The organism is Paenibacillus sp. sgz302191, assembly GCF_057749925.1.
Genome location: NZ_JBYLHY010000011.1, coordinates 115343 through 173013 on the forward strand (window position 1 = coordinate 115343; position 57671 = coordinate 173013).

Here is a 57671-nt window from a genome sequence, read left to right on the forward strand (position 1 = left end):
TCCGAAGTCACTTGGACGGCCGTCTTCGAGGCCACATATTTGGCGATCGTCGTCTCCATCATGGCGTCGTCATGCCGGCTGTTCCTGAGCTCGCCGGCTCTCAAACAGAGGGCGCGCGCGGCGTGCACCTTCGCCACTGCTTCGCCGATCATCGCCTTCACCGCCGGAATTTGACCGAGCTCATCCCCCAATTGCCGGCGGCTCTTGGCGTAGGAAGCCATGAGATCAAGCGCTTCCTGGGCGATCGCGAGCGCTCCCCAAGCTACGCTGTAGCGGCCGTGATCGAGCGCTGTGTTAACGACGTAGCTGAAGCCCCCGCCTTCTTTGGCGAGCATATTTTCTTTCGGCACCGCCACGTCGCGCAGCTCGATTTGGGCCAGATGGGTTCCCCGCGAGCCGATCATGCCATGGATGGGCGAGGTGCGCAGCCCTTCGCTCTGATGGCGTTCCACGATAAATGCCGACAACTGCCCGACATCGCCTTTGGCGATGACGATAAAAAAATCGGCGATGTCCCCGAACGAAATCCATTTCTTCGTGCCGGAAAGAATATAGTTTGCTCCGTCGAGCCGATAGGACGTCGTCAGCTCCGTCGGATTCGTGCCTGCATCGGGCTCCGACAAGGCGAATGCGCCAAGGCAGGCGCCCGATGCGATGCCGGGCAGCCATTGATCTTTTTGCCGCTCGGTTCCCCAGCGCAGCAAGCTTTCTCCGACGAGCGACGTCTGGATCGTCAGCAAAGTCCGCGCCGAGCAGCACGCTTTGCCGATATGCTCGGTCAATTGCCCGTATTCAAGCGGATTCCACTCCAATCCGCCGTACCGTCTCGGAAATGTTGCGCTTAGGAAACCGTACGCAGCCAGGGCGCGAATCGTCTCTGCGGGCATTCTTTCCTCGCGGTCGCAAATTTGCGCTGCGGGGCGGATCGCTGTTTTTACGAACTGCGCGACGTCGTCGTCATCATAAGGGCGGAAGCTGTTCATGCCACAATCCTCCTCTTTCAATCGTTCTTAAACGTTTCTACAATGAAGACAAAATTCCTTTATTTGGATTTAAGGAATGCGGATCGCTAATTTTAGGGTTAAAAAATCGCCAATATTGAATGTATTTTCGCCGTGTCTATATATGATATAATTTCCATATTCATGTAACTAACTGACGATGACGTCTTCACTTTCAACCTCACTATCGCGTCTGCCAGTCGGGCGCATTTCACTTCTTTTTATCCAAACTTGCCTTTTCAAATTTGTTAACCGCTTACATTTTGGTAATTTCGAACACAACCACATATTGTTTCCGGAGGGATTTTTCGCATGGAAATCGAGATGAAGCCTCTGCATGACGGAAAACGCACTTGTTTGCAGGATTTGATCGCGACTGTTGCCGGGCATTGGAACAGGCCGAGCGACTTGATGTTTTCGCAATCATGGGGAGGCAGCTTTAATCCCTCGGCCGGTGTGGAAGCGTATATGATCGGCGATCGTTTTGAGGCGCAGTTTGAAACCGCTTTAGACGAGCTCGACAGGTATCACGGCATTGAACTGCGCACTTACAATGGCATTGGGGCGGAGTCCGTGCTTAAGCATGCGGAAGAAAGCTGGCAAAGGGGATTGCCCACTATCATTTACCTGGATCATTACTGGACTCCCTGGCTTGGCGGCTACCAATTCAGCCATCGCGAACATTATGTGCTCCTTACAGGGATAAACCGGGAAAAAAACACCCTTATTTGCATCGATACGTTCGGCAGCCAGGGGAGGGAGGAGCTGCCTGTAACGGATTTCTTGCAAGGCAGCAACGGAAGCTGCGGCGTATTCCGGTTTCACTCGAACGTCGAAGAGGTTGACGTGGCGCAGTGGGCGGACAGGCTGCGCAGGAAGCTGTGGCCGGAGGAAGGCTTAAGCGTATTTGACAGCATTCACCGGTTTGCGGATGCGCTGGAAGACCCGCGTTTTGACATGAGACGGGAAGTGGCGCCCGCAGCGGGGGAGACCGTTTGGGTAAGCCCCATCATTTGGAACATCATTCACGCCGAGCGGGGGCGGTACTGTTTTCAAGCGGCGGCATCGTATATCGGCGAACGTTATAGCGATTCGCGGTTCAAGGAGCTTACTGCGCAATTGTCCGAGTCGGTAAGCGAATGGATCGTGCTGAGAAATATGCTGCTCAAACATCATTATTTGAGCGTGCCGTCCTCCGCCGGACTTTTGGAGAAAGCCATTGATAAGCTGCATCGGACAGCGGAACTGGAGCGCAAGGCGGCCGAACGGTTTCTTCATCAAACGTCAAGCGGGCAGACTTGGCCGGCTGCATCCGGCATCTCCCATGATGGCGGTACTGAGGCGGTTGGCCGTTTGCCGGAAGGAAGCTTGGAGCTGCCTGCCGTGCGGATCGATTTGGCCGCATTTTTCAACAATACGGGCTTTGGCGGGCTGCACTCGGGCGCCACGCTTACTTGCATGGACGGCGGCGAGCATTTTTTGCTGGAGGATGGGGGCGATCCGCCGCCATGGAACGACGAAAGGTGCCGTCCATTTGCAATCAACGAACCTGTGCGCGGAAACGGCGACAATGTGATCTGCCTCGGGCAGTCCATTCCGGTCCAGGCCGACTGGTACACCCATCTGGCATTGGTCGGCTGTGCCGAGTGGGGGAACTATAAGGATACAGTTACCCTCGTCTATGAAGATGGAACGGACGGGCAAGCCGCTTTGGCTCTCACCGACTGGAATGCCGATCAACCGGTTTACGGCGAACAGATCGTATGGAGCGGGAAAACTGTCTGGTACGAAGGGGACAAGCCGCACGTTCTAGCCGGGAAAAAGCTGTATGTGCAAGCTGTTCCGCTTAAATTCGATAAACGGTTGGTAAGCATGACGCTGCCCATTTGTCCGAACCTGCATGTGTTTGCCTGCAATCTCTATATTCACCGGTCGAAGGAGGGAAATCATGTCGCAGGAAAATCCGATGTTTGAACTGCTGCAAGCCCAACAACGGATTTGGTTTATCGAGGAGACGTTCCCGCAAAGTCCCATCTACAATATCGGAGGGGCGGTGCTTTTTCAATCGGGCATCCGCACGGATTTGCTGGAGCGCGCTATATTGTCCGTCGTTCCGAGGCATGACGGTTTGCGGCTGCGTTTGTCCATGGAGGACGGAGTCGTGCGTCAAACCGTATCCGGGAGCTGCCCGGACAAGCTGGAGCATGTGGATTTCAGCGGGGAAGCCGATCCTGAACAGGCATTTGCCGCATGGTTGCAAAAGCAGGCCGAGACGCCTTTCCGGCTGTACGACGCCCGGCTTTTCGAATTCGTTATCCTGAAGATTTCGGAGCGTGAAGCGGGCTATTTTTTGAAGTTTCATCACGCGATTGCCGATGGGTGGTCCATGAAGATCATTACGGAAGATGTGCTGGATGGCTACGAAAAGCTGCAGTCCGGGGGCGAGCCGGATTTGACGAAAGCCCCTTCGTATTTGCTGGCCGCAGAGGAAGAGCGCAGCTATCTGGAATCGGAGCGCTGCCGCAAAAGCCGAGCGTATTGGCTGGACAAGTTCAGTGAGTTGCCTGAACCGCAGCGTGAAAGCGCGTTAACCCGCCACGCCCGCAGAAGCACCGTGCTGTTGGAACCGGAGACGACGCGCGCGATCAGACAGTGGGCAGCCGACAACGGCCTGACGGAGAACGTGTTTTTTACGGCGCTGACGGCCATTTATTTGCGCAAATGGCGGCGTCAGAGCGATATCGTCATCGGCGTGCCCGTGCTGAACCGCTCCGGCAGGAAGGAGCGCCAAATCTTCGGCATGTTCGCTGGTTTGATGCCTTTGCGGATACGCTTCGACGCCGGTCAAACGGCGAAAGATACCGCGATCAAAGTCGGACGCGAATTGAAGGCGGGGTTTGCGCACCAGAAATACCCGTACAATTTTTTGGTGCGGGACCTGGAACTTCACCGTTACGGAAGCGATACGCTATTTGATGTGTGCGTCAATTACAGCAACGCCTCTTTGGTGCAGGAGTACGGCGGCATGCCCGTCCGGAATATCGATTTCTTTCCCGGATATCAGACCTACGGCCTTCACCTGCTCATTAAAGATTGGGGCGGCAACGATTCCATTCGGCTCGATATCGAGTACAATACGGACGATTATGAGGACAGCGATATTGCGGACATGGTTACGCACTTGAAGCGGATCATCACGGCGATGTGCTCCGAATCGGACATGCCGGTCGAACGGCTGGAGTGGATCGGCGACGATGAACGGCAGTGGCTGCTGAATCATGGGGCAGGCGCGGCCAAGGACAACGGTCCCCGGACGATGATTCAAGCGGGGCTGGAAGAGCGCGCCCGCACGAGCCCGGAGCTTCCGGCGCTCAGATTTGAAAATCGGCGGATGTCATACGGCGAGCTGAACAAGGCGGTGAACCGGATCGCCTGGGGATTGAGAAAGGCCGGTGTGCGTGCCGGAGAGACCGTCGGATTGTGCATGGAGCGCTCGGCTAACGCCGTCATGGCCGCGCTGGGGATTTTGAAGGCGGGTGCCGCCTACATGCCGCTCGATCCGGCGTATCCGCAGGAACGGATGAAGCTCATGCTGGACAAATGCGGCGCAGCGCTTCTTTTGACCGATGAGCGGCAGCAGGAGCGGCTGAATGGCTTGCATCCGCACATTTTGTCGGTTCAGGACGCGGATTTCGGACAAATGCCCGATAACGATCCGCCCTGCCTGCCGAATGCGGCAAGTCCGGCTTACGTCATTTTTACTTCGGGTTCGACGGGACAGCCGAAAGGGGTCATGGTGGAGCATGCGGCATTGATCAACCGGATCATGTGGATGCAGCGGCAGTACCCGATTGCCCCCGGCGACGTGGTGCTGCACAAAACGCCGCTCACATTCGACGTATCGGTGTGGGAGCTGCTGTGGTGGAGCGCCGCCGGAGCGGAAGTGTGCGTGCTGCCTCACGGAGAAGAGAAAGATCCTACCGCGATCGCGGCATGCATCCGCACGGCCGGCGTAACGGCCGTTCATTTTGTTCCTTCGATGTTGAGCGCTTTTTTGACATCATTGGAAAAGGGAGTCGTTCCGCCGGATGATTTGCGTTCCGTCAGGCACGTATTCGCGAGCGGGGAGGCGCTGCCGTCCGATTATGCCAGGAGGTTTTACGCCGTCTTGCCGGCAGGCCCTTTTCAGGCACAGCTGCACAACCTGTACGGGCCGACGGAAGCGGCGATTGACGTGACGTCTTTCGATTGTCCGCACGACTGGAGCGGATTGTCCGTCCCTATCGGCAAGCCGATCGACAATGTGAGGATGTACGTACTGGACGAGGAGCTGGAGCTTGTTCCGAGAGGAGCGGCGGGCGAACTGTGCATCGGGGGGATCGGGCTTGCCAAAGCGTATGTCGGCGACGAGGCGCTGACCGTTTCCAAATTCGTGCGCTTGCCGGCCGGAGGAGAGCGCGTTTATCGGACAGGCGACTTGGCCAAATGGCTGCCTGACGGCAATTTGCTCTATTTGGGCCGGATAGATCAGCAGGTCAAAATTCGCGGCTACCGGATCGAGCCCGGTGAGATCGAATACGGGCTGCTGACGCACAGCTCGGTCAGGGAGGCGGCCGCTATAGCAAGGCAGGATGCGGCAGGGGGCCTTTACTTGTGCGCTTACATCGTTGCCACCAAGCCGGTTGAAGAAGACGAGCTGAAGCAGCATCTCGGCTCGATCGTGCCGGCCTACATGATTCCGGGCCGATTCGTATTTTGCGACTCTTTGCCGATGTCCGCGCATGGAAAAATCGACCGCAAGCTGCTGCCGGAGCCTCCGGCGCCGAGTGCAGACGGCAGCAGCGCGCAGCCGGATAACGATCTGCACAAAGCGGTACTGAGCATCGTCCGCACGGTATTGGCGGATGAGGGGATCGGCCTCACGGACAACTTTTTTCGGGTTGGCGGCGATTCCATCAAAGCGATTCAAATCGCCGCCAAGCTGCACGAGGCGGGCATTGCGATCAAAGTGAAGGATTTGCTGGGAAATCCGCTACTCTGCGATGCCGTCCGCTTTGCCCGGTACAACGAAGCCCGCGAAGAGCGGCGATTTCCGGCCGGGCCGCTCAAGCCGACCCCGATTATGGCGTGGTTTTGGTCGAAAAACCACCCGCATCCGCAGCACTGGCACCAGAGCGTTGTGCTGAAATTGCGCAAAGATACGGATCGGACCGCACTGGAGAACGCCCTTGCGGGTATGCTGCACGCCAGAGACGTTTTCTCGCTGGCGCTGACGGCAGGCAAAGACGGGCCGGGCTTGGCATACCGGACCGATCGGGAGCCCGGACCTGCATTTCGCCTGGAGGTCCGGGATTTGACCGCATTGCCCGAGGCTGAGGCGAAGGCGGAGCTGAACAGGTGGGCGGACGGCTGGAAAGCGCAGCTGGACTTGGAGCGCGATTTGCCGTTCAAAGCCGCGCTCGTTCTTTTGCCGAATGAAGAAATTCGGCTGCTGTTGACCGCTCACCATCTCGTGACGGACGGAGTGTCCTGGAGAATTTTGATCGATGAGTTGGATCAGCGGCTGTCCGGCGCATTTCAGGCTGCCCGGCAGCCGGCGGCCGCCTATTGGGAATGGGCCGAAACATTGCATGCGGCGCTCGACGATGCGTATGACGAGCTGGCCTACTGGATTCGCGAAATATCGTTCAACGAATCCCCGGTCCGCCCCGATTTCGATGCCGGTCCGGATTCGTACAAGCACTGCGGCAAAGCGGAGCGGGTGCTGGACCGCGGGGCAACGCTGGCATTGATGGACGCCTCGAACGATGCGTACCGGACAAGGCCGCTTGAATTGCTGCTGGCGGCGATGACGTCGGCGGTACACAAGCTTTATGGCGGCAGTCAGCTGCCCGTTATGCTGGAAAGCCACGGCAGGGAAGCCGTGTCCGAAAGTTTGAATGCAGCAGGAACGGTCGGCTGGTTCACGTCGTTGTTCCCGGCCAAGCTGCCGCACCCGCAGCAAAATGCCGCCGAACATATTATCGCGACGAAAGCAGCGATAAGGCGCATTCCGCAAAGCGGCACCGGCTACGGGGCGCTGGCTTACCTGATGGGCGCCATCGATCCGGTGGACGAGCGTCCGTTGATCCGCTTCAACTTTTTGGGCGATCTGGACTCGGGCTTGAAAGCCGAATGCTGCTTGCTGACTGATGAGTCGTACGGTGCGGATATTTCGCCGGATAACGAACTGAACTGTCTGCTGGACTTGAACCTGTATGTATATGCGGGCCGTCTGCATATGACCGCCGTTTACAGCCGAAATAAATTTAAGCCGGAGACGGCGGACCGTTTCCTGCAAACGTGGGAGGAAGAGCTGCACGGGCTCATCCGCCATTGCGCCGATAACAAGTCGTATGTGCTCGCCGCCGCCGATTTCGAATGGTCCGGACTTAGCCAGGAAGAGCTTGACGGGCTGTTTTAAGTTGAAATATACGCCTAGCGTGCGTTCTACGGAAGGAGGGTTTATGACGAAAAAAAGAATGTCGTTCATACGGACACTGTTGTTGTTGTTGTTTTGTCTGTGTTTGACCGGCTTGTGGATCGCTCTCTGGCCGGCGGCTGCCGCAGACCGGGCGTTCCCTGCGGATACGATCGGGACGTGGATCGACGGCAAGTGGAAAGAAAGCGGCATTCCGGGCATGTCGGTCATCGTCGTCGATAGCGGCGGAATCGTCTACAACCGCAATCTCGGCTACGCCGATGCGGAGCGGCGGCAGGCTGTCGGCGCGGATACGCTGTTCGAGCTGGGGTCGCTGTCGAAAGCTTTTACGGGGCTTGCGGTTTTGCAGCTTGAACAAGCGGGGAAGCTCAAGCTGAGCGATCCGGTCAGCCGCTATTTGCCCTGGTTTAAAGTGAATTTCGAAAACGGCAGCCCGGAAATTACGATCGGCCAACTGCTCTACCAGACAAGCGGAGTTCCGTTCAAATCGATCGGCTTTCTTCCGCAGGACGATGGAAGCGGCATGTTGGAAAAAACGGTCCGGACGCTGATCGGGACAGAACTTTCCGAGACGCCGGGCAAACAGTTTTTATACGCCACGATTAACTACGATGTGCTTGGGCTTATCGTGGAAAAGGTCGCCGGCGAGCCGTTCGACTCGTATTTGCAAAACCGTGTGATCGGTCCGCTGGAGCTGAAGCATACGTTCGCCGGGTACGGCAACGTGACCGGGGCCAAGCCTTCGCAGGGCTTTAAAGTAGGCTATTTGTCCTCCAGGCCGTATGATGCGCCGCCGTTCAGCGGCAATACGCCGGCAGCTTATGTGATTTCGAACGCCGGGGACATGGCGCGTTGGATGATGCTGCAGATGGGCACGGCGGCAGGAGGCTCGTTCGACCGCTCCCTGATAGACCGCTCGCACATCCCCGACCGGACCGTCCCGCCGAATGGCGACGGTTCGTCGTACGGAGCCGGATGGGCGATCTATCAAAAGGGCGGAGGCGAATGGAGCCACGGCGGGACGAATCCGACGTTTTCTTCGTACATCGTGCTAAGGCCCGAAGAAAAGATTGGCGTAGCCGTTCTGGCGAACATGAACTCCGATTTGACGAGCAAGATCGGCCAAGGCGTTATGGACCTCATGCTCGGCCAAAAACCGGAGAAAAACCCGGTCGACTATTATACGCAAATCGACCGGGTCGCGATGTGCATGCTCGTTTTTGCCTTCCTGGCGGGCGCGGGGCTTTTGTACTCGTACGGACAGACGGGCATGGAGATCGTCAAAGGCAATCGTTCGTTTGCCGGAATCGGCAGGGAAACGCTCGTTGCGGCGCTTTTGTCCGCATTCTCGCTTGCGGTTTGCTTGACGGGCCTCTATTTTTTGCCCAATTTGTTGTTCTGGGAGCTGCCGTGGAGCTTTGTCGAAGTGTGGGCGTCCCCTGCGGTTTTGCTTGCGGTTCGGCTCTTCGCTGTCCTTATGATCCTGTATGCCTGTTACGTTATGGTATGCCGCTTATACCCGCTGCCCCGGGAAAAGCCGGTGCTGACCATCGTCATGATGAGTTTGCTGAGCGGTTTCGGCAACGCTTTTATCGTGTTCATGATCAATCAGTCGTTTCAGCAGGGCGAGAAGTTTCCGACGACGCTGTTCATGTATTTTGTGATGGGAATTTTATTTTACGTCTATGCCCAAAAAATCGTTCGCACCCAAATGGTGCGTTTTGCCAATCAGATGCTGTATGAGAAAAGAATGGAAATTGTCGATCGTATGCTGGCCAGCCGTTATGCCAATCTGGAGCGGATGGACGCGGGCAAAGTCAACGCAGCGCTCATCAGCGATACGGAGACGATATCCAATTCGATCAATATGGCCATTTCCGGGATTACCAGCGTGATTACGCTGCTGTTTTGCTTTATTTATCTCGGTTTTCTTAACGTGTACGGCTTGCTTATTTCCACGGCCATCATTTTGGCGGCGGGCACGATCTTTTATACCGTTTCGGCGAGAGTCAATCGTTTATGGGAAATTACCCGGGATATTCAAAACGTTTTTTTCAAATTTGCGGACGATTTGATCAAAGGGTTCAAAGAGCTCTCGCTCCATGCGCGAAAACGGGACGAATTTCAGCAGGATATGGAGGGCAACAGCAGGCTCTATAAAGACAAGCGTTCGCAGGGCGACTTGATGTTCGCGGACGTGTACGTGATCGGCGAGCTGATGTTTACCGTCGTCATCGGGGTCGTTGCCTTTTTGTTTCCGCAAATATTCAAACAGATGGGAAGCGCCAATCTTCGCAACTACGTATTCGTGTTTCTGTACATGACCGGCCCGATCAACGGCGTTCTGAACGCCATCCCGCAAATGATCGGCATCCGCATCAGTTGGAAACGCGTGAACGCTTTGCTGGACGAACTGAGCGTACAAGCGGGGCGTAAAGAAAGCGTTCCTGCGGGGGATAAAGCGGAAATTGCCGATACTGTGACTGAATTGTCGCTCGAGCGCGTCGTCTATCATTACCCCGGCGGAGGAAGCGCCGCTTTCAAGCTCGGGCCCGTCGATTATACGTTTCGCGCGGGCGAGATCGTATTTATTACGGGAGGCAACGGCAGCGGGAAGTCGACGCTGTCGAAAGTGATCACAGGACTCAGCTCTCCTGATGAGGGTGCGGTTCAGGTGAATGGCAGACCTGCCGAAGCAAGCGAGCTTGGCGAGTTGTTCTCCGTCGTGTTCAGCGATTTTCACTTATTCGAGCGGATATACGGCCTGAATGTGGCCGGCAGGGAACAAGAGATCGACGAATATTTGCACCTGCTTCAGCTGAAAGACAAGGTTGAAATTCGAAACGGCCTTTTCAGCACGACGAAATTGTCGTCAGGTCAGCGGAAGCGACTCGCGCTCCTGCTGTGCTACTTGGACGACAGGCCGTTCTACTTGTTTGACGAATGGGCGGCCGATCAAGACCCTGAGTACAGGGACTATTTTTACACCCATTTGCTCAAAAGGATGAAGCAGCAGGGAAAGGGGGTGATCGCCATCACTCACGACGACCGGTATTTCCATTTGGCGGACAAAGTGCTCAAGCTGGAGTTCGGTCAAGTTACGCATGCGGAACAATACGCGCTCCAAAGGAGGTCGTAATGAATTTATTTTGCTTGCCTTATGCCGGCGCGACGGCGTCGATTTACAAGAAGTGGGAGCAAGAGCTGGGCGGAGCGATCCGCATTCAGCCGCTTGAGCTCCCCGGCCGGGGACGAAAGTTCGGCCAGTCGCTCTTAAGCTCGATGGAGCGGTTGATTCAGCACGCCTTCGAGGATATCCGGGAGCGCATCGGCCAGGCCGATTACGCCTTGTTCGGCCACAGCCTCGGGGCGGCCATGGCTTTTCGCCTTGCCGAGAAGCTGGAGCAATCGGATTTGCCGAATCCTCATCATATATTCGTTTCGGGGGTTTTGCCCCCGCACGAGCCCAAGCCTTACCGCATCGACCCCCATCTGGCTGATCCGCAGCTGATCGAGCAATTGAGGCTGTTGGGGGGACTTCCCGAGGAAGTCGGGAACAGGCCGGATTTAATGAAAATTATGCTGCCGATCATCCGCGCGGATCTGCATGCGCACAATGACGATCCGCCCAGGCAGCTACCGGGCCGTCACGTTCAGTGCGGAATGACCGTACTTTACGGCAAGGAAGATCCGTTAACTTCCGGAGATATGAGGGGCTGGACAGCGTATACGGCTGGCGAATGCCGGTTCGAGGTTTTTGACGGCGGCCACTTCTTCATTCACGATTTGCAAAGCCAGGTCACGTCGCTGCTCGTCTCGACGCTGCAAGAGCTTGACTAATGAAAGGGGAGATGATGATGATCCGGACAAGCATCCTGTTTCCCGGACAAGGAGCGCAGTACGTCGGGATGGGGGCTTATTTGACGAAACGGTATGCCTTTGCGAAGTCCATTTATGCGGAGGCGAGCGATGCGGCCGGTTTCGATCTGCTCCGCTTAAGCGAAGAGGGGCCGGATGACCGCTTGACCTTAACGGCTAACGCCCAGCCTGCCATACTTGCCGCCAGTTATGCGGCGTTTGCGGCGCTGCAGCAGGAGACAGGCCTGGAACCGGCGTTTTTGGCCGGCCACAGTCTTGGGGAAATTACGGCGCTGGCCTGTGCGAAAGCGATTCCGTTCTATGCGGCGGTGAAGCTCGTCCGCCGCCGTGGGCAGCTGATGCAGCAATCGGCGGCTCCGGGTTTCGGGGCGATGATTTCGGTGATCGGCCCCGATGCGGAGACGGTGGAACGGGCGTGCGCCGAAGCGAGCGGCCCGGGCTGCATCGCGGTTGTTTCCAATTACAACTCCGCTGAGCAGACGGTCATTTCCGGTCACCGGGAGGCGGTTGAGCGCTGCGCCGAGCGCCTTGGCGGGAGCGGGGCGAGGATCGTGAAGCTGAACGTGAGCGCGCCTTTTCACAGTCCGCTGATGGAGGACGCCGCTGCCGGATTCAGGGAAGAGCTGGAGCGGATCGTGTACCGGCCGCTGAAATATCAGGTCGTATCCACCGTAACCGCTGCGCCTTACGAGGATGAATCCGCCATCGCCGGGCTGCTCGAACGGCAGTTGACAGCCCCCGTCAAATGGGTGCAGGCGATGCGGTATATGATCGAGCAAGGGACCGCTTTATGCATCGATACGGGCCCATCGGCCGTCGCCCTCAATCTGTTGAGGCAGGCGGCCCCTGCCATGAAGCTGTTCGCCTACGATAAAGAGCAGGACAGACAGCGTCTGCATCTCATGTTCCGCCATACGCGGATTGATGCGCCTTCACCCCGGTCCTTCGTTTCCCGCTGCTTGGCTATCGCGGTATGCACGCCGAATTCGAACTGGAATACGGCCGAATACGAGGCGGGCGTGTCCAAGCCTTACAAAGAAGTGCATCAACTGCAGCTCGCTCTCGATGAAGAGGACAGGCTTCCAAGCGAGGAAGAAATGGCGAGGGCGCTGGATATGCTGCACTCCGTGTTTCAGACGAAAAAAACGCCGATGGACGAGCGCCGCATGCGCTTCGAGCAGCTGATGAGAGAGACGGGAACGGAAAGTTTTTTTCTTTCAAGAGAAAACCTTAAGGAGGGCTAAACCATGCTGCAGGTGAAAGACAATATCCGCTACCACGACGAGCGCTTTCTGATGTTCGTTCTGGACCAGATGGCTTACGACTATGAGAAAGAGGGCAAAGAAGTGATACGGATGACGCTCGGCAAATCCGAGCTTCCCGTCCGGGACGCAATTACCGATTCCATGGTCGGGGCCATGCGCAATTTTTCCAAAAGCACGCTCGTATTCCCGGGAGGATTGCCCGAGCTGAAGGAGGAGCTGTCCCTTCATTACGCGCAGCGCTACCAACTGCAAATTCCGCCGAAAAACTTCGTGATCGGCGTCGGCACGAGCTCGCTGTTCCGCAACCTGTTCCAGGTGCTGCTCAAGGAAGGGGACGAAGTGCTGCTTCCTCATCCGTATTACTCGCTGTATCATTTCAGCGCCCTGCTGGCCGGAGCGACCGTCAAATATTACAACATCGACCTGTCGACCATGGCGCTGGACGTGGACTCTTTTAAACAAAATTTTTCCGCCCGCACGAAGGTCGTCGTCATCAATTCGCCGGGCAACCCGCTCGGCAACATTTTGACCCGTGAGGAATTGTACCAAATCGATGCGATCGTAGGCGGGCAGGCGGTCGTCATTAACGACGAGATTTACGCCAACATTTGTTTCGACGAGCCGGGGGAGTCGGTCATGCAGCTCGAAAATACGGCTTCGACCTTCATTACGACGAACGCGTTTTCCAAAGGGTACCGCATGTACAGCAGACGCGTCGGCTACTGCATCGTTCCCGACGAGCTGGTAACGCCGCTGACCGTCATTCAGCACCATACGCTGCTGACGCTCGACCCCGTCGTCCAATTCGGAGCGATCGAGGCGCTTCGCCACCAAGAGGACGTAAAGGAGCTGGAGGCGCTTTACAAAGACAGGCGCGACTATACGCTGGAGCGGTTCAAGGACGTGCCGCTTGTCAAAGCGCTTTATTCCAAAGGCGGATTTTACATCGTGCTGGAATGCACGGAATTTATGAAAGTTCACGGCATCGGGACGAGTCTGGAATTGGCGGAAAAAATTATGGAGCATTGCTGCGTTGCAACCGTTCCGGGTTCCGATTTCGGCCTGCCGGGGGCGCTGCGCCTTTCGTTTTCGAGCAAGCAGTATCATACCGGCATCGACCGACTTGTGTCGTTTTTTCAAATGATCTAGAAAGCAGGGTGGATGCATATCGGAAAGGTTCATCATGTCGGATGGGTCGTGAGCGATATCGAAGCTGCCATCCTGTCGGTTAAGGCGCTTTTCGGCAGCGGCTGCGTCGTGCGCGAGGTTGTGGAGGACTCTGCCAGACAAGTGCTGGTTTGTTTTGTAGAGGGGGATTACACGATCGAGCTGATACAGCCGGCCGGCAAAGGCTCTCCGGTGTACGATTTGCTGCGCCGGGCGGGTGCGACGGTTTACCACGTCTGCATACATGTCGAAAGCATCGATGCGGAACTGGAGCGGTTAAGCGGTCTGGGCGCGCTCGTCGTATCGGGCAAAAGTCCCGCCCCCGCTATCCAAAACCGGAATGTGGCTTTTATTTACGAAAAGCATCTTGGACTAATCGAATTGCTGGAGTAAGGGGGAAGCCAGATGGCAAATGCTGTGCCGATAGCCAGGGAGCAGGTCGAGGATATTCTGATGCTGACTCCGATGCAGGAAAGTATGCTTTTCCATTATTTGCAAAGCGAAGAGGCGCTCGTTTATTGCGAGCAGGCGGGTCTGGAAATGGAAGGCGGGCTGGACATTCCGGCTTTCTACGGAGCGTGGAGAAAGCTGGCGGAAGCCAACGAGATGCTGCGCACCGTCATTCGGTGGAACGACCGCCACAAGGCCGTGCAAATTATTAAACGCGAGCATGACATTCCGATTGACGAGACCGATTTAAGCGGCGTACCGGAAGAGGACATGCCGGCGAGGCTGACGGCTCTCCGCGAAGCGAGGCTGAACGACCGGATCGACGTGAGCGCGGCTCCGATCCGTATTTTGCTGTGCAAACGGGCTGCGGACAAATACGAGCTGCTCCTCGATTATCATCACATGCTCATCGACGGGTGGAGTCTTGGCGTTATTTTGCAGGAATTTCTTACGGGCTATCATGCGCTTAAAAGCGGCCGACCGCTTGTGATGCAGCGGAAAACGCCGTACAAAAGCTACATCAAATGGCTGCACGAACGGGATAAATCCGCCCAGGAATCGTATTGGCGGGCGTATTTGGCAGGCTTGCGGCAGCGTTCGGTAATTCCGCCGGATCGGCCCAAGCTCGCGGATGCGCCGTCCGCCGCTTCCGTAGCCTGCGCGTTCGGCGAGCCGATGACGGCCCGGATGCGCCGGTTTTGCTCGGAGCGGCAGCTGTCGATGGCGAGCCTGTTTTACGGAGCTTGGGGGGCGCTGCTCCAAAAGTACAACAATACGAGCGACGTCTGCTTCGGCGTGACCGTATCAGGCCGTCCTCCCGAAATTGCGGGAATCGAGCACATGGTCGGCCTGTTTATCCAAACGCTGCCGCTTCGTCTTGCGTCTGCACCGAATGATACCGCAGTCGATTATTTGCGAAAAGCCGCAGCCGATTTATCCGGCAAAGAGGCTCATGCTTCCATCCCCCTGCTGGATTTGTCGGCCTACAGCGAGATGGGCGGCGGCACCCTGCTGTTCGATTCGGTGATCGTCATCAAAAATTACCCGCTGGGGCGGGGAAGTCTTGCTGAGACGGACGGGCTGCGCGTAAGCAAAACGTACGTGCACGAAGAAACGAATTTCGATTTGACGCTGCAGGTGTCTTTGCAAGAAAGCATTCATATTGATTTTCACTACAACGCGCAGCTTTATGACGCGGAGACAATCGAACTTCTCGCGCTTCGCTACCGGCGAATGATCGACGGATTCATGGAGCGGGCCGATCTGCCGATGGCCGGCATGGAGCTCGTCACGGCTGAGGAAAAAGCGGAGATCGGCAAGCTGTTTCACGATACGGCGGCCGATTGTCCGGAACAGACGATTCCGCAGCTGATATGGCGCCATTCGCTCCAAACGCCTGAGCGGGCCGCCATCAGGTATGAAGATCGGCTGCTGACCTATGGGCAGCTGCGGGAACAGGCGCTGCGCATCGCCGCCATGCTAAGAGCGAGCGGCATGCGGGAGCAGGAGCGGATCGCCCTGTACGTTCCCAGGTCGCCGGAGATGATCGCGGGCGTCCTCGGCATCCTGGAAGCGGGCTGCATCTGCGTGCCGCTCGACCGGAACCATCCGGCCGAACGGACGCTTGCGATTCTGGAGGACAGCCGCTCGGCCGCCATGCTTGTGCTGGACGAAGCGGATGCCGCCGCCGGCTTCGACGGCACCGTGCTGCCGATCGCTCCCGGCAGGCCGGCTGCCTCCGCTAGCGCGGAGCAAGCGGAGGCGGCGACGCCAGACGCCTCGTCTCCGCAGAGCGTCGCGTATATGATCTACACGTCCGGCTCAACGGGTAAGCCGAAGGGCGCGATGCTGCATCACCGCGGAATTGTCAACCACGCCTATGCCAAAATTCACGAGTTGGGCATCGGTGCAAGCGACAAGGTCGGCAGCAATTTCAGCGTAAATGTAGTTGCCTCGATCTGGCAAATATTGTCTCCGCTGTTTGCGGGTGCGGAGCTTGTCGTCTATTCGGAGGAGGTGGAGCGCGATCCGCTGGAGCAGTTCGCACGGATCGAGGAGGACGGCGTAACCGTCATCGAGCTGATACCGTCCGTTCTGAACGCCTACGTCCGCCTGCTTGAACAGGGACAGCCGGTGCTGCCTTTGACCCGGCTAAAAGCAATCGCGCTCACTTCGGAAGAGACGAAGCCCGTGCTCGTGAATCGGTTTTACAGCTATTACCGGATTCAGCTCGTAAACGCCTACGGGCAAACCGAATGCTGCGACGATACGCTCCATTACCGCATTCCGTTCGCAACGGATACGGAGCGGGTGTTGATCGGCAGGCCGGTGATGAATATGCGGCCATACATTTTGGACCATCACGGCATGCTCCAGCCGCTCGGCATGATCGGCGAATTGTGCGTCGCGGGAGCGGGCGTTTCCTACGGCTATTGGAATCGGCCGGACATGAACCGGGACAAGTTTATCGAGCACCCGCTGGAGCCCGGCGTTACGATGTACCGGACAGGGGATCTGGCCTCATGGCGGCAGGACGGGTCGATCCGCTATTTGGGGCGGGTCGATCACCAGGTCAAAATAAGAGGAAACCGGATTGAGCTGAATGAAGTCGAAAACGGCATGGTGCGATTGCCGGAAATCCGCGAGGTTGCGGTCATCGTCCGTGCCAATGCAAGAGGCGAGGATGCGTTATGGGCGTTTTTTACGGCTGCTTCCGCGCTGACGGTCGTCGTCATTCGCGAGTTTTTAAGGAAAAAGCTGCCGTCGTATATGATTCCCGAACAATTCGTGCAGTTGGATCAAATGCCGCTGATGCCTAACGGCAAAATCAACCGCCATGCGCTTCGCGAGACGGAAGCCGGCGCGCTGCCCGCCGGAAATGCCGCCGCCGTGCCGGAAGGGGAGCTGGAAGAGCGGATTATGAGCATATGGGAAGATGTGCTGCACCGGGACAAGCTGGGCGTCATGGACAGCTTTTTCGATGCAGGCGGCAATTCGCTGCTCATTTTGCAGCTTGCCGCGCAGCTGAACGATGCGTTCGGCGTCAAGCTGGCGGTGACGGATCTGTTCGCCAACGCCACGATCCGCAAGCAGGCGTCGTTCATTCGCGGCATGACGCACAATGAAAAGATGGAGCAGGTTCCGCTTCGCTCGATCGTCATACCGCAATGGGACGAGGAAGCGGCGGCTTCGGCGGAGCTGTCCGTTTTCGAAGCCTCGATGCCGGCCGGGGTATGGCACATGCTGCACAAAGCCGGTTCGCAGCGGGAATTTCAGGCGAGCGACATCGCTGTCGCCGCTTTGGCTTTGCTGCTGAACAAGCTTTCCGGGCAGGATGAGATCACCTTGTATGAGCTGCACCCGGATCAAGCCAGGATCAAGCCGCTTTATTTCGATTTTCGCGCGATGGAGGGAGTGCCCGCCCTGCTGGCCGCTTACGCCGATCAAAAGGCGGGAAACGGCGGCCGCTGGCTGGCGCCGGAATCGTTCCTGCTCCCGGCCCAGACGCCGAAGTCGTCGCTGCGCCCGCTTGTCGTTATTCGCGAAGAAGGCGGGCAAGCCTTCGCCGATTCCTCCTTGCCGGCGATGTTTAATTTGCTGGTCGAATGGCGGGAGACCGGTCCGGAGGCGGCGGCCGTAACGTGGCGGTTATCCGGCGGCGGGCGCTTTAGCAAGGAGCAGGTGAAGCAGTGGGTTAGCGCACATATGAAATTAACCGTATATACGGCGGAAAATCGGGTTTAGTCCATAGAATCCAAAGAATCCAAAGAGTTCATAGGGGGAACTTTCCATGATGGTTGGAGTTGTTGGGGCTGGGGTGATGGGGGCCGGGGTTGCGCAAAATCTGGCCTCCAGCTCGCACGAAGTGCTGTTGATTGACCATTCGCCTGCGGCGCTGGAACAGGCGCGACGGCGAATTGAGCGCGAGCTGAAGCTCGGTGCGTTTTACCGGCGCAGCGAAACGGACGAACCGCTCGGCGCGGTCATGGAGAGAATTCATTTTGATACGAATATTCAAGTGCTGGCGGAAGCGGAGTACGTCATTGAGAACGTGACGAAAAGGTGGGAGATCAAGAAACCCGTTTACGAAGCGATGGAAGCGATGGATCGGATTTGTCCGGAACGATCCGCATAACGGACGAGCTTCTGGCGAGCATGGGGAAATCGTACGTGCTGGTGCAGGATGCGCCCGGTTTCGTATCCAACCGGATTTTGATCGACGCCGGCTTGTACGGGATGAAAAGCGGAAAAGGCTTTTACGAATATGACAATTAGGGGCGATTATCGTGGACGAAATCCAGAGCAAAGTCAAGGCGTTTCTCGGCAAATACATTCGCAAGCAGTATCGGGATGACGATCATTTGTTCGAGCTCGGTCTGGTGAACTCCTTGTTCGCTATGCAATTGGTCAACTTTTTGGAGAAGACGTTCGAATTGTCGGTAGAGAACGAAGATTTGGAGATTCAAAACTTTCAGTCGGTTCAGGCTATTTGCCGATTCGTCGAACGAAAAACGGCCCCTGGGCGAAAGACGGGGTAGACTTATGGAAAAACCGGTAAAATGCGTAGTTTGGGATTTGGATGAAACGGTATGGACGGGCGTGCTGCTTGAGGATGAGACCGTGAGTTTGCGGCCGGGCATCGTTGCCGTATTCGAGGAGCTGGACCGGCTCGGCATATTACTGTCCGTAGCCAGCAAAAACGACGGCGAACACGCGCTTGAGACGCTTCGCAGCTTCGCTATCGACCACTTTTTTCTATATCCGCAAATTCATTGGAACGCCAAATCGTCGTCGATTCAAACGATCGCCCGCGAATTGAATATCGGGACGGATGCCATCGCGTTTGTGGATGACCAGCCGTTCGAGCGCGACGAGGTGGCCTCCGTGCTGCCGGAAGTGCTGTGCATCGACGCCGGAGACATCGTTTCCCTGCTGGACATGCCGAGGATGATGCCGAAATTCATCACGGAGGATTCCAGAAACCGCAGGCTGATGATGAAGGCGGACGAGCGGCGTAAAACGGCCGAAATGGCGTTCGCAGGGCCGCAGGAAGAGTTTTTGGCGTCGCTCGGCATGCGTCTGTCGGTCCATCCGGCGGCTGAGGAAGATTTGCAGCGGGCGGAGGAATTGACCGTCCGGACGCATCAGCTCAATTCCACCGGCATTACGTTTTCTTACGAAGAGCTTGCCTCGTTCATTCATTCGCATACACATCTGCTGCTGGTCGCCGAATTGACGGATACATACGGAACGTACGGCAAAATCGGGCTGGCGCTCGTAGAGCGCGGCGCGGACAGCTGGACGCTCAAGCTGCTGCTGATGTCATGCAGGGTGATGTCCAGAGGAGTAGGGGGCGTGCTGCTGCAGTTCATCGTGCGCATGGCCAGGGAACGGGGCGTAAAGCTGCTGGCGGAGTTCAAACCTACGGACAGAAACCGGATGATGTACATGACATTCAAGTTCGCCGGATTTAAAGAAGCGGGCGGAGACAGCGGCCTTCTGCTGCTTGAATACGCTTCGGACGCTGTGCCGCCGCTGCCGTCTTATGTGCAGGTGGAAGAAGCGGGGGTGCGGCAATGACCAGGCTTGCGATGTTTTTCCCGGGCCAGGGCTCGCAGCATACGGGAATGGGGCAGACGCTGTATGACACATCGGCGGCGGCGCGCCTCTGCTTTGAAGAAGCTGAAGACACGCTCGGCATGGATATTAAAAAGCTGTGCTTTTCCGGCACGTTCCGCGATCTGTCCCGCGTCGATCTGATGCAGATTGCGCTGCTGACGGTGTGCAAGGCGGCTTTTTCGGTGTATATGGAAGAAATCGGAATTTTACCGGACTTTGCAGCCGGTCACAGCCTGGGAGAATACAGCGCTTTGGCATGCTCGGGCGCGCTCGGCTTTGCGGATGCGCTGCGGATCGTGGAGCTCAGAGGCAGGCTGACGCTGGAATTGGCCGAGCGGGATATCGGCTGCATGATGGTCGTACAGGACGCGGACGAAGAAGAGTTGATCCGTCTGTGCGGTGAATGCTCGGCGGGCGATGATATCGTCGCCCCCGCGTGCTTCAACTCCCCGCGGCAGACGGTGGTCGCGGGCACGCATCAGGCGCTGGCAAGGCTGGAAGCCGCCTTGTGGCAGCCGCATATCGTCACGACGCCGCTGTATAACAGCGCGCCGTTTCATACACCGTTAATGAACGAAGCGGCGCAGCGGCTCGCCGAGGCGGTGGCGGCCTGCGCCGTCCAGCCGTTTCGCTTTCCCGTCTTATCGGGCGTCACGGCGGCTCCGTACCGCGATGCCGGCGAGCTTGCCGCCAGTCTCGGCGGGCAGCTTGTCCGCCCCGTGCAATGGCGGAAAATACTTGATTATGCGGAAAGCCGGCGGGTGGATGCGGCTATCGAAATGGGGCCCAAATCGGTGCTGAGCATGCTGGTCAAAGAGAATGGGAAGCCTTTTGCCGCCGTATCTTACAGCGTGGCCGGGGATGCCGAACAGCTCCCCTGGCTTGCGCCGGCACATTCAGGCTTGCCCGCGACAGGTTCGCAGTACCATTTTATCGAGCTGTGTTTGGGCATCGCGGTCAGCGTCAAAAATTTGAACCCGGACAGCCGGGAGTATGAGCTGGGCGCGGCTCAGCCTTACGAGCAGTTGGAACGGCTGGCTGACGAGGCGGATGCGGCGGGGCTGCCGCCGACCGTTCCGCAGATGAGAGAGGCGCTCCGGCTGCTCATGCTGATTATGGACACCAAGCGCGTTCCGCCGGAGGAACGCAAAGACTATTACGGGAAGCTGCTGCGCGATACGGGAACAGCATCCGTCTTTCAGGAGGAAATCGATGTTGAGCCAAAGCTTGTTCGAACTGCTGGATCAAGTTGAAATCGAGACCGAAGTGGAGGAAGTTACAACCAAGGAAATGGCGATTGTCGGCATGGCGCTGAACTTTCCGCAAGCCGGCAATGTGCGGCAATTTTGGAGCAATCTCCGGGCCGGGCTGGACTGCGTGACCGGGGTTCCCGGCCGCAGAAAGCGCGACGCGGAAGTTTATTTGCAGCGGTGTCTCCGTCAGGATTCGCTTGACGCACAGTTTGACGAGCTCGGCTATCTGGATGAAATTGATACGTTCGATTACGAGTTTTTCGGGCTGTCGCCGAAGGAAGCGAGCCTGATGGACCCTGCGCACAGGCTATTCCTGCAATGCGCGTGGCAGGCTGCGGAAGACGCGGGTTATGGCGACGGACGGCTGTCCGGGACGGATACCGGCGTGTTTTTGGGCTATTCGGCCAGCGAGCTGTACGATTACAAACGGCTGATCGGCGAGCTGGAGCCCGATTCGGCGGCGCTCGCGGCCGCGGGCAATATCATTTCCATGATGGCCAGCCGCGTCGCCTATGCGATGGATTTGCACGGCCCGAGCATGATGATCGATACGGCCTGCTCCTCTTCTCTGGTCGCGCTTCACGAGGCATGCAAAGCGATTCGGGCCGGCGACTGCAGCGCGGCGATTGTCGGCGGCATCCGGCTGAACCTTGTGCCGGTGCGCCGCCAGCATAAGCTCGGTATCGAATCGGCGGACAGCCGCACGCGCACCTTTGACGACAAGGCCGACGGTTCGACGCTCAGCGAAGGCGTGGCGGTGGTCGTCATCAAGCCGCTGCCGCAGGCGCTCAAGGACGGAGATGCCGTCTATGCGGTCATCAAAGGCTCGGCGATCAATCAGGACGGCCGCTCGAACGGCATTACGGCGCCGAATCCCGATGCGCAGGCCGCCGTTATCGAAAAGGCCTGGAAAGCGGCAGGCGTGCACCCCGAGACGATTTCCTACATCGAAATGCACGGGACGGGGACGAAGCTGGGCGATCCGATCGAAATGGAAGGGCTGATGAAGGCGTTCGTCAAATATACGGACAATAAGCAGTTTTGCGCCATCGGTTCGGTCAAATCGAATCTCGGCCACCTGGACAGCGCGGCGGGCTTGGCCGGGCTGATCAAAGCCGTGCTGTCCCTGAAGCACGAGGAACTGCCGGCCAGCTTGTACTTTAACAGGCCGAACCGGAAAATCCGCCTTCACCGTTCGCCGTTCCATATGAACGCCAGGCTGAACAGGTGGCCAAGAGGGAGCGAGCCGCGCCGCTGCGGCGTCAGCGCGTTCGGCATCAGCGGCACGAACTGCCACGTCGTGCTGGAGGAAGCGCCTGAAGCGCCGGCTCTTCCGGCGTCGCGGGAATCGTCCGCGCCGCGCATTTTTGCGGTGTCGGCCAAATCGCGGCACTCGCTGGTGAAGCTGGCGGAGCAGTACATCGAATGGCTGCGCGAGGAGCCTGCGGCGGCTTTTGACGATGTGTGCCATGGCGCATGTACGGGGCGGGGCCATTACAAATACCGGCTGGCTGTGATCGCCGACGGTTCGGACCTGCTTGCGGAGCGGCTGCGGATCGCCGCCGATCTGCTGCTGGACGGCGATGGCGATGCCGCGCTCCCCGGGCAGGGCATTTATGCGGGCGTCGTCACCGCCTCGGAGCGGGACGCCGAGCGGGCGACAGCCGAGGCGGGCCTGCTTGCGGACGCCCTGCCGCCATCGGAAGCGGAGCTGCGGCAAATTGCCGCTTTGTATACGGCGGGAGCGGACGTGCAGTGGCGCAAGCTTTATAAAGGAGAGCGGCGCGTCAGGACGCGGCTGCCGGTTTATCCGTTTTTGCGCAATCGCTGCTGGCTGGAGATGAGCGGTAATCAGCTGTATCGTTCGTTTTTTTCTTCAGAAGCGCAGCTGTTCGTTCCGGAATGGCGGCAGGCCGACAACGATCAGCCCGCCACCGCGCCGAACGGAGCCTTGGTCGTGTTTATGGATTCCGGCGGCATTGCCGAACAGTATGCCGAGCGGCACAACGCGCACCGCAGCAAATGGGTCGAGGTGACACTTGGACATGCGTTCGCCCAAACCGGTGAGCGACGCTTTACCGTCGGGCGGACGCTTGGCGATTACGAACGCCTAGTTGACCGGCTTCGTCCGCTCGGCGTCGCGGGCGTCGTCCATTTTGCCGCGTTGGACGATCTTGCGGAGGGGCCGCGTGGCAGCGGAGATAAGCTCGCTGACGGTTTGTTCAGCTTGTTCCTGCTCGTCTCGGCGCTGCGCGGCGGCGGTTGGAAAAGCCCGCTTCGAATGACGCTTATCGCCCCGCAGGCTTACCGGGTGTTGGCCGAGCAAGCGGCCCGGCAAGCGGTCGTCCGTCCGGAATTTGCCGCCTTTTTCGGCTATGGGAAAGTCGTCTCCTACGAGCTTCCCGGGTCAACATGCCGCTGCATCGACTGGGACGGCGGCTCCGCCGCGCACCTGCTGTTCGACGAGCTGGACAAGCCGTCGGACGACTATGTGAGCGCGCTGCGCGGCGGCCGCCGTTATGTCGAGCGGATCGCCTTGCTGGACTCGGCGGGGCAGCCGGCGGCTGATGCGGTTCCGATCCGTTCCGGAGCAACGTATGTCATTACCGGAGGCGTCGGCATCGTCGGTTTGCAGCTTGCCAAGGAGCTTGCCGCAAGCTGCTCCGTGCGCATCGTTTTGCTGAACCGGTCGCCGTTTCCGGCGAAGGCTTCGTGGGAGCGGGTGCGGTATGAGTACGAAATGGACCGCAAACATGAAACGCTCTACAAGCGGATGCGGCTTATGGAGCAGATCGAAGCCGGAGGATCGGAGGTCGTCTGCATGCAGGCGGACATTGCCGACGAGCGCTCGCTAAGCGCTGCGCTGGCGGACATCCGCGAGCGGTTCGGCCCGATCCGGGGCGTCATTCATGCGGCGGGCATCGTGCGCAGCTACGACGAGGTGCAATCGCCCCTGACGATGGAGACGCTGTGTGAGGATTTGTCGCCGAAAGTAGCCGGAACCCGCCTGCTGGACAAGCTGACGGACCGGGACCCGCTTGATTTTTTTGTTCTTTGCTCCTCGGTGATGACGCTGACGGGCGGAAACAACGTCGGCGGCTATGTGGCCGCGAACGCCTTTCTGGACGCGTTCACGGACGAGCGGAACGCGCGGGGCAAGCGGACGGTCGCCGTCAACTGGTCGACGTGGGAGGAGACGTTTTTTACAAGTGTGCTCGGAGCCGGAAAACCCGAATATGCGCGCCTGTACGGGCAGTACACACTTTTCAAGGTGATGTCGGGCGAGCATGCAGGCCACTATTTCGCACAGGCGTTGGCCGCGGGCTTGCCGAGGCTGATCGCGGGCCAGTTCAATCGCGATGCCGACATCGTCCGCATGCTCGATACGCTAGCGTTCAAGTTTGCGGACGAGACGCGGGATGAGCTGCTGCGCGAGCGGCTCCCCGAGGCGGCCGGTACGCGGCTGGAGGAGATCGTGGAGCAGGGCGGCGGCCTGCCCGATGTCGAGCTGAAAGGCAGGCTTGACGGCGCCTATTCCGCTGCCGAACGAGGCGCGGCCGCGGTATGGAGCCGCGTGCTCGGTTACCGGACGCTCGGCGTAGCCGATAACTTTTACGAGCTTGGCGGCGACTCGATCTCCATGATGAAGCTGATCGCGGGCATTGACAGGCAGTTCGGCGCGGAGATGAAGCCGACGGTGTTTATGGAGCTGCTGACGATTGAGCGGATGGCGTCCTGGCTCGACGAACAGAACCTTGGGGACAACCGGACGGCTCCTGTGTATCCGGCGGCGCTGCCCGAACCGGACAAGCTCGCCGAGCCGTTTGAGATGACGGAGGTGCAGCGCGCTTACTACATGGGCCGCAGCGACTATTTCGAGATGGGCGGCGTTTCGACCCATGCCTACTCGGAGCTGGAAACGAGGCTCGATCCGGCAAAATTGAACGACAGCCTGAACAAGGCCGTGCGGCGTCATCCCATGCTGCGCTGCGTCATTTTGCCGAGCGGCAAGCAAAAAGTGCTGGACCGCGTCCCGGACTACCGGATCGAGACGGAGGATATCCGGGCGCTGGACGACGCGCGGCAGCAGGAACGCATCGGAATGGAGCGCCGCAGAATGTCGCACGACGTATTCCGGCCCGAACGCTGGCCGCTGTTCGAAATCAAGGCGTTCCGCATCCGCGATGACGCGCACTATTTGTGCATCGGCTTCGACGTGCTGATCGCGGACGGCCTCAGCATGCAAATCATCGAGAATGACATCATGCAGGCGTATTTGCATCCGCACATCGAGCTTCCGCCGCTGGTGTTCACATTCCGCGATTATATGCAAGCCTACGAAGCGTTTCGGCGCTCCGATACGTATGCAGCAAGCAAAACATACTGGCTGGGCAAGCTGGACAGCTTCCCGGAGCCGCCTTCCGTGCCGCTCGTCCGGGAACCGGGGACCGTAGCGAAACCGACGTTCCGGCGGCTCGGCGCGATGCTGGGGGCGGCGGAGTGGCAGCGTTTCAAAAACATGTCCGCCCGGCACAGCGTGACGCCGTCCGCCGTCTTTTGCGCGATATACGCCGATGTGCTGTCCTATTGGTCCAATCAGCCCAGACTGGCTATCAACCTGACCGTATTCAACCGTTATCCGTTCCACCCTGATATCCCGAACATGGTCGGAGATTTTACGTCACTCATGCTTCTCGGTTTGGATCTGGGCACCGGCCTCGCGTTCTGGGACAAGGTGAAGCATGTTCACCGCACCATTCTGGAAGCGCTTGAACACCGCCACTTCGACGGTACCGAGATGATTCGGGAGCTGGCCAAAATCCGCCAAAAACCGAAAGCGGCGATGATGCCGTTCGTGTTCACGAGCCTTCTGTCCCAGGATTTTCATGCCGGAGGCTCGGGCGGCGACGTTCCCGGAGACGTGAAAATGAGAGTAAGCCAAACCTCTCAGGTGTATTTGGACTTTCAGCTGACCGAGCGCGGCGGCGTTGTCGAGTTGAGCTGGGACTATGCAGCGGAATTGTTCGATGAGGACATGATGTCCGGCATGTTCGAAACGTTCATGCACCGGGTGGAGCGGCTTGCCGCAAATGAAGGAGCAGCCGGCGGCATCCGGCTCCCGCAGGCGGAAGCCGAGCTGTACGCCCGCTTTAACGAAACGGCGAGGCCGCTGCCGCAGGCCGTCACGCTGGACGGCTTGTTCGCGCAGCGGGCCGCACGGCAGCCGGACAAGATTGCCGTCATCTCCGGCGAACAGGAGCTGACTTACGGGCAGCTGAGCAAACTTGCGCGGCAGTTTGCCATATATTTGCGCTCGTGCGGCATATCGCGCGGCGACTTTGTCGGCGTGTTGGGACGCCGCGACAGCAGCACGATTGCGCTCATCCTGGGAGCGCTGATGGTTGGGGCCGCGTATGTGCCCGTGGAGCCGGAATATCCGGAGGAGCGGCGGAATTATATCGTCGGCCACAGCGGGTGCCGCAGCCTGATCGACGCCGCGGCGGTTATCGGCAAGGTGCGGGAGTTGGATCTGGAGCCGGAGCTTCCCGGACAGCCCCTTTTTGCCGCGGAAAGCCGCCCTGACGATACGGCCTACGTCATTTACACGTCCGGCAGCACGGGGACGCCGAAAGGCGTCGTGATTACGCACCGGGCAGCGGCCAATACGATACTGGATATTAACGAACGGTTCGCTATCGGAGAAAACGACCGCATACCGGCCATCTCCTCTTTTTGCTTCGATTTGTCGGTATACGACTGGTTCGGGGCGCTGGCGGCCGGAGCGGCCGTCATCGTCATCGACAACCAGCGGGATATGCCCGCCCTGCTGCGCACCGCCGCTCAGGCCGGCGCCACCGTCTGGAATTCGGTTCCGGCTTTGCTGAATGCGATGCTGGATCATCTGTCTTCGGACAGGAGCCCGCTTTCGCAGCTGAGAGTCATCATGCTTAGCGGAGACTGGATACCTTTGCCGCTTGCCGGATCGGTCAGGGGAATATTTCCTACTGCATCGCTGTACAGCTTGGGCGGCGCGACGGAGGCGGCGATCTGGTCAATTTACTACCCGGTTGCGGAAGTGCCCGGCGAATGGAAATCGATTCCTTACGGCGTTCCGCTCGGCAATCAGCGCTGGTATGTGCTGGATGAGGAGCGAAGGATATGTCCGGTCGGCACTACGGGAGAGCTTTACATCGGGGGAGTGGGCCTCGCTTCCGGGTATTTGCATGACGAGGACAAGACGAAGCAATCGTTCATTGTTCATCACGAGTTCGGCCCGCTGTACCGCACGGGCGATTTCGGCGCGATGCGGAGAGAGGGCTATATCGAATTTCTCGGCCGGCGCGACCATCAGGTCAAAATTCGCGGTTATCGGGTGGAGCTCGGCGAGATCGAAAACCTCCTGCTGAAGCATCCAGGCGTCAAAGATGCGGTCGTCATCGACAAAAAGGACGCAGCAGGCCAGACGTACCTGGCGGCCTACATCGTTCGCGGCGGGGCTCTGCCGGAAGCGGACCGGGAATCGCTGTACGAGCACCTTAGCGCCCATTTGCCCGGCTATATGATTCCGGCCCGCTGTACGTTTCTTGATAGCATTCCGCTATCCGCGAACGGAAAGGTCGACCGCAAGCTGCTCCCGGAGCCGGAGCTTGCCCTGCTCGCGGACAAAGCGCCCGTCGAGCCGTCGACGGAGCTGGAGAAGCAAATATTCCGCATCTGGACAGAGGTGCTGGGTATGGATCGCTTCGGCATCAAGCAGTACTTTTTCGACATCGGCGGCGACTCGATCTCGCTCATGAGCGTTCACGGTAAAATCGAGAATATGTATCCGAACAAAGTGAGCATCGCCGATTTATTCGCGTATCCGACGGTGGAGACGTTGGCCGGAGAGCTGGCGCGGCGCTTAAACCCCGATGAATACAAGACCGTGTCGGTGCTGCTTCCCGCCGATACCCGCCGCTCCCTTGACGTGTTGGCCCGGCGCTGCGGGGTAAACGCTTACGGCATCTATCTGGTCGCGTTCGTTTTTATGATCGCGGACTTGAACGGTGAGCAAAGCGTAAAGCTCGTCGCGACGGACGAAGCGGGCATCAAGACCGCCCACCGTATTTCGCTGGCGGATATCGAGAGCGTGGAGCAGGGGGTGGAGGCGCTGACCGCCCGGTATATAACGGACTCCGTCCGCGTCGTTTCGCAAGCGGGCCCGGACTCGGGCGCGCTGATGTTCGCCAGGGAGGAGGCCGCCGTGAAGGGCGAATTCGCCGCAGCGCTGTGCATGTCGAAAGCGGAAGGTGTGCAAGCGCTGTACAAGGCGTCCGCAGATGCAAGGTCCGCAGAAGCAAGCGAAGCCGCGAAGGCGCTCTCGGACCGCTTCCGGAAGCTGCTGCACATTTTGGCGGAACAACTTTAAAAGGAGGAGGAGAGTCGGACATGGCCAAAAAATTGATCGATCTCATGAAGCTTAAGCCTGAATCGGAAGCCCGGACGGAGACCGGCAATGAAATTGCGGTCATCGGAATCGGTCTCGATTTTCCGCGGGCGGGCGATGCAAGAACGTTCTGGGAGCAGCTTGCGGGCGGCGTCGGAGCGACCGGCAATCTCCCGTATTCCCGCAGGATGGAAGCCGAGAGGTATGCGAGATTCAAGCAAATGGACAAAAGCGAATGGCAGTTCATCAAACAGGGCTATCTCCGCTTCATCGACCGTTTCGATTACCGCTTTTTCGGCCTGTCCCCGCGCGAGGCGGAGCTGATGGACCCGCATCAGCGCCTGTTCCTGCAGACGGCGTGGCACGCCTTCGAAGACGCGGGTTACGACGACAAGCGCCTGAAGGGCAGCCGGACCGGCGTGTTCGTCGGCTACGATCACGAAGCGTACAGTTATACAAGCCGGGTGTTGGAGGTCGCTCCGGCGGCCTACAAGGAAGCCCATGTCGGCAACCTGGTGTCGATGATCCCTGGCCGGGTCTCGTACCATTTTGATTTAAAAGGTCCCGGCATGATCGTGAACACGTCCTGCTCCTCGTCGCTCGTCGCCGTTCATGCCGCTGTGCGCTCGATTTTGCGCGGCGAATGCGAAATGGCGCTGGCGGGAGGCGTCCGGCTCGATATTTTGCCTGTCGATTTGACCGGGAAGGTCGGCATCGAATCGTCGTTGGGCCTAACAAGAACGTTCGACGATAAAGCCGACGGCACCGTGACCGGAGAAGGCGTATGCGCGGTTGTCCTCAAGCCGCTGCGCCAGGCGCTGGAGGATCGCGATCCGGTATACGCGGTCATCAAAGGGAGCGCCGTCAATCAGGACGGCCATTCCATCGGCTTGACCGCTCCGAACGTGCTCGCGCAGGAGGAAGTGCTGGTCGAGGCTTGGCGGGACGCGGGAGTCGATCCCGAAACGATCGCCTATCTGGAAGCGCACGGAACCGGCACTAAGCTGGGCGATCCGATCGAAATCGAGGCGATTGGCAAGGCGTTTGCCCGGTTTACGGGCAGAAAACAATTTTGCGCCATCGGCTCGGTCAAGCCCAATATCGGCCATCTGATCGGCGCCGCGGGCCTGGCCGGATTCGTGCGCGCCGTTTACGCGCTCTACCTTCGGAGGCTTCCGCCGACGCTGCATTTTACGCGGCCGAACCGGAGCATCGCCTTTCAGGAATCGCCTGTGTATGTCAACGACATTCTCAGAGAGTGGACGTCAGACGGCACGCCGCGCAGGTGCGGCGTCAGCTCGTTCGGCTTTAGCGGCACGAACTGCCATATCGTGCTGGAGGAAGCGCCGGAAAGTGTCCCAAGCCCGCTTTCGGCCCCAGCGCTGCAGACGCATGCGCTCGCGCTCTCGGCCAAGTCCCCTGCCGTCCTGCGGCAGCGGGCCGGGCAAATGGCGTCCTGGCTGTCTCAACCGCGGCCGGAAAAGCTTGGCGACATCTGCTTTACGGCGAATGCCGCGAGAAGCCATTTTACCTGCCGGCTCGTGGTCGCCGGCCGAAGCCGGCGGGAAATCGCCGATGCGCTGAACGCGCTGCAGGAGAGCGATTTTCAGACGATCGTTCCCGGCGCGGGCCTCGCTAGAGGCGCGGATCTGCCGGAGGACGCAGGCGTCATGCGCCGGTTGTGCGCCGCGTACGCGCGTGGAGAAGAAGCGGATTGGCGGGAGCTGTACGCGGAAGACGCGCACGAGCGCGTCCGCTTGCCGCTCTATCCGTTCGAGCCGCTGCGGTGCTGGATCGATGGCCCGCTTGCCGCTCCGCTTCCGTTCTGGGAGCCCGGATGGGAACAAGCGCCATCGGATGCGCGGGAGCGGACGCCGGTCCGCAAGCGCTGTCTGGCCGTTCACGACGGCGGCGCGGCGGCCGCAAAGCTGGCAGACGCGATCCGGGCGGGAGCCGACTCGTTAGTGGAAGTTCTGCCCGGACGCGAGTTCGGCCGGGAAAGCGCAAGCGTGTTCCGGCTCGATTTTGCCGCGCCTGCGCTCGCGCCCGATTACGGCGCCTTGTTCGCTGCGGTTGATCCGGGAGAGCTCGATCAAATCGTCTTTGTTCATGGGCTGGAACCGCCCGATCTTCTGCCTGCGGCAAACCGGCTGGAAGCGAGCGTCAATGAAGGCTTGTTTCATTTGATCGGCTTGTGCAAAGCTCTCGCCGGGCACCGCGGGCTGGGCCCCGAGCTCGTCGTTGTGACTGCGCACAGCTATGCGATCAGCGGGCGGGAGGGCGGTTTGCTTCCGGGCAACCGGCTGCTTCATACGCTCGGGACGACGCTTCCGCTGGAGTCGCCGAATTTGCGTATTCGGATCGTCGATACGGACGCGCTCACTTCGCCCGACGCCTTAGCCGGCGAACTCGCAGCCGCGGCGGAGGCGGATTCTCCGCAAATTGTCGCGCTGCGCGGAGGAGAGCGATACGTCCGGGTGTGCCGTATCGCCAAAGACGCTCCGTCCGGCGAGCTGCCGCTGCGGGCCGGGGGCACCTACGTCATTACCGGAGGCGGAGGCGGCATCGGCCAGGAGATCGCCCAATTTTTGGCTGATCAAAAGCCGCTTCATATCGCCGTCATCAGCCGGCTGTCGGCGCCCGACGCGCAGACGCTGGATGAAATCCGGGGCGCCGGCTCCACGGTCTCGGTCCATTATGCGGATGCCGGCTCGCGCGACGAACTGCAAGCGGCGCTTGCGGATATCCGCAGCGGCTTCGGTCCGATCCGCGGCGTCATTCACTGCGCGGGCGTCACCCCGCAGCAGGGCGCGCTGTTCGATAAACAGCGGGGCGTCATCCGCGCGGCGCTTGCGGCGAAGCTTTTCGGGACGATGCATTTGGACGAACTGACGCAGGAGGACCCGCTTGACTTTTTTATCTGCAGCTCCAGCATTTCGGCTTTGGTCGGATTGCCCGGCGAGATCGAATACAGCATGTCCAACGCGTTTCTGGACGCGTTTTGCGAGGAGCGGAATCTTCGTCTCGGAGGGACGAAATGCATCAATTGGCCGGCATGGAACGAAACGGGAATGGCCGTGCTTTCCGGCTCCGATCTGTCCGGCGGCGTGCTCGATTCGGTTTCGAGCGCCGAAGGGATGGAAGCTTTCGAGCGCTTTCTCCGCTCCGGCCTCAGCCGCGCTATCATCGGCAAGCCGTCGAGAGGCGGCCAGCGGTTCGCTCTTCTCGTCACAGGCAGGATCGGGATTGCCGATTATTACGACCGGCGCGAGGAAAGCCGGGAAAGCGCGGCGAGCGATTCTTTTGCTGCGACGGACGATAAGCCGCAAATTGTTTTGCATGGCCATGATGCGGGCTATACGCCCACCGAGCGGCAGATCGCGCAAATTTGGCAGGAGGTGCTCGGATATTCCAGCTTCCATGTCGAGGATCAATTTTTCGATATCGGCGGCAATTCCATCATGATTATGAAAGTGCTGTCACTGGTGGAAGGGCATTTTCCGGGTACCGTGCAAATGTCCGACCTGTTCGCTTTTCCGACGATTGCCAAGCTTGCCCGCCTGATTGACGAGAACCGCCGTCCTACAGGGAATGCGCGTTTGCAGGAGAACGCAGGAGGCGTGAACAGCGGAGATGGCGAAGACGGCGAAGAACAAATCGAGGAGCTGATCGACCGTTTGACCAGCGGGAAAGTGACCGTATCGAAGGCGATGTCCTACTTGACGGACGAAGGGACAGGTGAAGGAAATGGATAGTCCGCTCGAATATGTGCTGGAGCAAATTGCCGCCGGGAAAATCGACAAGCAGGTCGGCGTCCAACTCGTCAAGCGGCTGCGCGCGCGGGATGCGGACCGGACCGCCCGGAGGAAGGAGGATGCGATCGCTGTGATCGGCATGTCCGTCCGCCTGCCGATGGCGGATCATTACGACGTTTTTTGGCGCCATTTGACGGAGGGGACGAGCTGCATTCGCGAGCTTCCCGCAGGCCGCAAAGCGCAGGCCGACCGTCTGACAGGCGGCGCTGTCCGCTACGCGCAAGCCGGTTATTTGAGCTCCATCGACGATTTCGATTATCCGTTCTTTCGATTGTCGCCCGGCGAAGCGAATCTGCTCGATCCGAACCAGCGCATTTTTTTGCAAACGGCTTGGGCGGCGCTGGAAGATGCGGGCTACGGCGGCAAAAAGCTGGCAGGCAGCCGGACCGGCGTGTTCATCGGCTACAACGCCTGGCCGACGTATGGCACGATATTGTCCAGGCTTCATCCCGACAAAATGGGGGTTGCGCTGCCCGGCAACATCGCGCCGATCATCGCCAGCCGTTTGAATCACCTCCTAGATTTGCAAGGTCCGAGCATGGCGATCGACACGACCTGCTCTTCGTCGCTGGTCGCCGTGCATACCGCTTGCCAAAGCCTGCTTAACGGAGAGTGCGATCAGGCGCTGGCCGGGGGCATCAAATTGAACATTTTGCCTGTCGACAAAGACTTCAGAATCGGCATCGAAACGAGCGGGGACGAAACCCGGACGTTCGACGACCGGGCGGACGGCACGTTATGGGGCGAGGGGGCGGCCGCCGTGCTGCTCAAGCCTTTAGCGCAGGCGGTGCGGGACCGCGACCATGTCTATGCGGTCATTAAAGGCAGCGCGCTCAATCATGACGGCAGCTCGATCGGGCTGACCGCGCCGAACGCGCTCGCGCAGGAGAAGCTGCTCGTCGACGCCTGGGAGCGGGCGGGCGTCAAGCCGGAAACGATTTCGTATATCGAGGCGCACGGCACCGGAACGAAGCTGGGCGATCCGATCGAAATCGACGGCATTACACGGGCGTTTCGCAGGTATACGAGCCGCAAGCAGTTTTGCGGGATCGGCTCGGTCAAAAGCAGCATCGGCCACCTGGACGGCGCGTCGGGCATCGTCAGCCTGGTGAAGGCCGCCTTGTGCCTGACGAATAAAAAACTCCCGCCGTCGTTATATTTCACGCGTCCGAACCGCAACATCCGGTTCGAAGATTCGCCGCTGTTCGTCAATGACCGGCTGCGCAACTGGGAGGCGGACGGATCGCCGCGGCGCTGCGGCGTCAGCTCGTTCGGCTTTAGCGGAACGAACTGCCACGTGGTGCTGGAAGAGGCGCCGGCCGCGCCGGATTCGGCTGCGGAGACGGCCTCGGACGCACCGGCGCTTATGGTGTTATCCGCGCGCGAGCGGCAGGCGCTGACGGACTATATCCGGCAAGTCCGGAATTGGCTCGTTTCCCGGCCGGACATACCGCTTGCCGATCTTTGCTTTGCGGCTAATGCGGGAAGAGACGCTTACGAGTACCGCTTCGCGCTCGCCGCGGGCGGCAGAGCGGAGATGATCCGGATCATGGACGGCATTGCCGACGGCGCGAAGCCGCTGGAAACCGGCGCGGCCGACTATGCGTACGGCGACGGCGCAAACGGCTGGAGGGAGCCCGTCCCTCCGTCACATGTCCGCGCGCTGACCGAGGAATGGACGCGCTCGGGCCGAACGGCGCTGCAAGTGCTCCGGCAGCTCGCCGCCGCCTTTGCCAGCGGCTCCGCGATACCGTGGAGCCGCTTCTATGAAGGGGAAACGAGGCGGCGGACGCCGTTTCCGACGTACCCGTTCCGCGCGTTTTCGTGCTGGATGGACATACCGGAGAGCTATTCCGATTCAGCCCGCCCCGCACAGAGCAAAGAGGCGGCAACCCATGCGGCGATCCATGCGGGGAGCCGCGAAGAGCTGGAGCGTCTGCTAACCGGCATTTGGAAAGAAGTGTTCAGCCTGGAGCAAATTTCTGTAACGGACGATTTTTATGAGCTTGGCGGCCATTCCATCGTTGCAGTCCATATGGAAGCTAAAATGAACGAAATCGGCATCATGGCCGATATGAACGTTTTTCAACAGTATCCGACTATCCAACTATTAGCTGCTCATTTGTCTGATGGCTATGCCGGCAGCATTCGACCGAAGGAGTGATAGATAACTATGCCGGCCATCCTCGTGAACGAGTTGTCCAAGGAATATACATATTATGAAAAAGAGACGGGCTTGCGCCATTCGTTGAAAAATTTATTGTCCCGCAAAAAGCTGATCCGCAAGTCGGTCCGCGGCATTTCATTTGAAGTCGGGGAAGGGGAGGTCGTCGGCCTCCTCGGACCGAACGGAGCGGGCAAAACGACGACGCTCAAAATGCTCTCCGGCATCCTTCACCCGACTTCAGGAACGGCGTCGGTGCTGGGATATACGCCATGGGAGCGGAAAAAAGCGTATAAAATGCAGTTTTCGATCGTCATGGGCCAAAAAAGCCAGCTGTGGTGGGATTTGCCGGCCAGCGAATCGCTGCTGCTGAATAAAAAGATTTATGAACTGAGCGACAAAACGTTTCAAAGCTCGCTCGATGAGCTGTCGGAACTGCTTGACGTGAAGGATTTGCTGAACGTCCAGGTGCGCCGGCTGTCGCTCGGCGAAAGGATGAAGATCGAGCTGATCGCATCGCTCATTCACCGGCCCAGAATCATGTTTCTCGATGAGCCGACCATCGGCCTCGATTTGATTTCGCAAAAAAATATTCGCGCTTTCATCAAATATTACAGCCAGCAAACGAAGACGACGATTTTGCTGACGAGCCACTACATGAACGATATCGAGGATTTGTGCAAACGGTCGATTATTATTAATCACGGCGCTATCGCGTACGACGGGGAGCTGGGTAAAATAAACCGGCTGATCGGGGAACGCAAGCGGATTCGCCTGCAATTCGCGGAACCGGTCTACGCGCATTCGCTGAGCCGTTACGGCGAGGTGATCGAGGCGGAAGATTACCATGTCGTTCTGGAGGTAGCCAAGGACGAGATGAGGACGATAACGAAAACGATATTGGATCTGCTGCCTGTCGTCGATTTCACGATCGAGGATTTATCGATCGAAGACGGGCTGGCCGAAATTTACAAGAAGGATCGTGATAGCCTTGAAATCAGCGGGCAAGTACGCTAAAAGCTTTGCTCTCGGCGTTCAAAACGCGATGGAATACCGCACCGATTTTTGGCTCAGTCTTGTCAGCGGCGTCTTTCCGCTCATGATCCAACTGTTCATGTGGAACGCGATTTTCACCAGTTCTTCGTCCGGGACGGTGTACGGTTATACGTATGACCAGATGATCGGCTATACGATTATGGCTGTAGCGGTCGGTAAGTTCGTATCGGCGGGGTTCGAATACGAAATCGCGAACGATATCAAAAGCGGCGGACTGAACAAATTCATCGTTCAGCCGATCAGCTACTTCTGGTACCGCATTTTTTGCTTTTACGGCAGCAAAACGGTTCAGCTTGCCGCTTTCGCCCTCATTGTCGCCGTTTTGCTGCTCGGCTTTGCCATGTTCGGGAATTTGCCGTTTAGCGGAGGCAAGCTCGCGCTGTTCGTGCCGTCCATATTGATGGCGGTTGTGCTCAACGGCATGATTTTTTATTTGCTCAGCCTTCTTGCCTTTTGGATGACTGAGGTTTGGGCCGTGTTTATCGGCTTCCAGCTGATGTCGAATATTTTGAGCGGCGGCGTGTTTCCGCTGGATGTGTTCGGCGCAACCGCGGGCCGCATCTTTGCATGGCTGCCGTTTCAGTATACGATCTATTTTCCGATCAACATTTGGAACGGAAAGCTGGGGACGGCCGAAATCGCGGCGGGTCTCGCGGTGCAGGCGGCCTGGGCGGTCGCTGCGACGCTTCTGGCTAACGGCATTTGGCGCTTCGGCTTAAAAAAATATGTGGCGATCGGAGGTTAGCGATCATGACGTTCATTCGCGAAGCCGGCAAATACTTGCAGATCTACGGGCTATTTATTAAAAATTGCCTGATCGCCCAAATGGAATACCGCCTCAATTTCGTCATCGGCATCGCTCAGGAATGCGCTTTTACGCTTGCGAAGCTGCTTTATGTGCTCCTGGTCTATCAGGTCGGGGTTAACATCAACGGTTTATCGCCCGATCAGGTGATGCTGTTTATTGGAACCTATATGATTATGACGGGCATTTATGTCATGTTTTTCATGGAAAATTTTTACCAGTTATCGGAGCATGTGCGAAGCGGCACGCTGGACATGTATTTGACCAAGCCCGTTTCCTTGCAGTTCATGGCGACGCTGCGGCGGATTAATTTCTCGTTCCCGATTCCGAACTTTGCGGCGGGCATTACGATGGTCGTCGTCGCCTGGCGCCGGCTTGAATTGGACGCGAGCGCGGCGATCATCGCCAAGTATGCGCTGTTTATCGCATGCGGGACGATTTTGATGTACGCGTTGTTTTTGCTGCCGCAGCTGCTCGCTTTTTTTATTATCAAAACGCAATCGGTGATCGAAATTTCCGATAAGCTGTGGGACTTCAACAATATGCCGATGGGTATTTACAGCAAATGGATTCAGCGGATCGGCACTTTTGTGCTCCCGATTTTCGTGATTACGAATTTTCCGGCCATGGCCGCGCTGCAAAAAATGGACGCCGGCGGCGCAGTCTGGGCCGTACTCGTTCCGTTTTTGGTTTTCATATTGACGCGGACGGTATGGAAATTTTGCTTGAGGCATTACAGCAGCGCGAGCAGCTAAAGCTTTTGACGGAACGATGTGCGAATTTTAGAGCCGGGGAGAAGCGGGGGGTATTAAGGACCGTTTCTTCGCGGCTTTTTGTTCGATAGGGGAAAATTAAAGACTATATTCCAAAATGACAAAAACATATAAATGTTATGGGGATTGAATGAATTGATAGGAGCTGAATTGCACTTATTTCATCTCTCTATTTGCGGTTTTAATAGAGTCTCCGAAAAAGATAATTCCAAAATGGAATAAAGTAAGCTATAATGAGAAAGGAGAGAATAAAAGACTAGGAGGACATTCATGATGAATGCGGCTCTGATCAAACAGCTTGGGCACATTTTCTGGACTTTTCTCAAAATTGGGCCTGCCACATTCGGCGGGGGTTATGCGATGATTCCGGTTATCGAGAGGGAAGTGGTGGGCAAACGGCAGTGGGTTTCCGAGAGCGAGATGTCCGACGTGCTGTCAATCGCGGGTTCCGCTCCGGGAGGCATCGGCGTCAACGCTTCGGCTTTTATCGGCTACAGGCTTGCCGGAATTCCGGGGGCGATAGCGGCGGTAACGGGCATAACCCTGCCTACTTTTCTTATCGCGTTCGCGCTTAGCCTCGTTTATGCGCAGATCGAGCATAACCCCAAAATTGCGGCGGCTTTGGAAGGAATCCATTTCGCCATTGTCGGCTTAATCGTCGTCGCCGCTTTTAAATTGGGAAAATCCGCCGTGTTCGACAAAACGACGTTTGCCGCCATGATCTGCACTGTCGTGCTGTTTCTGACGACTTCGATTCATCCCTTATTCGTGATCGGATTCGGTATATTCATCGGCATCATTTTTGTTAAAACGAAGGAAAAATTGGGGCTAGAGGTAAGACTGCAAAAAGAAGAACCGTTCGATTCCCCGTCAAGATTTACATATGCCGATTATTTTATCGCCGAAGGGATATAAGGAGCGGATGTCTGTATGCTATGGAGTTTGTTTATAACTTTTTTTAAAATCGGTTTTATGTCGTTCGGCGGCGGCTATGCGATGATTCCGGTCATTCAACTGGAAGTTTCGTCACACCATTGGCTGAGCGAAAAGGAGTTTGCCGATGCCGTGGCATTAGCCGGAATGGCGCCGGGCCCTATCGCAACGAACACAGCAACGCTGATCGGCTACAAAACGGCCGGCATAGCGGGCGCGATCATTTCTACGGCAGGAATCGTGCTTCCTTCCCTTATTTTGATGATTCTCATCACCGCCTTTTTTTATAAAATTCATCGCAACAAATGGGTCAGGTCTTCATTTTACGGCTTGCGTCCGATCATTACGGGCTTGATTGTTTTTGCCGCCATTCATTTTGGCTTTTCCGGGCTGAATTCGGGTCTCGTAACATGGAAAACTTTTTTTGGCGTTCTGATTGCGGGCGGTGTTATTATAGGAGTCATGAAATATAAAATGCACCCGATTGCGGTTATTTTACTGTCCGGGCTGCTGGGAATCGCATTCTTTCAATGACCTTTAGGAAAGTGAGAGGTTTCTTATGACGGATTCAATCAATAAGCCATCCTGCTGCTCCGCTTCCAGAAGCGAGGCCGCCATTTCGTTCGTCCCGTTCGGCAGCTCCAAAGCTGCGGAAGACAATCGGACTGCCGGAGCTGCCGACGCATCGCTTCCGGCCAAACAGGATATGATTTATTTGCCGGGCGGGGAGTTTTTGATGGGGACCGATGACCGGGAAGGATTTCCGTCCGATGGCGAAGGACCGGTCCGCGCAGTGACGGTGGGGCCCTTTTATATCGATCCTTGCACCGTGACCAATCAGGAATTTAAGCGCTTTACGGATGCTACGGGGTATGTGACGGAGGCCGAAAAGTTCGGCTGGTCGTTTGTTTTTCATCTATTTGTTTCCGAAGAAACGGCGAAGAAGGTCGTCAATTCCGTTCCGCAAACGCCCTGGTGGCTGCCGGTTGACGGCGCTTACTGGTTCCGCCCGGAAGGGCCGGATTCGGGCATCGAAGAACGGATGGACCACCCGGTCACTCACGTTTCCTGGAACGACGCCCAGGCTTACTGCCGGTGGGCGGGCAAACGCTTGCCGACGGAAGCGGAGTGGGAGTATGCCGCCAGGGGCGGGCTGGTTCAAAAACGATACCCTTGGGGCGATGAGCTCAAACCGAACGGCAAACATATGTGCAATATTTGGCAGGGCAAATTTCCCGTGAAAAACAATGCAAGCGACGGATATGCAGGAACCGCGCCGGTTCGCACCTATGAGCCTAACGGCTTCGGGTTGTATCAAGTATCCGGAAACGTATGGGAATGGTGTTCCGATTGGTTCAGTCCTGCCTACCATTTGAACGGGCCACGGGTCAATCCGGCCGGTCCTTCCCGGGGACAAAGCCGGGTGATGCGGGGAGGCTCCTATTTGTGCCATAAATCGTATTGCAACCGCTACCGGTTGGCTGCCCGCAGCCAAAATACGCCGGACAGCTCGACAGGCAATATGGGGTTCCGCTGTGCGGCCGACGCTTAAGGGACGATTGATGCAGCGCAGGCATCCCGGCGAGTTTCCGCAAGAAAGCAAGAGAAGGGGGAAATCACTGCTATGAAAGCAATCGTTATTTTGCTCGATACTTTGAATCGCCATATGCTGGACATCTATAACCGGCAACGTTGGGTCAAGACTCCGAACATCGCCAGGCTGTCGGAGAAGTGCGCAGTATTCGACAATCACTGGTCCGGATCGCTGCCCTGCATGCCGGCACGCAGAGACATGATGACGGGCAGGCTCGCTTTTTTGGAAAAAGGCTGGGGAGGAATCGAACCGTTTGACGTAACATTGCCGGAAACGCTGCGGAGCAAGGGCGTATTCTCGCACATGGTAACGGATCACTATCACTATTTTAAAACCGGAGGGGAAAACTACTGCCAGGCTTTCGACAGTTGGGATTTCCATCGCGGTCAGGAAGCCGACCCGTGGATTTCCCGAATAAAGTCTCCTCGGCCGCCTGCGGAGTATTACGGCAGATGGGATGCGCAGTATGAAAAAAATCGCGCCGCCTTCAAGCGGGAAGAAGACTTTCCCGGACCGCGGACAGTGCAAGCCGCCTGTGACTGGCTTGAGGACAACGGCGATGAGGACCGGTTCTTTTTGATGGTGGAGGCCTTCGACCCGCACGAGCCGTTCGATTGTCCGCAGCATTATTTGGACATGTATGCCGATGACTATGACGGGCCGCGGTTCGACTGGCCGAAGTATGCGCAGGCGGAGGAGCCGCCCGAAGCTATGGAACATTTGCGCAAGCGGTATGCCGCTAACTTGACGATGATCGACCATTGGCTCGGCAAGCTGCTGGATGTGATGGACCGGAAAAGCTTATGGGACGATACGCTGGTCATCCTAACGACAGATCACGGCTTTTTGCTCGGCGAGCACAATTGGACCGGAAAAAATATTATGCATGTGTACAACGAAATCGCCCACCTTCCCTTGATGATTCATCTGCCCGGTGGCGCTGCGAAGGAGACCCGCATTTCGGCTCTTACGCAAAATATCGATTTGATGCCGACCTTGCTCGATTATTTCGGCGTGGAGATCCCGTCTACAGTCAGAGGGCATTCCCTGCTCGGGCTTATTCGGGGGACGGAGCGGCGAATTCGCGACTTTGCCTTGTATGGAATGTTTGGCATGACCGTAAATATTACGGATGGAGCATACACCTATATGCGCGCGCCGGTTCGAAGCGATAACCACCCTTGTTACACGTATACCGCCATGCCGACCGCTTTTCGGAAATTTCTGGGCTCGCACAATCCCGCAAGCATTCGGACCGGCACCTTTTTGCCCTATACGGATTATCCGGTTTACCGCATTCCGTTCAGCGAGGAAGGAGTGCCATTTCAGATGGCCCGGCATGGGCAGGAATCTTTGTTGTTTCATATTGAATCGGATTATGAACAATTGGACCCCATACAGGATGAGGAGCTTAAAAAGCGGTATTCGGAGCATCTGATAAAAGCTATGGAAGACGTGCAATCGCCTGAAGAGCAGTATTTGAGATTGGGATTAAAAGACAAGTAACGGCCCATTATGATGGCGTTTTCATTGGTCAGTCTGGTTCGGATTCACGGAAAAGCGGATATATATCGTTGTTTGGAGTGATTTCATGAAAATTGTGGTTGCGCCAGATTCTTATAAAGGTTGTTTGAGCGCTATCGAAGTCGCTGCCTGTATGAAGGAAGGCATCTTGGGGGCGATGCCTGACGCCGAGGTGTTCACCGTCCCGATCGCCGACGGCGGGGAAGGAACGGTGCGCGCTCTCGTCAACGCGTCGGGCGGTTCCCTGCACCAAACGGAAGTGGCCGGACCGCTGGGAGACCCGGTGATGGCGGAGTTCGGCATTTTGGGCGACGGGCAGACGGCTGTCATCGAAATGGCGTCGGCATCGGGGCTGACGCTTGTGCCCAAGCACCGCTTGAACCCGCTGGCCGCGACGACGTACGGCACCGGACAGCTGATCCAAGCCGCACTCGACAAGCAGTGCCGCAAAATGATTATCGCCATCGGCGGCAGCGCGACGAATGACGGGGGCGCCGGCATGGCTCAAGCTCTCGGCGTCCGCTTCCTCGACGCCCAAGATCGCGAGATTTCGCCCGGCGGCGGTGAGTTGAGCGGCATCCAGCGCATCAACGTTTCCGGCATCGATCCGCGCACTCGGGACTGCGAATTCATTGTCGCCAGCGATGTGACCAATCCGTTGTGCGGCCCGCAGGGGGCTTCGGCCGTCTTCGGGCCGCAGAAGGGGGCGACCCCGGAGATGGTTCGAACGCTGGATCAGGGCTTATCGCATCTGGGCTCCTTGATTCTGGAACAGCTCGGCAAAGACGTCGCGGATGTGCCGGGCGCGGGCGCAGCGGGTGGCATGGGCGCCGGTTTGATGGCGTTCCTGTCCGCGAGAATGGCCCGCGGAATCGACATCGTGCTGGAAGCGATCGGGTTTGAGAAATGGGTGGAGCGGGCCGATCTTGTCATCACGGGCGAAGGACGCACCGACGGGCAGACCGCGTACGGTAAAACGGCTGCCGGAGTGGCGAAAGCGGCCAAAAAATACAATAAGCCGGTCATCTGCGTATCCGGGGGCGTCACTGGGGACGTCAAGCCGCTCTACGATCTCGGACTGGACGTCATTATCGGCGCGGTGCAAAATCCGATGCCGCTTGAAGAAGCGATGCGCGAGGCGCCCGCTCTGATCAGGCATGCGGTCGCCTCCGTAATGAAGACTTTGGCGATTCCGGCGAAGTACTGGTAAATCGCCCAAGAAGCCGGCCGCTGCACCCGGTGCCCGGCAAATCGCCGTCCTCCGGCATTGACGGAGTCATAACCACCGGCTTAGCCGGGCATCAATGCTGCGGTTCTTTAATCTCTTTTTCCAGCGAATTTTTACCGGATCATTATAATTGCTTTCTTGACTTAAGTTAATGACCAGTCGTAAACCTCCTCATATAATGAAAATCGACAATTCTATATAGGGGGTTATTTTATGACTAACTCGGTCAAAGAACTATCGTATCAGTGGAAATCCGCTTTAACTGCCGGCATTTCACTTGTCATCATGGCACTTGCCTCTTTTTTTTCCTATGGGTTTGTTCATGGAAGCCTTGTGGTACAAGGCAATCCGGCGGCTACATTTAACAGCATCGTGTCATCCAATAACCTTTTCAAAGCAGAAATTCTGGGTTGGGTCATCATTATGATTGCTGACATTGTGGTCGCCTGGGCTTTCCATGTGTTTCTACAGCCATTTAATAAAAGTCTTTCATTGCTCGGAGCATGGCTCCGTCTTATTTATGCGGCTATATTGGGAATGGCCATACTGAACTTGATATTTGTGCTGCTTCTCTCAAGACATATAACCTATTTGTCCTCATTTAATATCGAACAACTTCAAGCGCTTATGATGCTATTTCTCGATGCATTTGAATCTATTTGGTCGATTGGTTTGATCGTTTTCGGCTGGCATTTAATGATTGTGGGCTATCTGGCTTTCAAATCAGGCATCATTCCTAAAGTGATCGGCATTTTATTAGTTCTTGCTTCAATAGGTTATATTGTCGTTCACCTAAGCAAAACGTTTCTAGCACAATATGATGGGTTAATTTCAACCCTTAATCTTGTATTTAGCGTGCCAATGATTGCAGGAGAACTGGGCTTTGGGATATGGCTGCTGTTCAGAGGAGGAAAACTTCCCAAAAGCGCATAATAATTCCCCTAAAAATCGCTTGTATGAATTCGCTTCTTGATCCTGCTTAATGATTCCGGGGTAATACCGAGATAACTCGCCAATTGATGTTGGGGTACGCGATCGACTAGATGAGGCCTTTTTCGCAATAACGCTTTGTAACGTTCTTCAGGTGTAGATGCGATAAATGAAGCCAATTCATTTTGTACCTCACCCAGGTTTTCCTCTACCATCTTGCGTGTCATCGTTTCCAATTGCGAGTATTTGTTAAACATAGCATTTTCGGCATCAAGATCGCCAACAACCATTACACAGTCTTCCAGACAAGTTAATGAATACGGGGATGACTTATCTTGTTTATGATGATTGAAAATCGACACCGCTTGCTCTTCTGTGTAAAAATTGGATGTGACCTCTTTTCCCGTTTCATCTATCGAGTACTGCCTTACACATCCTTTCAATACAAAATAACATTGAGTGGGGACATCTCCTTGTCTAAGGAGCATTGTCCCTTTTTTGTATTCTTGGACTCGTATCTCATCAACGATCATCTGTTGTTCTTCTTCGTTCAGGGTTGTAAATCTGGTTAAATACTTCAAAAGTATGCTTTTCATTTTGCTTTCCTTTCGGCTCTTAATGAAACGGTTCGGTTAAATCATGTTATGTAGTTTCAACTTACCATACTATAGTATGTATGTTAAAGATCATAAAATTCTTTCCCGCTATCAAATTGCTGAAGAAGTTTGTCTGATTAATCGCACAAATCCCCTAAAAAATCAGCTTTTTTTCCACATATCGGCACAATTTTTGCTGTTTCAGCAGATATTTTGCGTTATAATGTTTAAAACATAGTAAAATTTACCCACTTCATAGTTTTAAGCAGAGGCTTATTAATTCTAAAGGAGCACATGCGCTTGACACTTTCAAAATGATCTTTGAAAGTTTTGGACATATATTTACTTTAGATGAAGGAAGGTTTTGTGAATGAAAACATTTTTTCAGCGCATTATCATGATGACAATGTCGATTACGCTGATGCTCGCGTCGTCATTGCCGGTTTTTGCCGATGAGCAGACCAAAAAGACGGAACAAAACATGGACATCGGGATTTTAATTAACGGCAGTATGCTGGTTCCCCTTCGCGATATTACGGATGCTTTGAATGCCAAGTTGACTTGGAACGGAGAGCAGCAGTCCATTACTCTGAACAGAGCAGGGTCTTCCGTGTTTATGAAAATCAACGATCCTGTTGTCCAAGTCAACGGCCAAACAAAAACCTTGGAAGTTTCGCCGCGAATAGAGGATGATCGAACTTTTGTGCCCTTGCGTTTAATCAGCGAGGCATTTGGCGCTAAAGTGGATTGGAACGGGGAAAAGCAGTACGCGACCGTTCAAACCGCCGATAAGACGCTGAACATTATGGGGTATCCTTATTTCGAATGGGAAGGCAATCATTTTGTTTATTCAGGTGATCTGGTGAATGGACTTCCACAGGGGCAGGGCACTGCCGTAAAAGGCACGTCCATCTACAACGATGTATGGTATGAGGGGCCTTGGAACCAAGGAAAGCCAGTAAATTTGCTTTCGGACGAATATAAAATCTATGTCAATGGAAACTATCTAAAATCCGACTATCCCCCGATCGTTCGCAACGATGTCATTTATATACCGCTGTGGGCGCTTCTCGGCAACTTGAAAATGTCCGCCAAACCAATTGGCGACGTTCTGCGAATCAATCACCCGAACCGGATTGTGTTGATAGGCTCCAACAGCAACCTGATAACCTATTTTGGAAGCGGTATGGAGTTGCATGAAGGCCGCATGGACTATCCGATTATTTCAGAGGAGTCCGTGCTTTATGTGCCGGTTTCATTTTTGTCCGAGTATTTGGACATCCAAGTTGCATGGGGAAAAGGTCATCGGATCGATCTTACAGCCGGAGACCTTACCAAGAATGCATCTTGGGGAGTTGACGGTAAAATCAACACGGCAGCCGAGAAATTGCAGACTGAAATTGCCGCAGAGAACTTATGGAAGAAATACGCCGACTCGCTATGGAGCAGCAGCACCCTGTCCTATCCCGGCGAAGAGAAATTCAATCAATATGAAAAATTATCTCTTATCAGCTACAGCGGATTAACCGCAACTTTAAGCAACGGAAGTAAAACGATCAAATTTAGTTTTTCTTCACTAGACGCCCTAACCTCGGGCTTTTACATCGAAGACCCTTTGGCCAAATTTGACTGGTCCAGCGATATAAAAGACGTGATCAGGCGGAAAAAGGTGCGCATCGGCATGACGCAGGAGCAAGTTCTTATGTCCTGGGGAAAACCGGACAACGTCAATGTATACGGAAAAATGGAACAATGGGTTTACCGTTATGGCACAAGTTTCGGCGCTCAGTATTTATATTTTACCGACAACGTGCTCGATTCCATTCAAAGCTAATTGAGAAAAAAACAAGAACCTGCCTGTCAAGGCAGGTTTATTTGTATTTGCCGGAATCGGCCGCATTCGAATCTTATACACAACATTTTGCGCTGTGTGGTATGATGTGAATATCGAAAAATATATAATAATAAATAGATCAGGGGGGACAATCGTGCTTAAAAGTAAGCGCTTCCGAAATAATTGGATTTTGATTTTGATCATTTCCAGTATTCCCGGACTTATTATCGGTGGCCTGATTTATTGGCTGGCAGGTGACCGCCTTGATAACGAACTGCTTCAGATGCACAATAAACAGATTCAGCAAAGAGCCGCCAACATCAGCGAGCAGTTCGCCCATGTGGAAACTTCGGTCGTACATTGGGCCTTCGACCCCAATTTCAATTACTCGCTGTCCAATATAAGCTTGTCGCGCGATTTTGAAATTGCCCGCGATATTACGAAAGCGCTGTCGATTATGCATGGCTCCAACACGCTGGCCAAACAAACGGAGCTTTACTTGGAAGGCCCATCTCCCGTGCGGTTTAATCCGGAATACGAGGCGTTGACGGATGCTGCGCAGATTGCCAAGTACAGGCAGCTGCTTGCGAATAGCGACAAAGTGTTCTGGTTGCGGCAGCCGCAATCGGAGTCGGCGAATGAAGATTTATTTACGCTGGCGATCAAAATTCCCGAAACTGCGCCGAGTCCGTACGGGATCATGCTGGCCCGCCTCGATAGCTCGATGATCGCCGCCATGCTCCAGACGTTGACCCCTTATGACGAGGGAAGCACGTTTCTGCTGCAAGAAAATGGCGAGCAAATGTTTTCCATTGCGGGAAAAGAGCCGTCGGCGCAGCTTGATGAAGCGCTGAGACAGCAAATTGTCGCCGGCAAGGCGAAATCCGGCTCCTTCCTGTTCGACTGGAACCACACGACGTATACCGTCTCTTTCGGCACGATGTCGCGCATCAACACCGAATGGACGTACGTCTCCGCCTCGCCGATCAGCGCCATTACAAAACCGGTCGTCTTCATATCCCAGCTCATTTTGACTTTAAGCGTCGCGATGCTGCTGCTGGCATCCGTGTTATCCTGGCTCGCTTCGAAACGGATCTATTCTCCGATCGCGCAGCTAGTCAGCCTGCTGACGGGGACGACGGCTCCGTCCGTGCTGGGAAAAGAACACAATGACGATTTCAAGCTCATTGAGAAAGAATGGCTGCATTTGACCCGGGAAAGCAGGACGCTGCAAACGAAGCTGGAGCAGCAGCTTCCGCATCTTAAGGAAGGCTTCCTGCTGCAGCTCGTTCAAGGGTACCTTTATTCGTATTCCGAACAGGCGCTTTTGGAAAGAATGCGTAATTTCGGCTGGACGGTAGACCGCCGGCAATATGCCGTATTGTACATCCATTTGAGCGGTTTCAAAAATTTGGAAGGGCGCTTTTCGCCGGGGGATGAAGGGCTGATCACCTTCGCTGCCGCCAACATTACGATGGAGCTTGCCTCGAACCGTTTCGAGCAAGCGGAAGTCATCAACTTTCACGATTTATCCGTCGGTCTTATTATTTTCGTTCCGGAAGAAGCGGAGCAGCGGGAAACGGTCAGAACGTTCGGCCAGGAGCTGATGCAGGCGATTCATCATGTGCTCCAAATGTACGTGTCGATCGCGCTTGGAAGCCCGGCATTATCGATCGTTCATGTGCCTTCCCGGTTCGAGGAAGCGATGCAGGCTTCCGGCAGCCGCCGTTTTGAGAACCGGAATCTGCTGATCGATCTGGAATCGCCGGACGATAACGACCAGAAGCCGGACGAGATTCATTATCCGTTTGCGCTCGAAAGAGAAATTATTCATGCGCTTCGGACAGGTCAAGCCGCAGAAGCGAACCAGTTGATCCGGGCGTTCCTGGAGGAGCTGACCGAACGCGGCGCCAAAACGATTGATATCCGCCAAGGAGCGCTCCAGTTGCTTGGCAGCATTTTACACGCTGTTCGGCTCGCGGGTTTGAATCCAAACCGTATTTTCAACTCGTCCAATTTGTACGAACAGCTGATGCAAACCGGGGATCCGCAAAAGATGCGCGCGTGGTTCAGTGACAAAGTTGTCAGCCCGTATATCATAGAACTGGAATCGCGTTCCGACGCCCAGGTGAAAAAGACGGTAGAAACGGCGATGATTTATTTGCAAAACAATTTCATGAAAGATATATCGCTGGACAGCTGCGCCGATTACGCCGGAACGAACACGGTCGCTTTAAGCAAAGCGTTCAAGCAGGTTACCGGCAAAAACTTCATCGACTACTTGACTGAACTGCGCATTGAAAAAGCGAAGGAGCTTTTGCGGGACACGGATATGAAAATCAACGACATCGCCGAAAAATCCGGGTATCAGCCGAGCTACTTTAACCGGATCTTCAAAAAGCAGCAGGGCGCTACGCCCAGCCAATATCGGGAATTTCACCGCAACGCGTGAAAACAATGCCGCAACCGCCGCCTGTAACGGCGGTTTTTTTGGTTTGGGGCCCGGCCGGGATGCGGCTCGGCGGCCGGCGCAGCCGTTTGCGAAGCGGCCCGGCAGCTCGCCGGTCGGCAAAGCCTGCAAAAGTGCAGGCTTTTTCGCCGGATGCGGGCCGTTTTGAGGAAAAGCCTGCGATTGTGCAGGCTTTTAGCCGGATGCGGGCTGTTTTGAGGAAAAGCCTGCGATTGTGCAGGCTTTTCCTCTGAAACGGGGCTGAGCCCCGCTTTTTCGTGGCAAAGCCTGCACATTTGCAGGAATTTTTCGCTGCGGGCGTTTCAACGGGCAAAAAGATGTATTTTTGCAGGTTTTTCGCACGAGCGCTGCCCAGCCCCGTCTGCGCGTAGCGGAGCCGCATGGCACCGGCCGCCCCGCCGGCACAGCCGTTTGCGAAGCGGCCCGGCAGCTCGCCGGTCGGAAAAAGCCTGCAAAAGTCAGGCTGTTGAGAAAGTCTAACGGGTTTCCTCTCAGATCAATTTTTATGTGGGGGCACTCATCTTGAAGAGAAAAAATTGATTTAAAACGATCTGAGAGGGGGATTTGGCTCATGCTTTTGGTGCTTTTTTTGAGCATCCAGGAAAAAAGGGGGTTTCTCAACAGCCTGAAAAGTGCAGGCTTTTTCGCCGGATGAAGGGGCTGAGCCCCGTTTTTTCCTGGCAAAGCCTGCGATTGTGCAGGCTTTTCCTCAGACTAAGGGGCTGAACCCTTTCGGGCCAGCCCCTTTTCTCCAAAGCTTATTTGCCGCTGCTGCTCAATCGCTTGTAAATTTCACTAAAAGGACGTCATAATTGCCGTTGGAGCTATTCGCCTGGTACGAGCCCGTAACTATATAACCGCCGTCATTGGTCGTTGCCACACGCTTGCCGATTTCGCCTGTATTGCCAAAATCATAGGTATTCGACCATAACGCATTTCCCGAGTTGTTGATTTTCATCAGCACCAGATCTTCTTTCCCCACTTGCGGGGACGTTAGCCCGGTCACTACGTAATTGCCGTCCTTGGCCAATTTGACATCATTGGCAAAATCGCCACCCGTCGAATGGAACTGGTTCGTCCACAACTTGGCCCCCGAAGTACCGACCTTGGTTACAAATATGTTATACCCCTGAGAACTGTTCGGTGTACCGTAGTTGTTGATGGTCCCTGCAGCCACATAGCCGCTGCTGCTTGCGGCAACCCCGTTTAGATAGGCATTCTTGTCAAGGGTGGACTCGAATACCGCTCCTCCTGAGCCGTTTACTTTGGCCATCAGCCCATACATCGCTTGTTCCGTCCCGCCTGGAATGGTTTGCAAGATGGTTTTATATCCGACTGCCACATAGCCGCCGTCCGGCGTTGTGCCTACGCCGTAAAAGCGATCCTCCAGATTATCCTGACCATATGTCCGGCTCCATTGAACATTGCCGCTGGCATCCACTTTAAGCATGTAAGCGTCGTTCGTATTCAGGCTGCCACTCTTGGCGCCGACAATGATGTAGCCGCCGTCATGCCCGATTTCCATCGCTTCAGCCTCTTCTTGGCCTGGGCCGCCATATACTTTGGCCCATTGTATCGCTCCATTGGCATCTGTCTTGGCCAAATAGATGTCTTTAGAACCGCTTGCATTGCTTGTCCCGGCGATGACATACCCGCCGTCGCTCGTCTGCCGAACCTCGACGCCCGTTTCTACCGCGGTTCCGCCCAGCGTATATGCCCACTGAAGCGTCAGGGAAGCGTCCGTCTTGGCAAATAGGATATCCTCGTTTCCGTTAACTGTGGTAGAGCCTGCGAACACATAGCCGCCATCGCTCGTCTGCACGACGGATTCGCCGAAATCGCGCTGCGAGAAGTTGAATGTAGTGGCGGCCTGGAGTTGAGGAGGAAGAAGGCTTGCTGCTTGCTGGAGTGCGGAAAGCGAATTCTTTCCATTAGTGTTTTGGTCGAGTAAATTAGTGACCTTGACCTCTACGTTTTTGACGATTTCCTGGCTCGCGGCTTTCGTAAGAACATCAGCTGCCGGAAGGCTGGATTCGTCGGCAAAAGCAACTTGGGAAGACAACAACAGCGCTGCAGCCAAAGAAGTAAGTACAGGAATTGATTTTTTCATAATTAACCTCCATTTTCCTTATTTAATTGTAATTCGATATCTTCAATATTTTAACATATTTTACTAGATTTAAAGATAGGAATAAACTCCTAAATGTTAACAATTTTTGACTTTTCTACTTTTTTTGGTTACAAACGTCCCCTGCACTCGTGCCCAACACTTTGTTCCCTCCCCTGCAAAAAAGTCTTAATTCCGAAAAAAAGATAAACCGCTGCCCGGGCGGGGTTTAAAAAAGTACAATTGCAGGAAATTCCGACCGTTCATAAGCTGGAATGGAGAACCGCGCATATGCAGTTCGGAAGGGGTTGTTGCTGGAAATGGAACAACAGATGAAGGGAATCCGCATCAATTGGCTGGAAGAAGCTCCTGCGACTGCTGCGGGAGTGACGTGGGGAGTACCTTGGCGCGCAGGCGAATTGGATCGCTCCCAAGCCGGTTCGTTCACGCTGACCGACGCGTCGGGCGGTTCGGTCGCCCTGCAAAGCTGGCCTACGGCTTATTGGCCGGACGGCAGTGTGAAGTGGACGGCGCATGCCGCTGCTTTCGATAAACCTGCGAGCGAAGGCTACACACTGCAAGCAGCCGATGATCCTGACGCCGCAGCGAGTTCGGCAGCCGGCGTGAAAATCCGGCAGTCGGCCGACGAGCTGACGGTGGATACCGGCGTAATCCGATGTACCATGGCGAAGCGGGGCAAAGCGCTCATCCGGTCGCTGTACTACGGGGACCAACAGGTCGGCGCGGAAGGCTCGCTTGTCAGTATGCGTGAAGAGCGCCGCGAACTTCCCGGCGACGGACGCCTTTTAAAAGAACAATATTTGGACGGCGAAATCAATGCCCTCCATGTGGAGCACGAAGGGCATGCAAGGGTCGTCGTATTGGCGGAAGGGGTGCATATGTCGAGGGACGGCGAGCGTTCCTGGATTCCTTTCCGGCTGCGCCTTTATTTTTACGCCAATCAGGCTTCGATACGGATCGTCCATACAGCTTTGTTAGAAGTCGATCCGCAGGAAGACTACGTGAAAGGGCTCGGGATCTCGTTCGGCCTGCCGCTGACGGCTCCCCTGTATAACAGGCACGTCCGGTTTGCCGGCGACACCGGCTTTTTCAGCGAATCGCCAAAGCATTTGTCGACCTGGCGAACGAAGGACGCCTATTTGGATAAGTTTTGGCGCCAGCAAGCCGGCGAGGCGATTGAATTCGACGATGGGCGCGATGCGGCATTCCTGGCGCTGCTGGATGCTTCCGCCGCTTGGGACAGCTACAGGCTGACGCAGCTTTCCGCCGACTCTTACATGGTCGTCAAGCAGACAAGCGCGGCATGCAGCCCGGTGAAAGCCGTCAGCGGCCATCGTGCGCGCGGGCTCGCATATGCCGGGGACGCTCACGGCGGGCTTGCGGCAGGGCTGCGCAACTTTTGGCAGAAGCATCCTTCGTCTCTGGAAGTGACGGGGATGACGACGGACGAAGCCAGGCTGACGCTCTGGTTCTGGTCGCCGGACGGCGCGGCGATGGATATGCGCCATTACGATACGGCCGCCTATGTGGAGGCCGCTTATGAAGGAGCGGAAGAGCTGCGCAGCACGCCGCACGGCATCGCCAACACGAGCGAGCTCATGCTGTGGTGCTGCGAACGGACCCCCGATGCGGCTGAGCTGGCGTCCATGACGCGGGACTTGCAAGCTCCGCCGCAGCTCGTCTGCGAGCCCGCGCGTTATCACGATACGCACGCGTTCGGGACATGGAGCCTGCCTGACCGCAGCACGCCGGCCAAAGCCTGGATCGAAGACCAACTGGACGCCTGGGTCGGCTTTTACAAACAAGAGGTCGAGCAGCGGCGCTGGTACGGTTTTTGGGATTACGGCGATTTCATGCACACCTATGATGCCGCGCGTCATAACTGGCGGTACGATGTAGGCGGTTTTGCCTGGCAAAATACCGAGCTTGTGCCGAATATGTGGCTGTGGCTTTCGTTTTTGCGGTCGGGACGGGCGGATTTGTTCCGGATGGCGGAAGCGATGACGCGTCATACAAGCGAAGTGGACGTGTACCATTTTGGGGAATATGCCGGGCTGGGTTCCCGCCATAACGTCGTCCACTGGGGCTGCGGCTGTAAGGAAGCGCGCATCGCGATGGCGGGTCTGCACCGGTACTATTATTTCCTGACTGCGGATGAACGCGTCGGAGATATTTTGGCGGAAGTGGCTGACGCCGATTTTGCCGCCGTTCGCCTCGATCCGATGCGCGCCTATTTCCCGCCCGACGAGCACCCGGCCCATATCAGGAGCGGGCCGGACTGGGCGGCCTTCAGCTCGAATTGGATGTCGCAGTGGGAGCGCTTCGAGAACGTGAAATACCGCGACAAAATCCTTCAAGGGATCAAGGATTTGAAGGCAGCGCCGTTCCGGCTCTTATCCGGCACGACATTCGGGTACGATCCCGCGACCGGCGTTCTCACCCATATCGGCGACGGCAACTACGCCTATCATATGGCCGTCTCCTTCGGCGCGCCGCAAGTGTGGATGGAGCTTTCGCAGCTGCTCTCCGATCCCGAGTGGGATGACATGCTGGCCGAGTTCGGAGCGTTCTACTACCTTGAACCCGAGGAAAAGCTGGCCCGCACGAACGGGGCCATCCGTCCGGACCGGTTCAGCTGGCCGATGTTCGCCGCAGCTATGGCGGCGTATGCGGCCAACCGGCATAACAGCCCGAAGCTGGCTGCGGAGACGTGGCGCATCATGCTGGAAAACCGCCTGCCCGGGGGCAGCGAAGATGCCGCGCACATCTGTCAGGTGCCGGTGCTGGAATATGTCCGTCCGATTCAAGAGCTGCCGCACATCACGACCAACGTCGTTTCGCAGTGGTCGCTCAACGCGATTATGTGCCTGGAACTGATCGGCGACGCTCTGCCGGCAGAGCTGAACGCTTGAATGTCGGGCATTACGTGCAGCCATACTTTTTTTCCGGGTTTGCACTTTTTTGAAAAAAGCTCGATATGCCGGGCAAAAAAAGTATGATTGCCGGAAATGTTCGATTCTTATAGTGTGTGAAGTACCAAACTGCGAAGGAGTGAGAACATGATGAAACAAACGGGCGCCGGACAGAGCTTGATATCCGAAAGAGCGGTAGGAACTTCCAAACGGGGCTCGCTGATGAGCAAAATCATCCGGGACAAATATTTGCTGCTGCTGCTGCTCCCAGGCTTGGCCTACTTTGTTATTTTCAAATACGTTCCGATGTGGGGAGTTCTGCTCGCCTTCAAAAATTACCAGCCTTACGCCGGTTTTTTTAACAGCGAATGGGTCGGACTCGATAACTTCAAACAGTTTTTTCAGGACCCGATATTTTTTACATTAATTCGCAACACGCTTTTGCTGGGTTTGTACGATTTGTTGTTTTTTTTCCCGGCTCCGATTCTGCTGGCGCTTTTGCTGAATGAAGTGCGCAAAGCTTTTTACAAGCGCTTTATCCAGTCGCTCATTTATATCCCGCATTTTATTTCGATGGTTATCGTAGCGAGCATTTCCTATTTGCTGCTGACGACGGAAGGCGGAGTCATTAATGAAGCGGTGCTGCGGCTTTTCGGACATAAAATCGATTTTCTGACGAGCGAAAGCTGGTTCAGACCGATGATTATTTCGCAAAGCATTTGGAAAGAAATGGGCTGGGGGACGATCATCTTCCTGGCGGCGCTTGCCGGCGTGGATCAAGAGCAGTACGAAGCGGCTTACGTCGACGGCGCGAACCGGTTCCGCCAACTGTGGCACATTACGCTGCCGGCCATTCAGGGAACGATCATCGTCCTGCTCATTTTGCGCATGGGTCAATTTATGGACCGCGGATTCGAGCAGGTGCTGTTAATGATCAACCCGCTGAACCGTCCGGTCGCCGAAGTGTTCGACACTTACGTGTACACGGCCGGGATTATGCAGGGCGCTTTCAGCTACAGTGCGGCAGTAGGGCTGTTTAAAGCGATCATTTCCATCTTCCTCGTGTTCACAACGAATTACTTGGCCAAAAGGGCCGGCCATTCCGGCATATTTTGAGAAAGGAGGAGAACGATGAACTATCGGCACCAATCGCTGGGCGAAAAATGCTTCGATATTTTCAACCATGTGTTTCTGGCAGTCGTCGCCCTTGCCATGCTGCTTCCGGTTTTGTATATTGTCGCGGGATCGTTCGCCAGCGATCTTGAGATCGGGGCCAGATCCTTTTTCCTGATTCCGAAACACATTACGTTCGACGCTTACAAGTTTGTTTTTAAAGATAACGCATTGCCAAGGAGCTTATTGGTATCGTTATTTGTTACCGTCGGGGGAACGCTCGTTAATCTGTTTTTCACCTTTACGATGGCGTACGCTTTATCGCGGCGGCACATGGTCGGGCGAAACGCCGTGTTGAACATGATTATTTTCACGATGATGTTCAGCGGCGGGATTATTCCTACTTATTTGGTTGTAAAAAGCTTGGGACTGCTGAACTCGTACCTGGCCGTCATGCTGCCCGTCGCGATCAACGCTTTTAACCTGATCGTCGTCAAATCGTTTTTTCAGGAAATTCCTAACGAATTGATCGAATCGGCGCGCATTGACGGAAGCAACGATATCGGCGTGCTGTGGCGAATCGTTTTGCCGCTTTCCAAACCGGTTATCGCTACATTCGGGCTTTTCTACGCGGTCGCCCACTGGAACGATTTCTTCAATGCGCTGATCTATTTATCGGATGCCAAAATGTGGCCGATGCAGGTGCTGCTGCGGCAAATCGTACTGATGGCGACGGGGGCGCTGGAAATGGGAACCTACGACCCGACCTATGTCAAACCGCCGGACCAGTCGATTAAAATGGCGATCATCGTCGTGGGTACGCTGCCGATTTTACTCGTGTATCCGTTCATTCAAAAATATTTTGCCAAAGGCGTTTTAATCGGCGCGGTCAAAGGGTAAGCGAACGGGTTGTCGCAGCGCCGGTTGGAAAACGGGTGCATGCTTCATCATAAACCAGTAAACCGATCATCAAGGGGAGGAAAAGAACATGAGTTGGAAAAATACGAAAAAAACATGGTTTGTACTGACGAGCGCGCTCGTAACCGCAAGCGCTATCACGGGGTGCGGCTCCGACACTGCGAAGCCTAATGCGGCGGATGCGCCGAAGACGACGGCCGGAGGGGCGACCGCCAAGGAAGCGCCGTTCAAAATCAGTATCATGCTGAAAAGTTACAACAATGATATCGCAACCCCCGAAAGCAAAGTATGGAAAAAAATCGAAGAATATACGAATACAAAGCTGGACTTGCAGTTTACTCCCGATACGAGCTACAGCGATAAACTGAACATCGCCCTTGCTTCCGGAACTTTGCCTACGCTTGTGTTTGTGAACAATGCCAAAGTATCGGCTGTCGCCAATGCGATCAACGGAGGCGCTTTCTGGGAAATCGGCCCGTATCTGAAAGATTATCCGAATTTGAAGCAGGCGAATCCGACTGTGCTGAACAACACTTCGGTCAACGGCAAATATTACGGTCTTTACGTATCCCGGCCGATCGGACGGATGGGTATCAGCTACCGGAAGGATTGGCTTGACAATCTCGGCATGCAGGAACCGAAGACGATCGACGAATTTTACGCGATGCTCAAAGCGTTCACCAACAACGATCCGGATAAAAACGGCAAAAACGACACTTACGGGATGGTCGTGACCAAATACGGCGGACCGTGGGACATTATGCAAACCTGGTTCGGCGCTCCGAACAAATGGGGCGAAAAAGACGGCAAGCTGGTTCCCGCCCAGTTGACGCCGGAATATATGGAAGCGCTCAAATTTTTCAAAAAGCTGTATGACGAGAAGCTGATCAATCCGGATTTTGCGGTATACGATTCGGCCAAATGGAACGATCCGATCATTAACAGCCAGGCCGGCGTAGCGATTGACGTTACGGAGCGCTCCTATCAAATCGATGAGAAAATGAAGCAGATCAACCCCAAAGCCAGCATCGACATCATCGGCGCCGTAAGCGGTCCGAGCGGGCTGCACAATTTACCGACGGCTGGGCACAACGGGATGTTCCTCATTTCCAAATCCGCCGTAAAAACCGAGGCCGACCTCAAAAAGGTGCTTACGTTCCTGGACAAAACGAACGACAAAGAGATGCAGGCGTTGATCAACTACGGTATCGAAGGCGTTCATTACAAAGTGGAGGACGGCAAGCTGGTTACGCTTATTTTGCAAACCGACCCGATGACGCCGGATATTAACAACAAAGGCATCTCGCAAATTTTGTCTTCGATTCCGTACATGATACCGGACATGTTCAAACCGTCCACACCGCTTCGCCAGAAGTCGAACGACGTGCAAAAAGCGAATGAAAAAATTATCGTCACCAATCCCGCCGAACCGTTTACAACCGCCACCTACACGCAAAAGGGCACGCAGTTGGATCAGGCCGTCGAAGACGCGCGAACCAAATTTATCGTAGGCAAAATCGATGAGGCCGGCTTTAAAGCCGAAATGGAGTTGTGGAAAAAGAACGGCGGCGATGCGTATACAAAAGAAATAAACGATGCCTACGCCGCTTCCAAGGCAGGCAAATAGCATACAGCGAATGGAACAATTCCTCGCGGCGAAGGTCCGGTCATCCGTATGTGGCCGGACTTTCACCGTGCAAACCAAAGGAGCGCGATGGCAATGGCAGCGGTAAACACCGGAGGCACCAAAGGAACGGTTTGGCCGTCCGAACGGCGCAGTTTTACGGATTTGATCACGGGTGCAACCGTCACACAGCTGACGAATCACAATTCGCACAGCTACCATATTTATTTTACGAACAACGGCTTTTATGGCGACGGCAAGCTGATCTTCGGCTCGGACCGCGGGAATGCCGCCAATCTGTACAGCATGGATCTGCACAGCGGCGCCATGACTCAATTAACGGACTTGGAGCGCGGCCGCGAATCCCGGATTCAAGGCGCTTTTCTTCATCCTGACGGCCATGAAGCGTACTTTTACTATGACAATTCGATTCGCGCCATCGATCTGGAAACGTTGGAAGAGCGGATTCTTTTTACGATTCCCGCGAACTACAGATTCGGCAGCATGAGCTGCACCGCGGACGGGCGGTGGTTGTGCTTCGGGCTGAACGAGGATTTGACGGACCAGATCGCGCTGGATACGAAGAACGGTTACCTCGGCTTTGAAGCGTATTTCCGCGCGAAGCCGCACAGCATGATTATGGCGGTTTCACCCGCGGATGGGAAGGTGAACAGGCTTCATGAAGATAAGCTGTGGATCGGCCATATCAATAC

At 56.0% G+C, this 57671-nt stretch carries 35 protein-coding genes (2 of these 35 running past the window's edge); 32 read left to right on the plus strand and 3 right to left on the minus strand.

Features of this window, described 5'->3' with window-relative positions; translation table 11 throughout:
* Positions 1–983 carry the 5' portion of an acyl-CoA dehydrogenase family protein gene (locus tag AC3G2T_RS17520; protein ID WP_488436344.1) on the minus strand. Its footprint begins 193 nt before the window's first position, so only the first 983 of its 1176 coding nucleotides appear in the window; it begins with the start codon at positions 981–983; its stop codon lies off the left edge, out of view.
* A gap of 330 nt (positions 984–1313) precedes the next feature.
* Here AC3G2T_RS17520 and AC3G2T_RS17525 point away from each other — a divergent pair, with 330 nt between their 5' ends.
* The 25 genes from AC3G2T_RS17525 to AC3G2T_RS17645 all read left to right on the plus strand — a co-directional run bounded on the left by AC3G2T_RS17525 (position 1314) and on the right by AC3G2T_RS17645 (position 43366).
* Positions 1314–2975, plus strand: coding sequence for a hypothetical protein (locus tag AC3G2T_RS17525; RefSeq protein ID WP_488436345.1), 1662 nt, complete (start codon positions 1314–1316; stop codon positions 2973–2975).
* Complete coding sequence (locus AC3G2T_RS17530; protein WP_488436346.1) at positions 2950–7464, plus strand: amino acid adenylation domain-containing protein; 4515 nt, start codon at positions 2950–2952, stop codon at positions 7462–7464. The genes AC3G2T_RS17525 and AC3G2T_RS17530 overlap by 26 nt, the downstream gene beginning before the upstream one ends.
* A 43-nt stretch (positions 7465–7507) precedes the next feature.
* Entirely contained in the window at positions 7508–10621 is a 3114-nt protein-coding gene (locus AC3G2T_RS17535) for a cyclic peptide export ABC transporter (protein ID WP_488436347.1), read from the plus strand.
* Positions 10621–11322: a thioesterase II family protein gene (locus AC3G2T_RS17540; protein WP_488436348.1), complete on the plus strand. Its 702-nt coding sequence runs from the start codon at positions 10621–10623 to the stop codon at positions 11320–11322. Before AC3G2T_RS17535 ends, AC3G2T_RS17540 begins: the two co-directional genes overlap by 1 nt.
* Positions 11322–12605, plus strand: coding sequence for an ACP S-malonyltransferase (locus tag AC3G2T_RS17545; protein ID WP_488436349.1), 1284 nt, complete (start codon positions 11322–11324; stop codon positions 12603–12605). Before AC3G2T_RS17540 ends, AC3G2T_RS17545 begins: the two co-directional genes overlap by 1 nt.
* Before the next feature lie 3 nt (positions 12606–12608).
* Positions 12609–13775, plus strand: coding sequence for a pyridoxal phosphate-dependent aminotransferase (locus AC3G2T_RS17550; RefSeq protein ID WP_488436350.1), 1167 nt, complete (start codon positions 12609–12611; stop codon positions 13773–13775).
* Positions 13776–13787: 12 nt separating this feature from the next.
* Entirely contained in the window at positions 13788–14186 is a 399-nt protein-coding gene (locus tag AC3G2T_RS17555) for a VOC family protein (protein WP_488436351.1), read from the plus strand.
* Positions 14187–14198: 12 nt separating this feature from the next.
* Positions 14199–17987, plus strand: a complete 3789-nt coding sequence (locus AC3G2T_RS17560; protein ID WP_488436352.1) for a non-ribosomal peptide synthetase — start codon at positions 14199–14201, stop codon at positions 17985–17987.
* 46 nt (positions 17988–18033) lie between these two features.
* Positions 18034–18378 carry a 3-hydroxyacyl-CoA dehydrogenase NAD-binding domain-containing protein gene (locus tag AC3G2T_RS17565; protein WP_488436353.1) on the plus strand — a complete coding sequence of 115 codons (345 nt, stop codon included), beginning with the start codon at positions 18034–18036 and terminating at the stop codon, positions 18376–18378.
* Positions 18357–18518 carry a hypothetical protein gene (locus AC3G2T_RS17570; RefSeq protein WP_488436354.1) on the plus strand — a complete coding sequence of 54 codons (162 nt, stop codon included), beginning with the start codon at positions 18357–18359 and terminating at the stop codon, positions 18516–18518. The genes AC3G2T_RS17565 and AC3G2T_RS17570 overlap by 22 nt, the downstream gene beginning before the upstream one ends.
* A gap of 11 nt (positions 18519–18529) precedes the next feature.
* The gene (locus AC3G2T_RS17575) at positions 18530–18781 is read left to right on the plus strand and encodes an acyl carrier protein (RefSeq protein ID WP_474681217.1); all 252 of its coding nucleotides are present in this window, start codon (positions 18530–18532) and stop codon (positions 18779–18781) included.
* Between the two features lie 4 nt (positions 18782–18785).
* Positions 18786–19823 (plus strand): HAD-IIIC family phosphatase, encoded by a 1038-nt coding sequence (locus AC3G2T_RS17580; RefSeq protein WP_488436355.1) that lies wholly within the window; start codon positions 18786–18788, stop codon positions 19821–19823.
* On the plus strand, positions 19820–21115 hold the full coding sequence (locus tag AC3G2T_RS17585; protein ID WP_488436356.1) for an ACP S-malonyltransferase: 1296 nt from the start codon (positions 19820–19822) through the stop codon (positions 21113–21115). Before AC3G2T_RS17580 ends, AC3G2T_RS17585 begins: the two co-directional genes overlap by 4 nt.
* Entirely contained in the window at positions 21075–28523 is a 7449-nt protein-coding gene (locus AC3G2T_RS17590) for an amino acid adenylation domain-containing protein (protein ID WP_488436357.1), read from the plus strand. The genes AC3G2T_RS17585 and AC3G2T_RS17590 overlap by 41 nt, the downstream gene beginning before the upstream one ends.
* Before the next feature lie 20 nt (positions 28524–28543).
* A complete protein-coding gene (locus AC3G2T_RS17595; RefSeq protein WP_488436358.1) occupies positions 28544–32296 on the plus strand; it encodes an SDR family NAD(P)-dependent oxidoreductase in 3753 nt (1250 codons plus the stop codon).
* Positions 32289–34520, plus strand: coding sequence for a type I polyketide synthase (locus AC3G2T_RS17600; protein WP_488436359.1), 2232 nt, complete (start codon positions 32289–32291; stop codon positions 34518–34520). The genes AC3G2T_RS17595 and AC3G2T_RS17600 overlap by 8 nt, the downstream gene beginning before the upstream one ends.
* 9 nt (positions 34521–34529) lie before the next feature.
* A complete protein-coding gene (locus tag AC3G2T_RS17605) occupies positions 34530–35537 on the plus strand; it encodes an ABC transporter ATP-binding protein (protein ID WP_488436360.1) in 1008 nt (335 codons plus the stop codon).
* On the plus strand, positions 35512–36321 hold the full coding sequence (locus AC3G2T_RS17610) for an ABC transporter permease (protein ID WP_488436361.1): 810 nt from the start codon (positions 35512–35514) through the stop codon (positions 36319–36321). The genes AC3G2T_RS17605 and AC3G2T_RS17610 overlap by 26 nt, the downstream gene beginning before the upstream one ends.
* A gap of 5 nt (positions 36322–36326) precedes the next feature.
* The gene (locus AC3G2T_RS17615) at positions 36327–37136 is read left to right on the plus strand and encodes an ABC transporter permease (protein ID WP_474681209.1); all 810 of its coding nucleotides are present in this window, start codon (positions 36327–36329) and stop codon (positions 37134–37136) included.
* 288 nt (positions 37137–37424) lie between these two features.
* The gene (locus AC3G2T_RS17620; RefSeq protein WP_488436362.1) at positions 37425–38069 is read left to right on the plus strand and encodes a chromate transporter; all 645 of its coding nucleotides are present in this window, start codon (positions 37425–37427) and stop codon (positions 38067–38069) included.
* A gap of 15 nt (positions 38070–38084) precedes the next feature.
* Positions 38085–38621: a chromate transporter gene (locus AC3G2T_RS17625; RefSeq protein WP_474681207.1), complete on the plus strand. Its 537-nt coding sequence runs from the start codon at positions 38085–38087 to the stop codon at positions 38619–38621.
* A 25-nt stretch (positions 38622–38646) separates the two neighbouring features.
* Positions 38647–39639 carry a formylglycine-generating enzyme family protein gene (locus tag AC3G2T_RS17630; protein WP_474681206.1) on the plus strand — a complete coding sequence of 331 codons (993 nt, stop codon included), beginning with the start codon at positions 38647–38649 and terminating at the stop codon, positions 39637–39639.
* Between the two features lie 72 nt (positions 39640–39711).
* Positions 39712–41187, plus strand: coding sequence for a sulfatase (locus AC3G2T_RS17635; RefSeq protein WP_488436363.1), 1476 nt, complete (start codon positions 39712–39714; stop codon positions 41185–41187).
* 85 nt (positions 41188–41272) lie between these two features.
* Positions 41273–42415: a glycerate kinase gene (locus AC3G2T_RS17640; protein WP_488436364.1), complete on the plus strand. Its 1143-nt coding sequence runs from the start codon at positions 41273–41275 to the stop codon at positions 42413–42415.
* Between the two features lie 231 nt (positions 42416–42646).
* Complete coding sequence (locus AC3G2T_RS17645) at positions 42647–43366, plus strand: DUF4386 domain-containing protein (protein WP_488436365.1); 720 nt, start codon at positions 42647–42649, stop codon at positions 43364–43366.
* An 8-nt stretch (positions 43367–43374) separates the two neighbouring features.
* Here the strand turns inward: AC3G2T_RS17645 and AC3G2T_RS17650 are convergent, their stop codons facing one another.
* Positions 43375–43959: a Crp/Fnr family transcriptional regulator gene (locus tag AC3G2T_RS17650; RefSeq protein WP_488436366.1), complete on the minus strand. Its 585-nt coding sequence runs from the start codon at positions 43957–43959 to the stop codon at positions 43375–43377.
* Positions 43960–44329: 370 nt separating this feature from the next.
* Here AC3G2T_RS17650 and AC3G2T_RS17655 point away from each other — a divergent pair, with 370 nt between their 5' ends.
* Together AC3G2T_RS17655 and AC3G2T_RS17660 are read left to right on the plus strand one after the other, a co-directional pair.
* Positions 44330–45793, plus strand: a complete 1464-nt coding sequence (locus AC3G2T_RS17655; RefSeq protein WP_488436367.1) for a stalk domain-containing protein — start codon at positions 44330–44332, stop codon at positions 45791–45793.
* 154 nt (positions 45794–45947) lie between these two features.
* Positions 45948–48245, plus strand: coding sequence for a helix-turn-helix domain-containing protein (locus AC3G2T_RS17660; RefSeq protein ID WP_488436368.1), 2298 nt, complete (start codon positions 45948–45950; stop codon positions 48243–48245).
* Positions 48246–49038: 793 nt separating this feature from the next.
* On the opposite strand, the gene AC3G2T_RS17665 is transcribed toward AC3G2T_RS17660, so the two are convergent.
* On the minus strand, positions 49039–50373 hold the full coding sequence (locus tag AC3G2T_RS17665; protein ID WP_474681199.1) for a hypothetical protein: 1335 nt from the start codon (positions 50371–50373) through the stop codon (positions 49039–49041).
* A 317-nt stretch (positions 50374–50690) separates the two neighbouring features.
* On the opposite strand from AC3G2T_RS17665, the gene AC3G2T_RS17670 reads away from it, so the two are divergent.
* The 5 genes from AC3G2T_RS17670 to AC3G2T_RS17690 form a co-directional block, all read left to right on the plus strand.
* Complete coding sequence (locus AC3G2T_RS17670) at positions 50691–53303, plus strand: exo-rhamnogalacturonan lyase family protein (RefSeq protein ID WP_488436369.1); 2613 nt, start codon at positions 50691–50693, stop codon at positions 53301–53303.
* A gap of 150 nt (positions 53304–53453) precedes the next feature.
* Positions 53454–54419 (plus strand): ABC transporter permease, encoded by a 966-nt coding sequence (locus AC3G2T_RS17675; protein WP_488436413.1) that lies wholly within the window; start codon positions 53454–53456, stop codon positions 54417–54419.
* A gap of 15 nt (positions 54420–54434) precedes the next feature.
* Positions 54435–55316, plus strand: a complete 882-nt coding sequence (locus tag AC3G2T_RS17680) for a carbohydrate ABC transporter permease (RefSeq protein ID WP_488436370.1) — start codon at positions 54435–54437, stop codon at positions 55314–55316.
* Between the two features lie 88 nt (positions 55317–55404).
* The gene (locus AC3G2T_RS17685; protein WP_488436371.1) at positions 55405–56961 is read left to right on the plus strand and encodes an extracellular solute-binding protein; all 1557 of its coding nucleotides are present in this window, start codon (positions 55405–55407) and stop codon (positions 56959–56961) included.
* Positions 56962–57054: 93 nt separating this feature from the next.
* Positions 57055–57671, plus strand: the 5' portion of a protein-coding gene (locus AC3G2T_RS17690; RefSeq protein ID WP_488436372.1) for an oligogalacturonate lyase family protein. It continues 586 nt past the right edge of the window; only the first 617 of its 1203 coding nucleotides appear in the window; it begins with the start codon at positions 57055–57057; the stop codon falls past the right edge of the window.

What these genes read in the sequence shown, in the direction of transcription:
- AC3G2T_RS17525 (WP_488436345.1), top strand. Translation starts at nt 1,314, where the DNA reads ATGGAAATCGAGATGAAGCCTCTGCATGACGGAAAACGCACTTGTTTG.
- AC3G2T_RS17530 (WP_488436346.1), top strand. Translation starts at nt 2,950, where the DNA reads ATGTCGCAGGAAAATCCGATGTTTGAACTGCTGCAAGCCCAACAACGG.
- AC3G2T_RS17535 (WP_488436347.1), top strand. Translation starts at nt 7,508, where the DNA reads ATGACGAAAAAAAGAATGTCGTTCATACGGACACTGTTGTTGTTGTTG.
- AC3G2T_RS17540 (WP_488436348.1), top strand. Translation starts at nt 10,621, where the DNA reads ATGAATTTATTTTGCTTGCCTTATGCCGGCGCGACGGCGTCGATTTAC.
- AC3G2T_RS17545 (WP_488436349.1), top strand. Translation starts at nt 11,322, where the DNA reads ATGAAAGGGGAGATGATGATGATCCGGACAAGCATCCTGTTTCCCGGA.
- AC3G2T_RS17550 (WP_488436350.1), top strand. Translation starts at nt 12,609, where the DNA reads ATGCTGCAGGTGAAAGACAATATCCGCTACCACGACGAGCGCTTTCTG.
- AC3G2T_RS17555 (WP_488436351.1), top strand. Translation starts at nt 13,788, where the DNA reads ATGCATATCGGAAAGGTTCATCATGTCGGATGGGTCGTGAGCGATATC.
- AC3G2T_RS17560 (WP_488436352.1), top strand. Translation starts at nt 14,199, where the DNA reads ATGGCAAATGCTGTGCCGATAGCCAGGGAGCAGGTCGAGGATATTCTG.
- AC3G2T_RS17565 (WP_488436353.1), top strand. Translation starts at nt 18,034, where the DNA reads ATGATGGTTGGAGTTGTTGGGGCTGGGGTGATGGGGGCCGGGGTTGCG.
- AC3G2T_RS17580 (WP_488436355.1), top strand. Translation starts at nt 18,786, where the DNA reads ATGGAAAAACCGGTAAAATGCGTAGTTTGGGATTTGGATGAAACGGTA.
- AC3G2T_RS17585 (WP_488436356.1), top strand. Translation starts at nt 19,820, where the DNA reads ATGACCAGGCTTGCGATGTTTTTCCCGGGCCAGGGCTCGCAGCATACG.
- AC3G2T_RS17590 (WP_488436357.1), top strand. Translation starts at nt 21,075, where the DNA reads ATGTTGAGCCAAAGCTTGTTCGAACTGCTGGATCAAGTTGAAATCGAG.
- AC3G2T_RS17595 (WP_488436358.1), top strand. Translation starts at nt 28,544, where the DNA reads ATGGCCAAAAAATTGATCGATCTCATGAAGCTTAAGCCTGAATCGGAA.
- AC3G2T_RS17600 (WP_488436359.1), top strand. Translation starts at nt 32,289, where the DNA reads ATGGATAGTCCGCTCGAATATGTGCTGGAGCAAATTGCCGCCGGGAAA.
- AC3G2T_RS17605 (WP_488436360.1), top strand. Translation starts at nt 34,530, where the DNA reads ATGCCGGCCATCCTCGTGAACGAGTTGTCCAAGGAATATACATATTAT.
- AC3G2T_RS17615 (WP_474681209.1), top strand. Translation starts at nt 36,327, where the DNA reads ATGACGTTCATTCGCGAAGCCGGCAAATACTTGCAGATCTACGGGCTA.
- AC3G2T_RS17620 (WP_488436362.1), top strand. Translation starts at nt 37,425, where the DNA reads ATGATGAATGCGGCTCTGATCAAACAGCTTGGGCACATTTTCTGGACT.
- AC3G2T_RS17625 (WP_474681207.1), top strand. Translation starts at nt 38,085, where the DNA reads ATGCTATGGAGTTTGTTTATAACTTTTTTTAAAATCGGTTTTATGTCG.
- AC3G2T_RS17630 (WP_474681206.1), top strand. Translation starts at nt 38,647, where the DNA reads ATGACGGATTCAATCAATAAGCCATCCTGCTGCTCCGCTTCCAGAAGC.
- AC3G2T_RS17635 (WP_488436363.1), top strand. Translation starts at nt 39,712, where the DNA reads ATGAAAGCAATCGTTATTTTGCTCGATACTTTGAATCGCCATATGCTG.
- AC3G2T_RS17640 (WP_488436364.1), top strand. Translation starts at nt 41,273, where the DNA reads ATGAAAATTGTGGTTGCGCCAGATTCTTATAAAGGTTGTTTGAGCGCT.
- AC3G2T_RS17645 (WP_488436365.1), top strand. Translation starts at nt 42,647, where the DNA reads ATGACTAACTCGGTCAAAGAACTATCGTATCAGTGGAAATCCGCTTTA.
- AC3G2T_RS17650 (WP_488436366.1), bottom strand. Translation starts at nt 43,959, where the DNA reads ATGAAAAGCATACTTTTGAAGTATTTAACCAGATTTACAACCCTGAAC.
- AC3G2T_RS17655 (WP_488436367.1), top strand. Translation starts at nt 44,330, where the DNA reads ATGAAAACATTTTTTCAGCGCATTATCATGATGACAATGTCGATTACG.
- AC3G2T_RS17665 (WP_474681199.1), bottom strand. Translation starts at nt 50,373, where the DNA reads ATGAAAAAATCAATTCCTGTACTTACTTCTTTGGCTGCAGCGCTGTTG.
- AC3G2T_RS17670 (WP_488436369.1), top strand. Translation starts at nt 50,691, where the DNA reads ATGGAACAACAGATGAAGGGAATCCGCATCAATTGGCTGGAAGAAGCT.
- AC3G2T_RS17675 (WP_488436413.1), top strand. Translation starts at nt 53,454, where the DNA reads ATGAAACAAACGGGCGCCGGACAGAGCTTGATATCCGAAAGAGCGGTA.
- AC3G2T_RS17680 (WP_488436370.1), top strand. Translation starts at nt 54,435, where the DNA reads ATGAACTATCGGCACCAATCGCTGGGCGAAAAATGCTTCGATATTTTC.
- AC3G2T_RS17685 (WP_488436371.1), top strand. Translation starts at nt 55,405, where the DNA reads ATGAGTTGGAAAAATACGAAAAAAACATGGTTTGTACTGACGAGCGCG.